This window comes from Duganella sp. sic0402, from assembly GCF_019219065.1.
Classification (GTDB): domain Bacteria; phylum Pseudomonadota; class Gammaproteobacteria; order Burkholderiales; family Burkholderiaceae_D; genus Rugamonas.
In genome coordinates, this window is record NZ_JAHUWK010000013.1 from 57,672 (window position 1) to 112,897 (window position 55,226).

Here is a 55,226-nt window from a genome sequence, read left to right on the forward strand (position 1 = left end):
CGCGGATCTTGTTGCGCTGCGCGCGCAGCACGGCCAGCGCTTCCTGCTGCGGTTTGCCCTGCTCGATGCGCTGCTGGATCGCAGCCAGTTCCGCCTCGATGGCGTCCAGCTCCGGCTCGTAGCTGATTTCAGGATAGGACGACTTCTTGCGCGTCACGTCGTACGCCACCGATTCGATATCGCGCGCTGCCTTGTAGGCCAGGTCGTGCAGGGTTTGCATCACCGGCGTGTCGGCCAGGTGGGCGCGCAGCAGCGCGTAGTCGGTGTGGGTGGACAGGATCAGCTCATACAGGTCCAGCATGCAGACGTGGACCTGCACCACGATGGCGTCCTTGGCGTTGTTGTGGGCGCGCAGTATCAGGTCGCGCGATGCCTGCTGGCGGTCGGCCAGCAGGCTTTGGTGGCGGATCAGCTTATTGAATTGTTCGGTGAGGTTGAAGCGGGTGTCGTAGAAGTCGGCCTTGATGTCGATGTAGGCCGCCAGCTCGAACAGCGCCTCTGCCAGCACCTGCTGCTTGATGCGGTGACGCAGCACCCACGACACGCCCATTGCATACGCCAGGTAGGCCACAGCACCCAGCGTGAACAGGCCGGTGTGGATGAAGGACTCGCGCACCGTCATGGTGTGCTCCATCGACATGGTCATGATGAACAGCGTGGCCAGTTGCAGCGGCATCGATTTGCGGCCGTAGACCACCATCATGCAGGCGGCAAAGCTGATCAGCACCAGTGTCACCATCAGCAGCCAGTGATATGGCGCGCAGAGGCTGATCAGCAGGGTGACGGCGCTGCACAGCAGTACCGAGGCGCTCATCTCGTTGAACTTGTGGCGCAGGGGACTGGGCATGTCCATCAGCGCGGTGCACAGCGCGCCGATGCAGACCGTCATGGCAACCGCCATGTCGGCGAATTGCAGGGTAATCAGCGTGACGCCAACCAGACCGGCGGCGAAGCGCAAGCCAAGATAAAAGTAATGGCTATAGAAGAAGGTGCGCAGATTGAGTGCGTAATGCATGGCTATGGCCTTGTGGGCAGCTTGCATGCGCATCCCAGGATCGCCAGGATGCGCATGTTGTGTAACGCAGGTTTAAATTGTTTAGAAGACCGACAGCACCGGGTAGCGGCGCCATTCCGGCTCTTCATGGCGCTTGCCGTTGGCGAAGATGAAGCCCAGCACCGCATCCTGATCCGACAGCAGCGCCGGATTGGCAGCCTTCCAGGCTTCAAACCTGGCCTTCAGTTCAGGCTCGGTTTCCAGCATTTCCAGCGCCAGGTCTTCGAACACGTAGTCGGAGTAGGCTTCCTTCTTTTCCAGCACGCTGTTGAAGAAGCCCCAGCGGAAGAAGGAGTCGTGGCCTTGCGGTTCCAGCGTCTCGACGGCGTAGCGGGCGTTGGCCTGCTTCAGGGGGATGAAGTAGTCGCCCGGATGCACGGTGAAGGTAGCGGTGCGTGCTTCCAGCTGCACTTCGTCATGATACATATGGCCTTCGTAGGCATTCGGGCGCGAGGTGACGGAAGCGATGTGGTAGTACTGCGCTTCCACTTCCTGTGCTTCTTCGAAGCGCGCCATTTCAACGCCGTTCCATTGCAGGCGCTCGATGGCTTCGCGCCAGGCTTGCGGCACGATATAGCCTTTCGGCGCGCGCACGGTGGCCGACGGTACGAAGCTGTTGTAGTAGGCGATGTCCTTTTCCCACGGCTTGCTGCGGTCGTAGGACAGGCGCTGGTAGTTGCCCAGCAGGCTAGCGCTGCGCTTGGCTGCATAGCCTTTGAAGCGGAAGGTGGATGGATTGGTTTCGTCCATCTTCCAGCTGACGGTCCACTCGGTGGCGCTGGCGGCTTGCTGTTTCGCCTCGGCGCGCAGTTGTTTGATGTGCTCACCGTGCTCGATGGTGAAAGCCAGCGTCACGTCCAGCAGCGCGCGCATCGAATCGTAGCGGTCCTTGTAGGGCTTGAGCATATGCGTCTCCGGCATGAAGCCGATCACGTGGTGCAGGGCGGCGAAGCCGGTCGAGAAGCGCGGCACTTCCAGGAATTCGGCGATGCCGTCGTCCGGCGTGTCCTTGACGGGATTGACGTAAGGGCAGGTCGGCCAGCCTTTCGCTTCCATCTCCTTGTAGATGTGCGGCAGCATGGTGTTGCGCAGGAAGGGGCCGAGGCCGTAGCCCAGCTTGTCCGCCTGGGTGTGGATCAGCGTCATGGTGTACGGATAGTCGGCGCCGTTGGAGGTGTGGGTGTCCACCATCACGTCCGGGTCCCAGCTGGTCAGCAGTTGATTGAACAGCTGGGCGTTATACGTATCGCATTTGACGAAGTCGCGGTTCAGGTCGAGGTGGCGGCTGTTGCCGCGGAAACCGAATTGCTCCGGACCGTCCTGGTTGACGCGCGAGGTGTTGGCACGGTTCAGCGCACCGTCGACGTTGTACAGCGGGACGAACAGCAGCACGCTGTTGCCGAGGCCCGCCAGCTTGACCGGATCGAAGCACAGGTCGCGCACCAGCGCCATGCAGGCGTCCACGCCTTCGGGTTCGCCGGGGTGGATGCCGTTGTTGTTGAAGAAGACGGTGCGGCCTTCGGCCTTGATCTGGCTGCGGTCGTGTACGCCATCGGCGCTGACCACGCCGGCGTGCACCGGCGTGCCGCCATCCGACAGGCCGATCTGTTCAAACCGCAGCACATGCGGGAAGCGCTGCGCCAGCTCGGTGTAGAAGGCGATGCATTCGTTCCAGGTGGTCGTTTGGTTTTGATTGCCTTTTTCGTAAGGCGTCAGCATGTCTGCGTGCATGGTGGTCAGGAATAGGGGGAAGGGCGAGATTGTATCATCGTGCCCGTTTTTTGAGCGATCGCAGCGGCGGGCTTGCGTTGCTTCAAGGCAAACTCGTTTGGCGGATGGTCTACTGCTCTTTCATTCACCAAGGGAGGCTGCCATGCGTTGGATATGGATGATGTGGCTGGCGCTGCTGTGCACGCCCGGCGCGGCACAGCCGCAGATGATTACCTTGCCGGGCAAGGGCGGCGCGGTGACGTCGCAGGGCCGGGTGCAGCTGGCCGGCAAGGGACTGGTGCTGATCCGTTTCCAGGACCTGCGCATCCTGGCGGTGGAGGCGGACGCGGGCGTGTATGACCGCGACGCGGCGCAAGCCTGGCCAACGGCGGACCTGCTGCTGGTGCTGCCTCCCGGCGCCGGGCGTTATCAGGGACTGGCGCCGCTGGGCGGACTGCCGGAGGGGATGCCGGTGATTGTGGCGGAGATGGCCGGCCATGGCGCCGTGGCCGGACCTCGGCTGTATCCGCTGCGGCCATGGAGCACCCTGGAACTGCGCAAGCAGCGGACCTTGCTGCGGGTGACCGCGATGCCGGGCGCGCCGGGCACGGCGGCGGTGGCTGGCTATCTGCTGGAAGTGGGGAATCGCCGCGCCTCGTACCGGCTGTATGCCGGCGGCGCGGAAGATGAGGCGGCGCTGCTGGCGCAACGCCTGCCGGGTGCCGATGTGGCGCTGCTGCCGGGCAGCGCCGGGCCGCAACTGCTGGCGCTGAACCGTGGCGCGCCGGCCGGCAGCGCACCGGCCGCGTTGACGACGGCCGGCTATGCCTTCACGGCGCGCAAGCGCTGATTACTTCTTCTTGGCGGTGGTCTCGACCCAGGTAGCGTAGGTGTCGATGAACTTCTTGAGGAATTGCTTGGTGCTGTCGTTGTTGAGCTTGCCGTCCGCGCCCAGCAGGTTGGCGGCGCCGCCGATATAGGCTTCCGGCTGTTGCAGCAGAGGCATGTCGAGGAATACCAGCGACTGGCGCAGGTGGTGATTGGCGCCGAACGCACCGGTGGCGCCAGGCGTGATGCTGACGATGCCGGCCGGCTTGCCGCCCCACACGCTGCTGCCGTAAGGGCGCGAGCCGACGTCCAGCGCGTTTTTCAGCGCGGCCGGGGTCGAACGGTTGTATTCCGGGGTGAAGAACAGCACGCCGTCGAATTCCTTGAGGCGGTCGCGGAACTGCGTCCATGCCTGTGGTGGCGTCACGCCATTGCCTTCCAGGTCTTCGTTGTACAGGGCCAATTCGCCGATCTCAACGATTTCCAGGCTCAGCGAGGATGGCGCCAGGGCGATGACTTCGTGGGCGAACTTACGGTTCAGCGATTCCTTGCGCAGGCTGCCGATCACAACGGCGATTTTCTTGGCGGACATGTACATCTCCTAGAGTGGATTTTTGCGGAAACATTAATGTAACCGATCCAAACAAAAAGCCACGCCGCGTTTCCGGGGCGTGGCTTCTGTCTTAAGAGAGAGACGCTTATTCGGCGTTCATCTCTTTCAGCAGGTTGTCGGCGTGGTCGACGTGTTTCATATTCCACAGGATGTAGCGCAGGTCGACCTGGATGTCGCGGGTCATCGCCTTGTTAAAGTCCCAGTCGGAGATGATCGAATCCAGCGTGCCGTCGAAGGCTAGGCCAATCCATTCGCCCTTGCTGTTCAGCGCGGCCGAACCGGAGTTGCCGCCGGTGATGTCCAGCGTGGCCAGGTAGGCGACCGGCACCGATTTCAGCTTCGGATCGGCGTACTTGCCGTACTCCTTGGCCTTGATCGCTTTCAGCTGCGCAGCGGGGGCGTTGAACTCGCCTTTGCCGGTGGCTTTGGCGGCCACGCCTTCCACGGTGGTGAAGGCCTTCCAGCTGGAACCGTCCGAGCCAGGATCGCGGCCGGCGACTTTGCCGAAGGTCACGCGCAGGGTGCTGTTGGCGTCAGGGTAGACGGCCTGGCCTTTGCTATGCATGTAGGCGATCTTGGCCTTCATGTAGTTGGCATAGGCTTGTTGCAGCTTGCCGCCCAGTTCCTCTTCTTCCGCTTCCGACTTCAGGTCAGGGCCGTACAGCGCCACGGCAGCCTTGATGAAGCTGTCGTTGCTGGCCTTGAAGTCTTCCGGCTTGCGGTCCAGCCAGGCTTTGCGCTCAGCCAGGTCGCCCAGTTTGCTACCGGCGTACAGCGTATCCAGCGCGGCTTGCAGATCGGCCTTGCTCATGCCGTCCTTGATGCCGGCCACCGAGTCAAACGCGGCGTTGCGTTGCGCGGCTGGCTGGGCAGCGTATTTAACCAGGCTGTTCAGCACCAGCGCCTTGTCGACTTTTTCGTCGTAGTTGCGCACCAGCGCATCCACCGATGCCTTGATGCGTGGCACGTCGCGCACCTGGTAGCCCGATTTGCGCTCAGCGTCGGGCTTGGTGTTTTCGTTGGACAGGCGATACAGCATGCGCGCGGTGTTCAGCAGGCGTGGTTTGGCCGAGCCGAAGTAATAGTCGCGCTTCACTTCCGTATCGCGCTGGGCGATCAGTTTTTCGACCTGCTCGATGTCGCCGGCGTATTCGGCCTTGCGCTTGGCGTCGGCGTTGATCCACTGCTTCAGCGCTTCATGCTCGGCGGTTTTACGCTGCAGCATATCGCTGCCGGCGTAGGAATCCAGCATGCCCTGGCGGTTCTTGTAGTAGTTGTTGATGCCGGCCACTTGCGACGCATACTTCAGCGCGGTGTCCTTGTTGTCCTTGGTGGTGTCGGCGATGATGGCCAGGCTTTCCGCCGATTGCTTCACAAACGCTGGATAGTTCCAGTCGAAGGTGAACGCGACTTCCGATGGCAGGCGATGGCGGTTGGTGCGGCCAGGGTAGCCCAGCACCATGATGAAGTCGCCTTCTTTCACGCCTTCCTTGGCCAGCTTCAGGTGGTGCTGCGGCACGTAAGGCACGTTGTCCTTGCTGAAGTCGGCGGCCTTGCCGTCCTTGCTGACGTAGGCGCGGTAGAAGCCGTAGTCGCCGGTGTGGCGTGGCCACATCCAGTTGTCGGTGTCGCCGCCGAATTTGCCGACGCCTTCAGGTGGTGCGTGCACCAGGCGCACGTCGCGGATTTCCAGCTGCTTGATCAGGTAGAACTCCAGGCCGCCGTAGTAGGACGACACGGTGCAACGGTGGCCGGCGTCTTTTTCGCAGTCGGCCTGGATGGTTTTCTGATTTTTCTCAATGGCGTCGACGCGCGCTTTGCCGCTCAGCTTGGCGACTTCAGGCGTCACCACTTGCTTGCTGACGTCGGTCACGGCCTTGGTCACGAAGATGCGGGTGCCGGGAGCGGCGGGCAGTTCTTCGCCCAGGTTATGTGCCAGGAAGCCGTTGGCGAGCAGATTGCGCTCAGGCGTCGAGTTGTGCGCCACGCTGCCATACACGCAGTGGTGATTGGTGGCGACCAGGCCTTGCGGCGACACGAAGGAGGCCGAGCAGCCGCCGAGGCTGACGATGGCGCCCATTGGGAATTCGGTCAGTTTGGTCAGGTTGGCTGGGTCCAGCTTAAGGCCGGCGGCCTTCAGTTGCTTGGCTACTTGTGGCAGCTGTTGTGGCATCCACATGCCTTCGTCCGCATAGGCGGAGGTGCTCAGGATAGCGAGCGCGATCAGAGTTTTTTTCATGTCTCATTATGAAGTGGTTGAACGGCGCTCAGGAGTATAGCAATAAAAAAACCGGGGTTGCCCCCGGTGTTTGCTTAGTCAGCCTTGATGGCTTCGATCTGGATCGCCAGCTTGACCTCCGGCGAGAAGTTCGGCAGGCCGTAATTCAGGCCAAAATCGCTGCGCTTGAACTCTGCGGTGGCGTCCGCGCCGCAGACTTCTTTCTTGTAGCGCGGGTGCATGATGCACTTGAACTTGTCGATTTTCAGCGAGACCGGCTTGGTCACGCCCAGCAGCGTCAGTTCGCCGTCCACGCCGACCAGCTTGTCGCCGTCAAACTTGAACGATTTGCTGGTGTAGGTGATGGTCGGGAATTTGGCGACGTTGAACATCACGTCGTCCTTGGCGTGCTTGTTCATCGCGTCCAGTCCGAAGTCGATCGAATCGGCCTCGATCTTCACTTCCAGCGAGCCAGTCTTGGCCGCGCGATCCAGGTTCACCGTGCCGCTGGTTTTGTTGAATTTGCCGCGCCATACCGACAGGCCCATGTGGTCGGCCTCGAAGCTCGGGAAGGTGTGCGTCGGGTCGAGGTTGTAGGTGGCGGCCATGGCGGACGTGGCCGAGGCGGCCAGCAGCGTGGCGATCAGGATCTGTGCTTTCATCTTCTGGGGTCTCCCTTGGTGGTCAGTGGTTTATTGCGCTACAACGTGGAACTTGATGGTGACATCGTCAGCCACCATGCTGGTGTCTTTCCATTCGCCTTCGCCGATGTTGTAGGCCAGGCGCTTGATCGGCACCACGCCGTCAAATACCTGGGTCTTGCCTTCGGTCTTGACGGTCAGCGGGAAGGTCACATCGGTGGTCTTGCCCTTGATGGTCAGCTTGCCGGTGACGGTCAGCTTGCCGGCGCCGGCTGGCTTGATCGACGACGAAACGAAGCTGGCTTTCGGGAATTGCGCGGCGTTGAACCATTCTTTCTTGGCGACTTCCTTGTTGTAGTCGGCATCGCCCAGGTCCATGCTGCCGGTTTCCACTTCCACGCTGGCTTTGGCGGCGTCCGGCTTGGCGGCGTCGTAATCGATATTGGCGGTGAATTTCTTGAACTTGGCGTCGATCGGCACATTCATTTGCTTGAAGGTGGCGGTGACGGTGCTCTTGGCCGTATCGGTTTTCAGCACGGCGGCGCTGGCTGCAAAGGCCACACCCAGCAGGGAAACGAGGGCGATTTTTTTCAGGGTTTTCATGTTGTTCAGCTCCAGTGGGTGGGATTACAGCGGCAGCATGCGTTTCAGCGTGACGTCGCGGTCGATAAAGTGATGCTTCAGTGCGGCCAGGGCGTGTGCTACGACTGCTGCAGCCATCGTCATGGTCAAAACATAATGCAAAGTTTTTAAAGTTGCCTTAAGTTCAGGATCTGGCGCGAACGGCGCCGGCATCTGCCACAGGCCCAGGTAGACCACCGGCACGCCGGCGGCGTACGAGTACAGATAGCCGGACAGCGGTACGGCGAAGATCAGCAGGTACAGCAGGTGGTGCATGCCTTCGGCGATCTTGTGCTGCCATTCAGGGATGGAAACCAGCTTCTGCGGCGGCTTGTGGGTGACGCGCCACAGCACGCGCAGCACGGCCAGCAGCAGCACGGTAACGCCCATCCATTTGTGCCAGGAGAAGTATTTCAGCTTGGTCGGCGAGAAGCCGGGGATGGCGACCATCGACAGGCCGAGGAGGAAGGTAGCGATGATCAGCAAGGCAGTCAGCCAGTGCAGCAGCATCGCGGTTTTGGTATAGCGTGGCATAAAGCGGCTCCGAGGGAAATAGTACGTATTAGGACTAAATATACCAAAGAAATCCGGTATGCGCTTGCCGGGACGAAAAAAAGCCCCAGGGCGCTGGCGCTGCCGGGGCTAGTGTAAAGCAGATTGCTTATTTACATCAGATGGCTTTAGCCAGAGCTGCGGCGATGCCGGTGTAGTTGGCCGGGGTCATGGCCAGCATCAGGTCCTTGGCTTCCTGCGGTACGGCCAGGCCGTTGATGAACTCTTGCAGCGCGACTTTGGAGATGCCTTTGCCGCGGGTCAGCTCTTTCAGCTGTTCGTACGGATTCTCGATGCCGTAGCGGCGCATCACGGTTTGCACCGGCTCGGCCAGCACTTCCCAGTTGGCGTCCAGGTCGGCTTCCAGGCGGGCTGGGTTGACTTCCAGCTTGTTCAGGCCGCGCAGGCAGCTGTCATAGGCCAGCAGTGTGTAGCCGAGGCCGACACCGATATTGCGCAGCACGGTCGAATCGGTCAGGTCGCGCTGCAGGCGCGATACCGGCAGTTTTTCCGACAGGTGTTTCAGCACGGCGTTGGCCAGGCCCAGGTTGCCTTCCGAGTTTTCAAAGTCGATCGGGTTGACCTTGTGCGGCATGGTCGACGAACCGATTTCGCCGGCTTTCAGCTTCTGCTTGAAGTAGCCCAGCGAGACATAGCTCCAGATGTCGCGGTTCAGATCCAGCAGGATGGTGTTGACGCGCGCGAAGGCGTCGAACAGCTCGGCCATATAGTCGTGCGGTTCGATCTGGATGGTGTACGGATTGAACACCAGGCCCAGGCGCTGCTCGATCACATTCTTCGAGAAAGCAGGCCAGTCGAACGACGGGTAGGCCGACAGGTGGGCGTTGTAGTTGCCGACCGCGCCATTCATCTTGCCGAGGATTTCCACTTGTTCGATGCGCTTGACGGCGCGCTGCAGGCGGGCCACGACGTTGGCCATTTCCTTGCCCAGCGTGGTCGGGCTGGCGGTCTGGCCGTGGGTGCGCGACAGCATCGGCAGTTCGGCGTTGGCGTGGGCGATCTCGGTCAGCTTGGCGATCACATTGCGCAGCGATGGCAGCATGACGCTGTCGCGTGCGGCTTTGAGCATCATGCCGTGCGAGGTGTTGTTGATGTCTTCCGAGGTGCAGGCGAAGTGGATGAACTCCGACGCAGCCACCAGTTCCGGCACATCCTTGACTTGTTCTTTCAGCCAGTACTCCACGGCTTTCACGTCATGGTTGGTGACGGCTTCGATTTCCTTGATGCGGGCGGCGTCTTGTTCGGTGAACTCGTTGGCGATCTTGTCCAGCAGCGCAGTGCCTGCGGCCGAGAACGGCTTGATTTCCGCGAAGCCGGCCAGCGACAGCGCTTGCAGCCAGGAGATTTCTACTTTGACGCGGTGGTGCATAAAGCCGGATTCGGACAGGATAGGGCGCAGCAGATCGGTTTTACCGGCATAGCGGCCGTCCAGTGGCGACAGCGCCGACAGCGTGGAGTAAGGAGTAGTGGTCATGATGGAAAGAGCGAAGTTGAAAGAGCAGGGCGTGATTTTACCATTGGCCGGAGCCCGCGCCCGCCGATGTTATACTGGGGCCTGCTTTTCTTCTATCTCTTCCTCTATAAGTTGTCTATGAAACTCATCGGTTCCCTCGCCAGTCCTTATGTCCGCAAAGTACGCGTTGTTCTCGCGGAAAAAAAGCTCGATTACCAGTTTGAGCTGGAAAATGTATGGGCGGCAGACACCACCATCAGCCAGTTGAATCCGCTCGGTAAAGTGCCTAGCCTGGTCATGGAAGATGGCTCGGTGATGTTTGATTCGCGTGTGATGGCCGAGTACCTGGACACACTGACACCGGTGTGCAAACTGCTGCCGCCGAACGGCCGCGACCGCGCCGACGTCAAGTGCTGGGAAGCGCTGGCCGATGGCATGCTGGACGCCGCCGTCAGCGTGCGGCTGGAACGCACCATGCGTCCGAAAGAACTGCAAAGCGAAGCGTGGATGGCGCGCCAGATGCACAAGGTCGATCTGGGCCTGAAGGCGCTGTCGGACAAGCTGGGCGAGCAGGCGTACTGCGCCGGCATCCATTACTCGCTGGCCGATGTGGCGGTGGGTTGCACGCTGGGCTGGCTGTCGTTCCGCTTCCCGGAGATCAGCTGGCGCGACGAGTATCCCAACCTGGCCAAATTGCACGACAAGCTGGCCGAGCGCCAGTCGTTCAAAGATACTATCCCGCAATGAAAAACGCCCCGTCAGGGGCGTTTGTTTTCTTACTCTTCGACGCTCATCTGGCTTTGCAGGTAGTTCTGGATGCCCACTTTGCCGATCAGGTCCAGCTGGGTTTCCAGCCAGTCGATGTGCTCTTCGGTGTCTTCCAGGATCATCAGCAGCAGGTCGCGCGACACGTAGTCGGCGGCTTTCTCTGCGGCGGCGATGCCTTCCTTGACGGTGATCTGCGCGCCTTTTTCCAGCTTCAGGTCGCAGCCCAGCATCTCTTCGGTGTTCTCACCGACCATGACCTTGTGCATGGCTTGCAGGTTAGGCAGGCCGTCCAGCATCAGGATGCGGTCGATCAGCTTGTCGGCGTGCTTCATCTCGCCGATCGACTCTTCCCATTCTTTCTTGCCAATCTTTTCCAGGCCCCAGTGCTTGTACATCTTGGCGTGCAGGAAGTACTGGTTGATTGCGGTGAGTTCGTTGGTCAGCTGTGCGTTCAGCAGACGGATGACTTCTTGATCGCCCTTCATGGCTGTTCTTTCTGTATTGGTTACGAATGGCGCCATTGTGCACGAAATCACTCTGGATGTGTAGCGAATTTCTGATAATTTCGCCGAAACAGTGCCTAACTTCGGTTATTGAGAGCATTGGTGCAAATGAAAACTATTAGCATTCGTGTATGGGCCAGTGTGTGGCAACTCACGGTGCGCAGCCGCCCGCACCGCTACCATGAAAGCTCAACCAAAGGAGTGAACCATGGATTCGATCAACGCCCAACAACCCGAAGTGAATCATCAGGACCTCGTCGGCGAAGACGCGGTGCGCAAGATCCGCGATTTTATCGATAGCACGCCCGGCTGCTTCTTCTGCACCAGCGACGCCCATGGCGGCCCCGGCGACGCCCGTCCGATGACGGCGCTGCAGGTCGATGAGCTAGGTAATCTGTGGTTTATCTCGGCCAGCGACAGCCTGAAGAATCAGGAGCTGGCAGTCGATCCGTCGGCCACGCTGTACTTCCAGGGTTCGGCGCATTCCGACTTCATGCACCTGGAAGGCATCGCCACGGTATTGCGCGATCCGGTCAAGATCAAGGAGTTGTGGAGTTTTACGATGAAGACCTGGTTCACCGGCGGCGAGGACGATCCGCGTGTCACGCTGATCAAGTTTGCGCCGACTTACGGCTACTACTGGGATACCAAGCACGGCAAGGCCGTGGCCAGCGTGAAGATGCTGATCGGCGCCGTGATCGGCAAGACCCTCGATGATTCGATCGAGGGCCGGCTGGATATTTAGCCGAGCTGGAAGTTGATCGGCACCAGCGCGTAGACGGGGATGGCCTTGCCGTCCTCAACGTGCGGTTTAAACAGTGCCCGCAGCACAGCCTGGCGGCCAGATTCGTCCAGGTTGGCGGAGCCTGACGATTTCTGGATCGTCACCTGTTCCGCATTGCCTTTTTCCCCAATCAGCACACGCAGCATGACGGTGCCGCTTTCGCCCATGCGGCGGGCGATACTTGGATACACCGGTTGCGGTGCGCGGATATATTCCACACCCGAAATCGTTTTCGGCGTGGCCGGTGCTGGCGGCGCAGGTGGCGCGGCGGTGTACGAGGGCACGGCATTGGCCGGTGCCGGCTCGCTAGGACGCGGTTGCGGCGGCGGCAGGGTGATGGTCGGCTCGGTCTGCACGATGTTCACTTGCGGCAGCGGCGGAATGAAAGTCTGCTTCGGCGTGACCAGCGGCACTTCCTTCGGTGGCGGCGCCGGTTTCAGCGGCTCGGGCGAGGCCACGAAGGTCACATTGACCACTTGCGGGATGATGGCGTGGGTGACGCTGCGCAGCAGGCCTGAGTATGCCAGGTAGAAGATCACTGCGTGACCGACGATGATCGCGGTCAGGGGCGCCAATTTACGGCTGCGGCGTTTGAATTCCAGTGCAAAGCCGGCGTCGTCCGCGGACAGCGGCGACGCCGTCCGACTGTAGCTCATTGTATTCATGATTAGTTGGTGAAGACTGGGCGTTTCAGCACAGTTTCTTGAATGTCGGCAGCGGCTTGCGCGGCCAGGTGTTCATTGAGGATCTCTTCTGCGCAGGAGAAGCATTGACCGCAGCAAGTCGCAACGCCGAGGGCGTTACGCAGCTCGTCCATCGACGTGATACCAAACTCCATGGCTTGACGGATTTCGCGATCGGAGATGTTGTTGCAAACACAAACAATCATTGATGCACCTTCTGGCTCGGGTAATTACTTGGCAATAAGTTCGGATTAAGACTTTTCTGACATGATTGCCAGCAACTTAATGCGAATCATTATCATTAATCGTATACTGCCGTAAACCGCAGCAGGATGCAAGCTAAATAGTAGTCATTCGCATTACCGTTTATAATGCTAGTATCTATCTAATACGCCGCAGCCAACCTTGCCAGCGGCCATATCGACCGGATTTTGCTCATGACTGTTGCCCCGATTACCCTGGATGCACTGAAGGTTGGCGCTACCGCCACCGTGGTGCATGTTTCCGCTGGCGAGGCCGCCGATGACGGCATCAGCCTGTCGCGCCGCCTGATGGAGCTGGGCTTTGTGCCCGGCGAAAAAATCCGCATGCTCAAGCGTGGCATGCCGGGCGGGGAACCGCTGGCGATCAAGGTCGGCAACTCCACTTTTGCGTTGCGCCGCTTTGAAGCCGCGCTGGTCTCGATTCAACCGGAATAACACATAATGGGTGCAGTAGATAAACAGGTGGCGCAGGCGCCGCACGCCTCCCGCACGCCAATGCTGGCATTGCTGGGCAATCCGAATTGCGGCAAGACCGCCTTGTTCAACCGTTTAACCGGCGCACGCCAGAAGGTCGCCAACTATGCCGGTGTGACCATCGAACGCAAGGAAGGCGCGTTCACCACCAGCGCCGGCAACGGCTTCCGCGTGCTGGACCTGCCGGGCGCCTATAGCCTGACCGCGCATACACCGGACGAAGAGATCACGCGCGACGTGGTGGCCGGCCTGCGCAAGGGCGATGCTGCGCCGGATGTGGTGGTGTGCGTGGTCAACGCCACCAATCTGCGGCTGAACCTGCGCCTGGTGCTGGAGATCAAGCGTCTGGGCCTGCCGATGATGTTGGCGCTGAATATGGTCGACGTGGCCAAGAAGCGCGGCATCACCATCGACGCCGAGCGCCTGTCGCAAGAGCTGGGCATGCCGGTGGTGGAAACCGTGGCGGTGCAGGCTGGCGGCGAGAAGTCGCTGCTGCGCGCGCTGGACCAGATGTGGCCGCTGCCGGAAGCCAAGGCTAATCCGCTGTCGGCCATCGACGCGGTCAGCGTGGAAGAGACGCAGCGCGAAGTGCGCCGCATCCTCGACCTGGCGCTGACCGAGCCGGCGCACGCTAGCGACGCGGTCAGCGAAAAAATTGATAACGTGGTGCTGCATCCGGTACTCGGCCCGATCATTCTGGCGGTGCTGATGTTCCTGGTGTTCCAGGCGGTGTTCAGCTGGGCTGCGCCGGTGATGGAAATGATTACCGGCGGCGTCGAGGCATTGGCCAAGTGGATGACGGCATCGCTGCCGGAAGGCGTGCTGCACAGTCTGCTGGTAGACGGCGTGATGGGCGGGGTTGGCGGCGTGCTGGTGTTCCTGCCGCAGATTCTGATTCTGTTCTTCTTCATCCTGTTCCTGGAAGATTGCGGCTACCTGCCGCGCGCGGCCTTCTTGCTGGACCGCCTGATGGGCGGCGTGGGCTTGTCGGGCCGCGCCTTCATTCCGCTGCTGTCCAGCTTTGCCTGCGCGATTCCGGGCGTGATGGCGGCGCGCACCATTCAGAACCGCCGCGACCGCCTGGTGACCATCATGATCGCGCCGCTGATGACCTGCTCGGCGCGCCTGCCGGTGTATGCGCTGCTGATTTCGGCCTTCATTCCCGAGCGCGAAGTGGCCGGGCTGTTCAATCTGCAAGGCCTGGTGCTGTTCGCGCTGTACTTCGCCGGCATTATTTCGGCGATGGCGGTGGCGTATGTGATGAAGCGCTTCATGGGCGCGCAGGGCAAGCATCCGCTGATGATGGAGCTGCCGGCGTATCACTGGCCGCATCTGCGCAATCTGGCGCTGGGCCTGTGGGAGCGTGCCAAGATCTTCGTCACCCGCGTCGGCACGGTGATCCTGACGCTGACCATACTGCTGTGGGTGCTGAGCTCCTTCCCTGGCGCACCGGAAGGCGCGACCCATCCGCCGATCTACTACAGCCTGGCGGGCATCATCGGCCGTGGCCTGGAATTCATCTTTGCGCCGATCGGCTTCAACTGGCAGATCTGCATTGCGCTGGTGCCGGGCATGGCGGCGCGTGAAGTGGCGGTGGGTGCGCTGGGTACGGTGTATGCGCTGTCGCAGACCGGCGATGAAGTGGCGACCACGCTGGCGCCGATCATCTCGTCGACCTGGTCGCTGGCGACCGCGCTGTCGCTGCTGGCCTGGTATGTGTTTGCACCGCAGTGCCTGGCGACGCTGAGTACCGTGCGCCGCGAAACCGGCAGCGCGCGTTACGCGTGGCTGATGGCGGGTTATCTGTTTGCGCTGGCGTATGTGGCATCGTTCATCACCTACCACCTGGCGCGCGCGTTCGGAGGCTAATATGTGGCAAGAACTGATTGTGGCGTTGATCGTGGCGGGCGCGCTGGTGCACTTCAGCACCAAGTACCTGCCGATGGCCTGGCGCCGCCGTATTGTGTACACGCTGGGCAAGCGCGGCTTCAATGAAGCCAAACTGGCCAAATTCTTCAAGACCAACGGCGGTGGCGGCTGCGGCAGCGGCTGTTCCGACTGCGGCCCGTCGACCAGCAAGTCCTCCTGCGACAGCAAATCCACCGCGCCCAGACAGCGCGTCATCAAGCTGCACGTGCAGCGCTAATCACCATCCCCTGCGGCGGCGCAAAGCCGCCGCTCTACACCGTTCTCATCTTGTCTGCAGATGATTGATTTCTCAATTTCTGGCCGTGCTGCGCGAATGGGCGGTGCGGCGTGGCTATGTTGCCGACGTCTGTGCTCAGCCGCAGAACGGGTCGAAGGATTCGGCTTGCGCCATTGGCCAGTAGTGGCCAAAGACGGGCGGCAGGCGGGATAGCTGGCTGGGGTCGAGCAGCTCGCCTGGTTCGAGGTAGGGTAGCAGTGCCGAGGCCAGCTTGACTTGATTCTCCGAGATGCGCCGCACCAGGTGGCGCGGACGCAGTTGCGACGGGTGCGTCAGGCCGGCGGCGGCAATCAGCTGCGCCAGCGCTTCCATGGTGTTCTCGTGGAAGTTGGCCACGCGCTGGATCTTGTCCGGCACCACCAGCGCGCGCTGGCGTGATGGATCTTGCGTGGCGACGCCGGTCGGGCAGCGGTCGGTGTGGCAGCTTTGCGACTGGATGCAGCCCAGCGCGAACATGAAGCCGCGCGCCGAGTTGCACCAGTCCGCGCCCAGCGCCAGCGTGCGTGCGATGTCAAACGCGGTGATGATCTTGCCGGAAGCGCCGATCTTGATCTTGTCGCGCAGATTGGCGCCGACCAGCGTGTTATGCACCAGCAGCAGCGCTTCCTGCAAGGGTGTGCCGACGTGATCGGTAAACTCCACCGGCGCCGCGCCGGTGCCGCCCTCGCCGCCATCGACCACGATAAAGTCCGGCACGATGCCGGTCGCCAGCATGGCCTTGACGATGCCGAAGAATTCCCACGGATGGCCAATCGCCAGCTTGAAGCCGGTCGGCTTGCCGCCGGACAGATTGCGCAGGCGGTCGATAAACTCCAGCATTTCAATCGGCGTGCTGAACGCCGAGTGGCGCGACGGCGAGATGCAGTCGCGCCCGACCGGCACGCCGCGCGTTTGCGCGATCTCGATGGTCACCTTGGCGCCCGGCAGCACGCCGCCGTGGCCAGGCTTGGCGCCTTGCGACATCTTCAGCTCGATCATCTTGACTTGCGGCGCAGTGGCGTTGGCGACGAAGTTCGCTTCCGAGAAGGTGCCGTCGTCATTGCGGCAGCCGAAGTAGCCGGAGCCGATTTCCCACACCAGGTCGCCGCCGTTCTGGCGGTGGTAAGGGCTGATGCTGCCCTCGCCGGTGTCGTGCATGAAGCCGCCCTGTCTGGCGCCGCCGTTCAGCGCCAGGATGGCGTTGGCCGACAGCGCGCCAAAGCTCATCGCCGAGATATTGAACACGCTGGCCGAGTAGGGCTGCGCGCGCCTGCAGTCCGGGTGATTGCCGATCTCGATGCGGAAGTCGTGCGGCTGCTCGGGTGCCGGTGCGATCGAGTGGTTGATCCACTCATAGCCGGGCGCGTACACATCCAGCTGCGTGCCGAAGGGGCGCTTGTCGCTGTCCTGCTTGGCGCGCTGGTAGACGATGCTGCGCTGGTTGCGCGAGAACGGCTCGGCCACCGTGTCGTCTTCCAGAAAGTACTGGCGGATTTCGGGACGTATCGATTCGAAGAAGAAGCGGAAGTGCGCCAGGATCGGGTAATTGCGGCGCAGTGCGCGCCTGGTTTGCAGCAGATCGGCGATGCCGACGATGGTCAGGGCGGCGGCCACCGCAGGGATTTCCCACGGCGCGTGCAGCGCCAGCGAGACCACCAGCGTAACAACAGCAGCATTAAAGGCAAGATAGCGGGGTGACAGCAAATTCATGAACTCTCCGGCGGCGGCTTGGTATGGCCGAGTGTACTGCTGTTTCCAGATGGAATCCATCTCCGATGCGGGTGGCGCATGGCAGAGGCAACAGTGTTAAGCTAGCGGGATTGCGGCGCACGGCCGTTCTTTTTTTCGGGATAAGCACCATGATCGTCGTTCATCACTTGAATAATTCACGCTCGCAGCGCGTGCTGTGGTTGCTGGAAGAACTCGGCCTGGAATACGAGATCGTGCGCTACCAGCGCGATCCCAAGACCATGCTGGCGCCGCCGGAGCTGAAGGCGATCCATCCGCTCGGCAAGTCGCCGGTGATCACCGATAACGGCGTGGTGGTGGCCGAATCGGGCGCGATTGCCGAGTACCTGATCGACACCTATGGCAATGGCCGCCTGGTGCCGCCGGCCGGCACCGAGGAGCGCCGCCGCTGGACCTATTTCCTGCATTACGCAGAAGGCTCGGCGATGGCGCCGCTGTTGATGAAGCTGATCTTCGACCGCGTGGAAAGCAGCCCGGCGCCGTTCTTCGTCAAGCCGATTGCGAAAGCGATCGCAGGCAAGGTCAAGGGCAGCTACATCCTGCCGCAGATCGCCATGCACCTGGATTATCTGGAAGCCGAACTGAGCCAGCGCCCCTGGTTTGCCGGCAATGAATTCAGCGCCGCCGACATCCAGATGAGCTTCCCGCTGGAAGCCGCCTCCGCGCGCGGCGGCCTGAACGAAAGCCGCCCGCAACTGGCCGCCTTCCTGCAGCGCATCCACAGCCGCCCCGCCTTCCAGCGCGCACTCGAACGCGGCGGCCCTTATGAACTGCTGAAATAATCAGGCGCTGACATTTCTGGAGAGTAAAATCATGTTCAATGATAAACACCTCTACAGAAAGGTCTGCCATGTCCAAGCGTATCGCCCTGCTTGCTGTTGTTGCCGCACTCTCCACCGGGTGCGCGATTAATCAGAAGGTCAAGCCAGCCGAACGGTTTGCCGACAAGAAGATATGCATCATCAGCAACCCGGCGGTGCGTGACGGCTTCATGGTGTCCTTCAAACAGGCACTGGAGACCAAAGGTTATGTGGCGCAACCTTTGCCTGCTACGGCCTCCATCGTTGATTGCCAGGTCACATCCACCTACACCGCCAACTGGCGCTGGGACCTGGCGATGTATATGTCATATGCTGACATCAAGGTCTACAACGGCGGCAAGGTGATCGGCGAAGCCAACTATGACGCCACGCGCGGCGGCATGAACACCGGAAAATTCATCGACGCCGACAAAAAAATCCGCGAACTGGTCGACCAGCTCTTCCCCGGTGGTGCAGGCTTGTAGCGGCAGTGGCGGCGTGCTCGGGTAGAATGACGGCTTGAACAAGCCCGGATGATGTTGAACATGGGTAGACTCCTTGCCATTGACGGCCTCAATATTGTGCGCCGTGTTTATGAAGCCAGCCCCGAACCTGATAGCGCGGAAAAGGCCGATATCGCGCTGCGCCATGCGCTGTCCTCTTTCCGCACGCTGGTCAACGACCACGCGCCCACCCACTTGCTGCCGGCCTTCGATTTCGGCGGCCGCACCTGGCGCCACGATTTATACGGCGGCTACCGCGAAGGCCGCGCGCCGATGCCGTCGCCGTTGCGCGATGCGCTGCCGGCTTTCTACGACAAGCTGCGCGGCTTCGGCATGCATGTGGTGTCGCTGCCCGAAGTGGAAGCCGACGACGTGATCGGCACCGTGGTGCTGCGCTGGCTGGCCGAAGGACGCGGCGACGCCACCATCGCCAGCACCGACAAGGACCTGCATTGCCTGATCGGCCAGGGCGCGCGGGTGTGGGATCACTTCAAGTCGGAATGGCACGACCATGCCTGGGTTGAGAAGAAATGGGGCGTGACTGCCGACCAGTTGCCCGACCTGCTGGCGCTGATGGGCGATGTGACCGATTCGATTCCCGGCGTGTCGAAAGTGGGCGTGAAAACCGCCGCCAAACTGTTGCGTACATACGGCAATCTGGACGCCATCATGGCCGGCGCCGGGATTCTGAAAGATACCTTGGGGGAAACACTACGAAAAGAACGTGAAATGCTGTATCTTTCTCGACAACTGGTACAGTTAAAGACGGATGTCAGGGTTGGCGTCACGTGGAATATGCTGGCCTGGTCCCACTAATAACAAGGTTTGCAAGATGTTAAAAGCAGTCATTATCGACCCTAGCGCCGTCGCGCGCGGCCTGCTCAACACCGTGCTGCTGGACGGCGGCTATGATGTGGTCGGCGCTACCCACACCTGCGCCAGCGCCATGGTGCAGCTGATCAAACACCACCCGCACATCGTCTGCATCGCCAATGAGCAGATGCTGACCGAGCAGGAGGCGATCCGCGAAATCCGCGCCAAGTGGCCGAAGACGCTGATCTTCATGGTCTCCAGCGAACTGGACGCCGCCACCATCCAGGCGGCGCACGCGATGGGCGTCAGCGGTTTCATCGTCAAGCCATTCAAGGCCGACACGGTGCTGAATACGATACGCAATGTGGTGATCGCCATGGTCAAGCGCCAGCGCGCGGCGCTGGCCAAGGCGGAAGCGGAAGCTGCTGGTGAAGCGCCACCGGCAGAGCCAGGCGGCGAGCCCGCCGCCGGCTAGTACTATGAGGCGGCGAAGGTCGAGCTATCGATAATGCCGCCGCCCAGGCAAACTTCGCCGTCATACAGTACGGCCGACTGGCCTGGCGTGACTGCCCACTGGGCATCCATGAATTTCAGTGCGAAGTCGGACGCGCCGTCCGGTGCGATTTCGCACGCCACGTCGGCCTGGCGATAGCGGGTCTTGGCCGCCATCGCACGCGCCTCTGGCGGCACGCCGGCGATCCAGCTGGCCTGATCGGCGCGCAGCGTCGATGACAGCAGCCATGGGTGATCGTGACCCTGCACGATGTACAGCACGTTGTTGGCCACATCCTTCTTGGCCACATACCAGGCGTCACTGGAGCCGTCGGCGTTCTGGTAGGTTTTCACGCCGCCGACGCCGATGCCCTTGCGCTGGCCCAGCGTGTAGAACGACAGGCCGACGTGTTCGCCGACCACGGTGCCGTCCGGCGTCATCATCGGGCCCGGCTTATACGACAGATAGCGGTTCAGAAACTCGCGGAACGGGCGCTCGCCGATAAAGCAGATGCCGGTGGAATCCTTCTTGGCCGCGTTCGGCAACTTCAGCTTCTCGGCAATCTTGCGCACTTCGGTTTTGGGGATCTCGCCCAGCGGGAACAGCGTTTTCGACAGCTGCGCCTGGTTCAGGCGGTGCAGGAAGTAGCTCTGGTCCTTGGTGTGATCGACCGCCTTCAGCAGCTCGGCCTTGCCGTTGTGCTGGCGCACGCGCGCATAGTGGCCGGTGGCGATCAGGTCCGCACCCAGCGTCATTGCGTGGTCGAGGAAGGCCTTGAATTTGATTTCGGCGTTGCACAGCACGTCCGGATTCGGCGTACGGCCGGCCTGGTATTCGCGCAGGAAATCGGCGAACACGCGGTCCTTGTATTCGCTGGCGAAGTTGACCGCTTCGATGTCCACGCCGACCACATCGGCCACCGAGGCGGCGTCGATCCAGTCCTGGCGGGTGGAGCAGTATTCGGAGTCGTCATCGTCTTCCCAGTTCTTCATGAACAGGCCGACCACGTCGTAGCCCTGTTCTTTCAGCAGCCATGCCGAAACCGAGGAATCCACCCCGCCCGACATGCCGATCACGACCCGCTTCTTACTCATTATTACTTATCCATTCGCAGTGCTAAGCGCTTCCCGATAAACGGAAGCGTGTGTTTGTACCAGTTCCAGCGGCGCCCGTTGGCCCGCCAGGTATTCGTCCACGCATTGCAGCACGGTCGGGCTGCGGTGACGGTCGGCGCAGGCCGCCAGTTCGTCGCGCGTCAGCCACATGGTGCGCAAAATGCCTTCATCCAGAGGACGGTCATGCTTCTCGCCGGGATAGCCGCAGAACGTGAAGCGCAGATAGGTCACTTCCTCGCCGGTGCGGTTGGAGGTGTAGCGCGCCATATACATGCCGACCAGCGCGGTCGGCGTGAAATCGTAGGCGGTTTCCTCCAGCGTTTCACGGACGACAGCCTGCTGCAACGATTCATACGGGTCGAGATGACCGGCAGGCTGGTTGATGCGGATGCCATCGCTGGTTTCTTCTTCGATCAGCAAGAACTTGCCATCTTTTTCGACGATGGCGGCAACAGTAACAGAGGGTTTCCAGATACGCGGCATGAGTCATCCTTGAAAGAGCCGATATTTTAGCTTGTTCCGGGCTTTTGGTTTGCGCTGGAACAAATTTACAGGGTAATTAATGACAAATAGTAATACTTGAAGTGATGAAAATGTTGGCTATCCATAAATAAGTAATAAGTATCATGGTCCAAAAAACCATGATAGATTGTAGTCAGTTTATTAATCATTTGGAGGCACCATGAGAATAAGCATACCGGCCGAGACACGGCCGGGGGAGACACGGGTTGCAGCCACGCCGGAGACCGTCAAGAAGTTGGCCGCCAAGCACCAGATTCTGGTGCAGTCCGGCGCCGGCGTTTCCGCCTCCGTCACCGATGACGCATATGTTGCGGCAGGGGCACAGATTGTGCCGGCCAGCGAGGCGTGGTCGGCCGACGTGATCCTCAAAGTGCGTGCCCCCAATCCAGATGAGCGAGCGCAGATCAAGCCGGGTACGGTGCTGATCGGCATGCTCAATCCCTTTGATGCGGACAACAACGCGGCCATGGCGTCGGCCGGCTTGCAGGCGTTCGCGCTGGAGGCCGTGCCGCGCATCACGCGCGCGCAGTCGATGGACGTGCTGTCGTCGCAGGCGAATATCGCCGGCTACAAGGCGGTGATGGTGGCGGCCAATACCTACCAGCGCTTCATGCCGATGCTGATGACGGCGGCCGGCACGGTGAAGGCGGCGCGGGTGCTGATCATGGGCGTCGGCGTGGCTGGCCTGCAGGCGATTGCCACCGCCAAGCGCCTGGGCGCGGTGATCGAGGCGTCCGACGTGCGGCCGCCGGTGAAAGAGCAGGTGGAGTCGCTGGGCGCCAAGTTCATCGACGTGCCTTATCTGACCGACGAAGAGAAAGAGATCGCGCAGGGCACAGGCGGCTACGCGCGTCCGATGCCGGCCGACTGGATGCGCCGTCAGGCCGAGCTGGTGCACGAACGCGCCAAGCTGGCCGACATCATCATCACCACCGCGCTGATACCGGGCCGTCCGGCGCCGGTGCTGATTTCCGAAGAGACGGTGAAGGCGATGAGGCCCGGCTCGGTGATTGTCGACCTGGCGGTATCGCAGGGCGGCAACTGCCCGCTGTCGGAGCTGAATAAAACCGTAGTCAAGCATGGCGTGCATATCGTCGGCGAGCCGGACCTGGCGACGCATGTGGCGGCCGATGCATCGGCGCTGTACGCGCGCAATGTGCTGGATTTCCTCAAACTGATCATCGACAAGGAAGACAAATTAGTCATTGATCGCGAGGACGAGATCATCAAGGCCACGCTGCTGTGCGCCGGCGGCGAACTGCTGCGCAAATAAGGAGAGCGATATGGAAATCAGCCACACCATCATTAATCTGATTATTTTTGTCCTGGCCATCTACGTCGGCTATCACGTCGTCTGGACCGTGACGCCAGCTTTGCATACGCCGCTGATGGCCGTGACCAATGCGGTATCAGCCATCATCATCGTCGGCGCCATGCTGGCGGCGGCGCTGACCGAGGGACTGGTTGGACAGGTCGCCGGCACGGTCGCGGTGGCGCTGGCCGCCGTCAATGTGTTCGGCGGTTTCCTGGTCACGCAGCGGATGCTGGAGATGTTCAAGAAGAAAGAACCGAAGGCCAAGCAAGGAGATAAGCAATGAACTTCATCTCCATGAACCTGGTGACGATGATGTATCTCATCGCATCGGTGTGCTTTATCCAGGCGCTGAAAGGCTTGTCATCGCCAGGCACCGCGCGTGCGGGTAATGCGTTTGGCATGACCGGCATGGCGATCGCGTTTGTGACGACGATTGCGCTGATCCTCAAGTTGCAGGCGGAGGCGGCGGCTGCCGCAGCGGCTGGCACTGGCGGCGGCATGGGCCTGGGACTGGTGGCGATTGGTGTGATCGTTGGCGGCGGCATCGGCGCGGTGCTGGCGAAGAAGGTCGAGATGACCAAGATGCCGGAACTGGTGGCGGCGATGCACTCGCTGATTGGTCTGGCGGCAGTGTGTATCGCGGTGGCGGCGGTGTCGGAGCCGCATGCGTTTGGCATTGCGGCGGTGGGCGAGGCGCTGCCGACCGGGAACCGCATCGAGCTGTTTATCGGCACCTTTGTTGGCGCGATTACTTTTTCCGGTTCGGTGATCGCGTTTGGCAAGCTGTCGGGCAAGTACAAGTTCCGGCTGTTCCAGGGCGCGCCGGTCAGTTTCGCCGGTCAGCATCTGCTGAACCTGATCCTGGCGATTGTGATGGTGGGACTGGGCCTGGTGTTTGTGGCGGCTGGCGGCGTGGAGCCGGCGTGGACGCCGTTCCTGGCCATGACTGCGATTGCGTTTGTGCTGGGGGTGCTGATCATCATCCCGATTGGCGGCGCCGATATGCCGGTGGTGGTGTCGATGCTGAATTCCTACTCCGGCTGGGCGGCGGCGGGGATTGGCTTCTCGCTCAATAATTCGATGCTGATTATCGCCGGCTCGCTGGTGGGATCGTCGGGCGCCATCCTGTCGTACATCATGTGCAAGGCGATGAATAGGTCGTTCTTCAATGTGATCCTGGGCGGCTTTGGCGGTGCACCGGCGGAGGCCGGGGCTGGCGGCGCGAAGGAACAGCGTCCGGTCAAGGCTGGTTCGGCGGATGATGCGTCGTTCATCATGGCGAATGCGGAGAGTGTGATTATCGTGCCGGGCTATGGCCTGGCGGTGGCGCGCGCGCAGCACTCGCTGAAGGAGCTGGTGGAGAAGCTGACGCACAAGGGCGTGACGGTGAAGTATGCGATTCACCCGGTAGCGGGACGTATGCCGGGGCATATGAATGTGCTGCTGGCGGAGGCCGAGGTACCGTACGATCAGGTGTTTGAGATGGAGGATATCAATGGCGAGTTCGGGCAGACTGACGTGGTGCTGATCCTGGGCGCCAATGACGTGGTGAACCCTGCCGCCAAGGACCCGAAGTCACCGATTGCCGGCATGCCGATCCTGGAGGCGTACAAGGCCAAGAGCATCATCGTCAACAAGCGTTCGATGGCTTCCGGCTATGCTGGTTTGGACAATGAGCTGTTCTACCAGGCTAACACCATGATGGTCTTCGGTGATGCCAAGAAGGTCATCGAAGATATGGTGAAGGCGGTAGAGTAAGGCTTCAGCGGCGGCCGTACATCATGAGTTCTGCCAGGATGCTGCGGGCCGGAGCTACCATGTCGATCGCGGCCAGCGATAGACCGAGTAGCGCCTGGGCCGGGGTGTCGTTGGCGAAGATGCGGGCCATGGTGTCGGTCACGCGCACGGTGGTGCTGCGGTCGCGCTGGCGCAGTGCGGTGTATTGCGCCAGCTTTTCCGGTGTGGCGCCTTGCGCCAGCAGGCGCGCCAGCACGGTGACATCGCGCAGGCCGAGATTCAGGCCCTGGCCTGCGACCGGGTGCAGCGTTTGTGCCGCATTGCCGATGGCGACGGTACGCGCGGTGCTGTGCGCGGCGGCGTTCAATCCCAGCGGGAAGCCGAGGCGCGGCGTGGCGCGCGTGAAGTTGCCGACGCGGTCGCCGAAGGCTTTACCCAACGCGGCCAGGAAGTCGGCGTCGTTCAGTGCCAGCAGCGTACCGGCGTTTTCCGGACGCACGCACCACACCAGTGAATACTCATCATCCTGCGGCAGCAGCGCCAGCGGGCCTTGTTCGGTAAAGCGTTCGTACGCGCGGTGCGGCGGCGGGGTACTGCTGCGCACTTGCGCGATGATGGCGGTCTGCTGGTAGTCGCGGTTGGTGCTGCGCACCTGCTGTTCGTTGAACAGGCCACCTTCAGCTTGCACCACGATGGCGGCGCGCACGGTTTGCGCTTCGCCGTTGGCGTCGATAGTCAGCGTGACGGCGTTGCCTTCTTCATCCAGCGCGATCACGCGGGCCGGACGCAGCGAGGTGATGCCGGCTTGTTCGCACACAGCGCCCAGCGCGGTGACGATGTCGCCGTAGCGGGTGACGTAGCCCAGTGCCGGCAGGTCGTAATCCTTGCGGTCGATCAGGCTGCGGCCGAACTGGCCACGGCGCGAGACGTGGATCTGTTCGATGGCGGTGACCGCGGTTGACCAGGCGTTGATCTCTTCGAGTATCTGCCGGCTGCCCCATGAAAGCGCCAGCGAGCGCGGGTCGTTGCTGGCCTGGGCCAGCGTTTTGGCGTCGATCAGCGCGATGCGGCTGGCGGCCACGCCGCGCTTGACCAGCAACGCGGCCAGCGCCATGCCGGCCGGTCCCGCGCCGCAGATGGCGATATCGTAAATAGGTTCACTCATGGTTGCTGCATCAGTTGTTCGATTTCGGCGACCGTTTTGGGTGCGGCGGCGCTGAGGATGGTATGGCCGTCGGCCGTCACCAGTACGTCGTCTTCGATGCGGATGCCGATGTTCCAGTATTCTTCCGGCACGCCTTCGGCAGGCCGCACGTAAATACCCGGCTCCACCGTCACCACCATGCCGGCTTGCAGTGCGCGTGATGGTTTGTCGGCTTGCGTCACGTCGCGGTACTGGCCAACGTCGTGCACGTCCATGCCTAGCCAGTGGCCGGTGCCGTGCATGTAGAACTGCGTGTAGCGCTTGTCGGCGATGATGTCGTCCAGTGTGCCTTGCAGCAGGCCCAGATCCAGCATGCCTTGCGCCAGCACGCGTACCGCCGCTTCGTGCGCGCCGGAGTAGGGCAGGCCGGGTACGATGGCGTCCAGCGCAGCGGCTTGTGCGGCCAGCACCAGTTCATACAGGCGCTTCTGAGGTTCGCTGAATTTGCCGTTGACCGGGAAGGTGCGGGTGATGTCGGAGGCATAGCCATCCAGCTCGCAGCCTGCATCGATCAGCACCAGGTCGCCGTCGCGCGATTGCGCGTTGTTGGCGCTGTAGTGCAGCACGCAGGCATTCGCGCCAGCGGCGACGATGGAGTTGTAGGCTGGCGCTTGTGCGCCGTTGCGGCGGAATTCGTACAGCAGCTCCGCTTCCAGTGCGTATTCGTAGACGCCGGCGCGGGCGGCTCGCATGGCGCGGATGTGGGCTGCGGCCGAGATGCTGGCGGCGCGCTGCATGATGGCTTGCTCGTGTTCGTCCTTCAGCAGGCGCATCTCGTCCAGCAGCGGCAGCAGGTCGGCCATCACCGTGGGCGCGGTGACGCCGGTGCGGGATTTGGCGCGCACGGCCGACAGCCAGCCGGCCACGCGTGCATCCAGCGCGCTGCCCAGCGGGTAGTACAGTGAAGGCGCGTTGGACAGCAGCTTGGCCATTTCGTCGTCCAGCGTGTCGATGGCGTGGGCTTCGTCGAAACCGAAGGCTGTGCACGCGGCGTCAGGGCCGTGGCGGAAGCCTTCCCAGATCTCACGCTCCACATTTTTCTGGCGGCAGAACAGGATGGAACGTGCCGGCGCATCGCCGGCGGCGGCCACCAGCACCACGGTGGCTTCCGGCTCGGTGAAGCCGGTCAGGTAGTAGAAGTAGCTGTCGTGGCGATACAGGTATTCGCTGTCGGCGTTGCGTGTGACTTCGGGCGCGGTCGGCAGCACCGCCACCGCGCCTGGCGTCATTTGCGCCAGCAGACGCGCGCGCCGGATCGCGTAGGGCGTGCTCACTGCACGCCCTTGCCGGCGGGCGCCAGCGCGGCCAGCGGTGCGTTCAGCAGGTCTAGCTGCGTCACGGTGCCGACGTTGTGCCATTCGCCTTCGTAGACTTCGCCGCCAACCTGTTTCTTGTCGGCGTATTCGCGGATCAGCGGGCCAAGCTTGGCGTATTCGCCGGCCGCGATGCGGTCGAACATCTCCATGCGGTACACGCCGATATTTCCGAAGGTCCATTTCGGCGCGCCGTCATTGGTCAGCGTGTACATATTCATGCCGAAATCGCCGTCCGGATGCCAGTCGGGATTCGGCACCATGTACAGCCAGCAGATGTCGCGCTTGTCGGCCGGGTAGGGATTGCCCCACATATCCTTGTCGTGAAGGACGTCCTTGACCTGCTCAAAGTCGAAGTAGGGCGTGTAGATATCGCCCGAAATCGCCACAAACGGTTCGTCGCCCAGCAGCTGGCGCGCCTGCGCGATGCCGCCGGCGGTTTCCAGCGCCTTTTCCTCGTGCGAGTACAGCAGCCTGGCGCCGAACTGGCTGCCATCGCCCAGCGTCGCCTCAATCTGTTCACCTAGATGGGCGTGATTGATGACGATCTCGGTAATCCCGGCTTTCACCAGATTGAGGATGTGCCAGACGATCAGCGGCCGGCCGCGCACTTTCAGCAGCGGCTTGGGCGTGGTGTCGGTCAGAGGGCGCATGCGCTCGCCGCGGCCGGCGGCGAAAATCATCGCTTTCATGCGCGCGTCCTCAGAAGGTGTAGCCGACTTGCGGCTTGGTGTCTTCCAGCAGGTCCAGCAGCTTGATCAGCGGTTTCAGATCCTTGTAGCGGCCGGCCGTTTTGCGCACGTATTCCATTACGGTCGGCAGGTCGTCCAGGTACTGTGATTTGCCGTCGCGGTAATTGAGGCGGCAGAACAGGCCGAGGATCTTCAGGTGGCGTTGCAGTGCCATGTATTCGAAGTCCTTGTAGAAGGCGTCGATATCGGCGTTGACCGGCAGACCCAGCGACTTGGCGTGCTGCCAGTAGCGGATCGCCCAGTCCAGCACCAGTTCTTCGTCCCACTGCACATAGGCGTCGCGCAGCAGCGAGGCCAGGTCGTAGGTCATCGGGCCGTACAGCGCGTCCTGGAAGTCCAGCACGCCCGGATTGTTGGCGTCAACCACCATCAGGTTGCGCGAGTGGAAATCGCGGTGCACGAACACCTGCGCCTGCGCGGTGACATTGGCCAGGATGGCGTCGAACACGCCTTGCAGCTCGGCTGCCTGTTTTTCAGTCAGCGTGGCGTTCAGGTGTTTGCCGATGTACCACTCGGGGAACAGCTTCATTTCGCGCAGCAGGAAGGCGCGGTCGTATTCCGGCAGCACGTCCGGGCGGCTGGTGATCTGGAACTTGACCAGCGCTTCCAGTGCTTCGGCGTACATGGTCGAGGCGTTGTCGTGGGTCAGCGCCGACAAATACATGGTGGTGCCCAGGTCGGACAGCAGCATCAGGCCGGCTTCGTAGTCGGTGGCGACGATGCGCGGCGCGGTGATGCCGGCGTGCGTGAGCATTTCGGCAACTTTGACGAAGCCCAGCACGTTTTCGCGCTCCGGCGGCGCATCCATGGCGATCAGGGTCTGGCCCAGAGCAGCTTGCTGTTCAGGCAAGACATTCAGGCGGAAATAGCGGCGGAAGCTGGCGTCCGCCGAGGCGGGGCGGATGCTGTCCACATCCACCACGTTCAGGCCACGCAGCCAATCGACCAGCAGTTGCAGACGTGTATCGGAAGTTAAATTCTGTAATAAAGACATTGAAGCATGCCGAGGAAACCGGCGTCAGGTGAAGATTCCCATATAATAAGGGATTCAAATTAAAAAATCGCCTTTCATGGTGCTTGGCCACTTCTTTTCATGACCCGCATGCCCAAATTGCAGCGCTTGGCGTATGCCCTGTCCGCTATCTTTACTGTGTCGGCGTTGCCTTCTCACGCCTATGCGCAAACGACGCACAAGCAGCAGCGTGCGCCGCGCGTGGAAGACGCCAACGCCCCCACCGTCGTCCAGGCCGAGGATATCAGCGGCCGTCCCGAACGCGAGATCGTGCTGCAGCGCGATGCCGAGCTGGTCAAGGACAAGACCAAGGTCAAGTCCGATACCGCCTGCTATCGCCAGGTCGAGAACGAGGTCGAAGCGGAAGGCAATGTGAAAATCTGGCGCTTCGGCGACTATTTCACCGGCGATGAGCTGAAGCTGAACATGGATACGGGCAAGGGCTATATGCTCAATCCCACCTACAAGCTGGAAACCAACCAGGCGCAGGGCAAGGCCGAGCGCCTCAATTTCATCAATGAAGACGAAGCCCAGGTCATCAACGGCACTTACAGCACCTGCCAGAGCGTGACGCCGGACTGGTATCTGCGCTCCGATACGCTAAACCTGGATTCCGGCCGCGACGTCGGCACCGCCGGCAAGACGCTGATTTATTTCAAGGACGTGCCCATCATCGGCACGCCGGCGCTGTCGTTCTCGCTGTCGGGCGCGCGCCGCTCCGGCTGGCTGTCGCCGACGCCGGGCTTCGGCTCAAAGAATGGTCCCGAGCTGGTGGTGCCGTATTACTTCAATATCGCACCCAACCGCGACCTGACGCTGTACCCGAAACTGATCGGCAATCGCGGCCTGCAAGTTGGCGCGCTGGGCCGCTACCTGGGCGAGACTGACGGCGGCCTGTACAAGGGCGAGACCTATCTTGAATACCTGCCGCGCGACCGCGCCTATGCCGCCGCCAACCCGGACGAACATAGCGACCGCTGGATGGTGCGCTCGACCCACGCGCAAGACATCACGCCGGAATGGGCGTACAGCTGGAGTTTCCGCGCCGCATCGGACAACAACTATCCGAATGATTTCTCCAAGACGGTGTCCAGCTCGACCGAGCGTCAGCTGCTGCGCGAGCTGCGCACCGATTACGTCGGCAGCTTCTGGACGCTGACTGCACGCGTGCAGAAATACCAGGTGCTGCAAGATCCGGAATCGATCACCGATCCGTCGCTGACCGTGACCCGCCCGTATGACCGTTTGCCGGCGGTGAACTTCCACGCCGCGCAGTATGACGTGGCTGGCGGTTTCGATTGGGCTTTCGATTCCGAGCTGACCCGCTTCTACCATCCGACGCTGATCAATGGCACCCGCCTGGTGGCGATACCGCAAGTCAGCTATCCGATCATCGGGCCAAGCTACTTCATCACGCCTAAGCTGATGGTCAATATGGCCAGCTACAGCATGGATGCATACGGCACGCAGCCATCGGAGAACCTGTCGCGCACGGTGCCAACCTTCTCGCTGGACTCCGGCCTGGTGTTCGAGCGCGACGTAAGCTGGCGCGGCAAGCAGATGACGCAGACGCTGGAGCCACGGCTGTTCTACGTGAACACGCCGTACCGCGACCAGAGCCGCTTCCCGACCTTCGATACCGACGCGGCCACCTTCAACTTCAGCCAGATTTTCAGCGAAAACCGCTTCGTCGGGTCTGACCGTATCGGCGACGCCAACCAGCTGACGGCTGCGCTGACCTCGCGCTTCCTCGACGCCAATGGCGCCGAGATGCTGCGCCTGGCGTTTGGCCAGCGGTTCTATTTCCGTGACCAGCAGGTGCAGCTGAATTCGGCCACGCCGGTGGTGGACTCGCGCTCCGACATCCTGCTGGCCGCATCCGGCCGCATTTCGGAAACCTGGGCCTTCGACAGCGCCGTGCAGTACAACCAGAGTACCAGCAATGTGGTCTCGCAAAGCTATACCGTGCAGTGGATACCGGGCGCCAAGAAGGTGCTGAACCTGGGGTACCGCTATCTGCGCAACAGCTTCAAGAACGTCGAGATGTCGAGCCAGTGGCCGATCTTCCAGCGCTGGTATGGCGTGGGCCGCATCAGTTATTCGATGCAGGACAAGAAAATCCTGGAAAGCCTGGTCGGCCTGGAGTACAACGCCGACTGCTGGGTGTTCCGCACCGGCGCGCAGCGTTTCGTGACCACCTCGACCAAGCAGTCGACCCAGATCTTCTTCCAGCTGGAACTGAACGGCCTGTCGCACCTGGGTGTCGGCAGCCCCTTGGAAGCGATGAAGAACAGTATTCCGGGCTATCAACGCCTGAATGAGGGCTATGGCCGCTAACTCCATGTACACTTGGCGTCCGCCGCGCATTTCGTGTCGCGGCGCCTGTTGACTTTTTATACACCTTTGAGCGTTCTTCTACCATGCGTAATGCCAGTAAGTACCAGATGAAAGTCCTCGCAGTCCTGTTGTGCACGGCCGCGCTCAGCGGTTGTAGCCTGTTCTCGTCGAAGAAAAAAGAGGAGCCTGCACCTGCTGCGGCTGCTGCGGCTGCCGCGCCTGCCGCTAGCGCCGCCGTGCCGGCCGCTGCGCCCGCCGCCAAGAAAGACAGCAGCGGTGGTTTCCTGCCGCCTGGTTCGTCGGGCAACGTCGAGATCGACTCGATCGTGGTGGTGGTCAATGACGACGTGATTACCCAGCGCGAACTGTCCAACCGCATCAAGACCGTCAGCGCGCGCATGAAAGCGCAGAACGTGCAGATGCCGGACCCTGCCGACCTGCGCCGCCAGCTGCTGGAGCGCATGATCGTCGAGCGCTCGCAGCTGCAACTGGCCAAGGAAATGGGCGTGCGCGTGGACGACCTGCAACTGGACCGCGCCATTGCCCGTATCGCCGAGGCGCAGAAGATGAACATCCAGCAGCTGCGCGACCAGATGGAAAAGGATGGCACGCCATACGCCTCCTTCCGCGAAGAAATCCGTGAAGAAATCATCATGCAGCGCCTGCGCGAGCATGAAGTCGACGGCAAGATCCAGATTTCCGATGCCGAGGTGGACAGCTTTATCGCCGCTGAAAAAGCCGCCGCCGCCGAGCAGTTCGAAATCAATATCTCGCAGATCATGGTACGTATTCCGGACAATGCCTCGGCCGAGGTGATTGCCCAGCGCCGCGCGCGCGCCGAGGAAGTGATGCGCCAGCTGCGCACCGGCGCCGACTTCGCCAAGATGGCCGCCACCTACTCAGACGCCAGCGATGCACTGCAAGGCGGCTCGGTCGGCTGGCGCCAGCCTGAGCGCCTGCCGCCGGTGTTCGCCGAAGCGCTGGTCAAGCTGAAGCCGGGCCAGGTCACGCCGATCATCAAGAGTACCAGCGCCTTCCACATCCTGAAGGCGGTCGACCGCCGCAGCATGGCCGAAGCGCAAGCCGTGGCCTCGGTGCAGCAGACCCATGCCCGCCACATCCTGATCAAGATCACGCCGACCATGAGCGCGGCGGACGCCAAGCGCAAGCTGCTGGAACTGAAAGAGCGCCTGGACAATCAGGCCGCCAAGTTTGAAGATTTGGCACGCCTGGTGTCCAATGACAGTTCCGCTTCCAAGGGAGGCGACCTGGGCTGGCTGTCCCCTGGCGACGCCATGCCGGAATTCGAGGCGGCGATGAATGCGCTGAAGATCGGCGAAGTCAGCGAGCCGGTGGAAACCAGCTTCGGTGTGCACTTGATCGAAGTGATGGAGCGCAAGACCGACGACGTGTCCAAGGAGCGCGAGCGCAACAATGCGCGCCAGGCGCTGCGCGACCGCAAGCTGGAAGAAGCCACTGAAAGCTGGCAGCGCGAAGTGCGCGACCGTGCCTACGTCGAGTACCGCAACGAAGACGACAAGGCGGCCAACGCCAACGCCAACAAGTAAGCAGAAAGGGGAGCACGCTTGAGCGCCACTTCATCCAAACGGCGCCCGGGAGTGCGCCCCGCTATTGCCGTCACGGTCGGCGAGCCGGCCGGCATCGGCCCGGAAATCTCCATCCGCTCGGCGTGGGCGCGGCGGCACGAAGTCAATTGCGTGCTGCTGGGCGACGCCGCCTTCCTGGCCATGACGGCCGCCGACATCGATCCTGAAATCCGTTTGTCCTCGCTGTCGCTGATGGCGGTGCGCAACGGCGGCCTGCCGCACTTTGGCGCCGACCGCATCACGGTGATCGATGTGCCGCTCGGCGCGCATGTGGTTCCCGGCAAGCTGGACAAGGAAAACGGCCGTGCCGTGCTGGACACGCTGGACGCCGCCATCGAAGGCGTGCAGGCCGGCTGGTTCGAGGCGGTGGTCACTGCGCCGCTGCAAAAGAGCACCATCAACGATGCCGGCGTGAAGTTTTCCGGCCATACCGAATATTTTGCCGACCAGACCGCAACGCCGCAGGTGGTGATGATGCTGGCCGGCCCGCAGCAGCTCAGCGGCGAACTGCATGGCGCGCCGCTGCGCGTGGCGCTGGCCACCACCCATCTGCCGCTGAAGGATGTGGCGGGGGCGCTGAGCCAGGACGGCCTGGCGCGCATTCTGGACATCATTCACGCCGATCTGCAGCACAAGTTCGGCATCGCCCAGCCACGCATCCTGGTGTGCGGCCTGAACCCGCATGCGGGCGAGGGCGGCTACCTGGGCCGCGAGGAAATCGAGATCATCGCGCCGGCCATCGCGGCGGCGCAGGCGCGCGGCATCGCTGCCGCCGGCCCGTATCCGGCCGACACGCTGTTCCAGCCGAAATACCTGCGGGACGCCGACTGCGTGCTGGCCATGTACCACGACCAGGGCTTGCCGGTGCTGAAGTACGCCACCTTCGGCAACGGCGTCAACATCACGCTGGGTCTGCCGCTGATACGCACGTCGGTAGACCACGGCACGGCGCTGGACCTGGCCGCGCAAGGCCTGGGCAAGGCCGACTGCGGCAGCATGGAACAGGCGATCAGCACCGCCTTATTGATGGCAAACGCCGTCAACGCTTAATTATTGGACAATAAAAACATGAAACACGTAGCCCGCAAACGCTTCGGCCAGAACTTCCTGCAAGACCAGCATGTACTGGGCAGCATCACCGACTCGATCGATCCGCAGCCGGACGACGCCATGGTGGAAATCGGCCCCGGCCTGGCCGCCATGACCGATCAGCTGCTGCGCTCGCTGAAGCACATGCATGTGGTCGAACTGGACCGCGACCTGGTGACGCGGCTGGAGAAAGCCTATCCGCGCAACAAGCTGAGCGTGCACTCCGGCGACGCGCTGAAGTTCGATTTCGCCAGCATCCCGGTGCCGGAAGGGCAGAAGCTGCGCATCGTCGGCAACCTGCCGTACAACATCTCCAGCCCGCTGCTATTCCACCTGGCGACGTTTGCGCCACTGGTGCAGGACCAGCACTTCATGCTGCAAAAAGAGGTGGTGGAGCGCATGGTGGCCGAGCCGGGCAGCAAGGTGTATGGCCGCCTGTCGGTGATGCTGCAATGGCGCTACGATATGTCGCTGCTGTTTGTCGTGCCGCCGGAAGCCTTCGATCCGCCGCCGAAGGTGGATTCGGCCATCGTCCGCATGATTCCGGTCGCCCAGCCGCTGGCCTGCGATGGCCCGACGCTGGAAGCGGTGGTGCAGAAGGCGTTTTCGCAGCGCCGTAAAGTGATACGCAATTGCCTGTCCGGCATGTTCACCGAAGAACAGATCATCGCCGCCGGCATTAACCCGACCGACCGTCCGGAAGCCGTCGGCCTGGCACAGTACGTGGCGCTGGCGAATCTGCTGAAGTAAAAAAAAGCCCGCTATTGAGCGGGCTTGAAATCCATTTCCTTTGCAAGAAGTGGAGGAGACAGATGCAGTATGCTGCGTTGCGATATATAACGCTACTTTATTTTCCGAATATCAATTATTTCGATTTCGGATATCTCCTCCCCACCTTCCTTATTTCGGTACGCAGGTCACCAGAATGTTGCTGACCGCGACTTCGTGCATGACGCCGGTGCCGTTCGCGACGGTGCAGCTCAGGCCGTTATCCGATGGCACTGCGGTAACGCCATAGGACTGGCCGTCCGCAACCGTGCCGATGACGAAGTCCACGGCGCCGTTGGTGGCGCTGGCGCTGCTGATGGTGGCCGTGCCGCTGGAACCGTTGATCAGCGTGATGGTGCGTGCGGTGCCGTCGGCTGCCGCAGTCAGGCCGGTGATCTGGCCGCCCAGGTTGTAGGCGTTTTGCTGGCACGACAGCTGCAGCGTGATTTCCACGTTGTAGCCGGCCGAACCGACGTTGGCGGTGTCCCAGCCGCAGGTCATGTGGGCTGGCTGGGCTTTGATGGCCACCGTGTACATGGTGCCGTAGTCGATCTGCTTGCTGAAGGCGAAGCTGGTGGCGCCCACTGGCAGGCTCAGGTCATCGCCGCCGTTATTGGTCAGCACCAGGCCGCTGTTGGTCAGGTTGAGGACGTTACCTTTTACCGTGTATTGCTGCTTGCCGCCGCAACCGGCCAGCGTGGCCAGCATGGTCAGCGCCGCGACGGCGCTTACAAACGAAAATTTCATGTATTTCTCCAAAGATTAAACGGTGGCGGCTTATTTGTTGACGCAGTTCACGATCAGGCCCAGCTGATCCGCTTCCGGCATGGTGCCTGGATTCAGCGCCGGGTCGATGGTGCAGGTCTGGTTGCTAGGCTGGGTCAGGATGGTCGCGCCGTACAGCGCCTTGTTGGCTACCTTGGTCGGGAAAGTGAAGCTCACGTTGGCGCCGGCGGTCGCTGGCGGCAGCACGGCGGTGCTGTCGGAACCATTGGCCAGCACCAGACCGGTGCCGGTCAAGCCTTTGACGGTGCCACCCAGCGTGTACGGATTGGCGGTGCAGCTGATGGCGACGCGATAAACGGTGTAGTAGGAAGCTGTGCCTTTTGCCTCGGTAGAGGTGCAGGTGGCGCCAGGTGGAATGCTATCTACCACCACATCAAATTGCTCATCGGTGGCCAGCAACTTGCCGAACACGAAACTGTTCTGGCCAGGGGAAATGGTCAGGGTCAGCTTGTCGCTGTTGGACTTGTTGCTGAGGACGATGGTGGAATTGGCCGCACCACCGATGTAGGTAACGGTGCCGGACAGCGCCAGGCTGCCATTGCTGCCGCCGCAGGCGCTCAGGATCACACCACACAGCAGGGCTAGGCCCGCACGCAGAAACGAACTTTTCATAGAAACTCTCTCTCCAAAACGAATAGGGCCCGGCAGCACGCACGGGAGGCAGCATATTACACTTGTGCGGCGTATTTTAGTGCATTTGGTAACACGGACTACGCAAATGGATGTAACAGCGTGTGTCCCCGGCCCGGCGCCGGCGCGTACAATAGCCTTGTTTGCCATTCTTTGCCCCGCATCATGACCCCACGCCGCCCGCTAGCCCTGTTGTTTGACCTGGACGACACCCTGTGGCCGATTGCCCCGGTGATCGCCGCCGCCGAGCAGAGCTGGCATGCCTGGCTGGCGCAGCACGCGCCGCGCGTGGCCCAGGCCTTCAGCGTGGCTGAATTGCGGGTGCGGCGTGCGGCGCTGCTGGCGCGCCGGCCGGAGCTGGTCGCCGACCTCTACCAGCTGCGTCGCGAGGCGCTGGCCGAGATTTTTGCCGAAACCGGCGAGGACCCTGCGCATATCGAAGGCTCGATGCAGCATTTCGCCGTCCAGCGCAACCTTGTCGCGCCGTACGCCGATGTGCTGCCGGTGCTGCCGCTATTGCAGGGCATGTTGCGGCTGGGAGTGATCACCAATGGCAACGCCGACCTGGAAGTGATCGGCATGGACCACCATTTTGAATACAAGCTGTCGTCGTCGGTGTTTGGCCGCGCCAAGCCGGACCCAGGGATTTTCCTGGCCGCCTGCGCGGCGATGGGCGTGGCGCCGGAGGATGCGGTCTACGTTGGTGACGATTTGCGGCTGGATGTGCAGGGCGCGCAAGGCGCCGGCCTGCGCGCGGTGTGGATGAACCGTCACGGCGGCAGTGCGCACCTGGACGCCGGCGTCACGCCGGACGCCATTTGCGCCACGTTTGACGAGCTGCTGGCGTGGATACGTGGGCAGATGCCGCAGAGCGGTGCATAATAAGCACAACATTGTTTTTGGCTCACCGATATTTAGTATGCAACTCGACAACCGCGCACAAACCCTGCTCAAGGCCCTGGTAGAACGCTATATCGCCGACGGCCAGCCGGTGGGGTCGCGCGCGCTTTCCAAGATTTCCGGGCTGGAGCTGTCGCCGGCCACCATCCGCAACATCATGGCGGACCTGGAGGAGCTGGGCTATGTCGCCAGCCCGCACACCTCGGCCGGCCGGGTGCCGACGCCGCGCGGCTACCGCATCTTTGTCGACACCTTGCTGACCGTGCAGCATCTGGACGAGCAGGCGGTCGGCGCGCAATTGCGGCTGCAATCGCCGCAGCCACAGAAGATGATCGCCAACGCGGCGCAGATGCTGTCCTCGCTGTCGCAGTTTGCCGGCGTGGTGCTGAGCCCGCGCCGTGAGTCGGTGTTCCAGCAGATCGAATTCCTGCGCCTGGGCGAGAAGCGCATCCTGCTGGTGATCGTTGCGCCCAATGGCGACGTGCAGAACCGCTTGCTGCTGACCGATGTCGATTACAGCCCGGCGCAGCTGGTGCAATCGGCCAATTACATCAACCAGAATTATGGCGGGCTGGCGTTTGATGAAGTCCACGCGCGCCTGCAAAACGAGCTGCGCCAGCTGCGCGACGATATGGGCCGGTTGATGCAGGTGGCGGTGGAGGCTGGCAGCGAGGCGATGAAGGACGACAAGGATGACATGGTCATCGCCGGTGAGCGCAATCTGCTGTCGGTCAGCGATTTGTCGTCGAATATGAGTTCGTTGCGGCAGATGTTCGATATGTTCGAGCAGAAAACCGGCCTGATGCAGCTGCTGGACGTGTCGGCCAAGGCCAGCGGAGTGCAGATTTATATCGGCGGGGAATCCAGCCTGGTGCCGATGGATGAAATGAGCGTGGTGACCGCGCCGTACACGGCCAACGGCAAGATCGTTGGCACGCTGGGGGTGATCGGCCCGACACGGATGGCGTATGAGCGGGTGATACCGATTGTGGATATTACCGCCAAGCTGCTTTCAAACGCGCTCAGCCATAATTAATTTCCCCCCGGTACGGCGGGATCTGACCCCGTACGGGGAGGAAATCAAGGGCGGTGCGGGCAGGCGGTCTTGGTGCAGTTGCCGTAGATCGCCAGCGCGTGCTCGGCAATCTTGAAGCCGCGCTCCTTGGCGATGGCGTTCTGGCGGTCCTCGATCGCTTCGTCAAAGAATTCCTCGACGCGGCCGCAATCCATGCACACCAGGTGATCATGGTGCGAACCCGCATTCAGCTCGAAGATGGCCTTGCCGGTTTCAAAATGGTTGCGGTTCAGCAGGCCGGCCTGCTCGAACTGGGTCAGCACGCGGTACACGGTGGCCAGGCCCACATCCATATTATCCGCCAGCAGGATCTTGTAGACATCCTCGGCGGTCAGGTGGCGCACTTCACTATTCTGGAAGATATCCAGGATTTTGATGCGTGGCAAAGTGGCTTTGAGGCCGCTGGCCTTCAGATCGGTAGGATTATTACCCATGGTCGTAACTCTTAATGTGGTTGGCGGATAGCTAGGCGTTAGTTTAACGCACTCCGGGGCTGGCCGCACCACCCACGCGTCACCAGATACTTTCCCGTAGTTAATTTACATTTACAAAGTTTTGCACCTGATTTGGCGGATTCTGCCCCATCCCGCGCCGGGTGCTTTATGATATAGCGTTTTTCGGCACTTCCGCTCGATCAGATTGAGGACATTTATGCGCGTCACCCAGGCTTCTTCGCAGTCTTTGTTGCACCGTTTCACTCCTGTCGCAGCCGCAGCGTGCGTTGCGCTGGCGCTGGGCGGCTGCGCGACCAAAACCACGCTGGGCGAGAAAGCCACCGAGGTAAAAGACCACGAACCCACGCTGGACGCCAGCAAGGGTGCGCAGACCACCACCATCACGCGCCTGCAGCGCTTTATGTGGTTCTTCTCGCCGTATCGTCCGGACATCCAGCAGGGCAACTTCGTTTCCGAAGAAATGTTGGCGCAATTGAAAGCCGGCATGACGCAGGACCAGGTCCGCTTCATCTTCGGCACCGCGCTGCTGACCGACCCGTTCCACGGCAACCGCTGGGACTACGCCTTCCGCCTGGCCAAGGGCAATGGCGAAATCACCACCAGCCGCGTGATCGTGTTCTTCGACAAGGACGGCCGTGTCGAGCGCTGGGAAGGCGGCAATCTGCCGACCGAGAAAGAATATATCGCCCGCATCGCCGGCCCGGCCCGCAGCCTGAAGAAAGAGGCGGCCGAGGAAGCCGCGCTGGCCAAGCCGGCGCCGGTCGCACCGCTGCCATCCGGCCCGGACAAGGCCAATGCCGCTCCGGTGGAAGCGACGATCAGCAACGACAAGAAATAACAAGGATTGAGCATGACCCAGATGAACATCGCCATCGCCGGCGCCGGCGGCCGCATGGGCCGCATCCTGATCGAGGCCGTGCAGAGCGCCGGCGACGCCCGCCTGTCGGGTGCGCTGGACCGCGCTGGCTCGGAACAGGCCGACGCCGCCGCCTTCCTCGGCAAGCCGGCCGGCGTGCCGGTGGAGTCGGCCTTCGACAAGGGCCTGGCGGGCGCGCAATACCTGATCGATTTCACCCGTCCGGAAGCGACGCTGGAACACCTGCAATACTGCGCCGAGCATGGCATCAAGCTGGTGATCGGCACCACCGGTTTCGACGACGCCGGCAAGGCCGCCATCGCCGAAGCGGCGAAGAAAACCGCGATCGTGTTCTCGCCGAACTTCTCGGTCGGCGTCAACGTCACCATGAAGCTGCTGGAGCAGGCCGCCAAGGCGCTGTCGACCGGCTATGACATCGAAATCGTCGAAGCCCACCACCGCTTCAAAGTGGATGCGCCGTCCGGCACCGCGCTGAAAATGGGCGAGGTGATCGCCGACGCGCTGGGCCGCGACCTGAAAAAAGACGGCGTGTTCGCGCGCGAAGGCGTGACCGGCGAGCGCGATCCATCGTCGATCGGCTTTGCCACCATTCGTGGCGGCGACATCGTCGGCGACCACACCGTGCTGTTTGCCGGCATCGGCGAGCGCATCGAGATCAGCCACAAATCCAGCAGCCGCGTGACCTACGCGCACGGCGCCATCCGCGCCTGCCGCTACCTGGCCGACAAGCCGACCGGCCTGTTCGACATGTACGACGTGCTGGGCCTGAAAGACAAATGAACCCGGCCGCCAGCCAATTCACCCTGGCCCGTTTCTGGGAGCAGGGCGACGCCATCAGCCACGCGGTAGCGTTGGTGCTGCTGGCGATGTCGCTGGTCAGCTGGTTCTTCATCCTGGCCAAGGCGTTTGCCGCCTGGCGCATCCGCCGCAGCGCGCCGGCGGTGCAGGCGTTCTGGGATGCGCCGTCGCTGCAGGACGGCGTGGCCGGCCTGGCGCTGGCCGATCCCGAAAAGATTTTCCTGCCGCTGGCCGAGCAGGGCGCGGCGCAGCTGAAGGCGGCGAGCAAGCCGTCGCTGGGCGGCGAAATGGACCGCCCGGCGCAAGCCACGCGGGTGCTGCGCGCGGCGATACAGCATTCCACCAACCGTCTCGAAGGCGGCCTGACCATGCTGGCGTCGATCGGCGCCACCGCGCCGTTTGTCGGCCTGCTGGGCACCGTGTGGGGTATCTACCATGCGCTGGCCAATGTGTCCTCGCATGGCACGGTGCAGATCGATAAAGTGGCCGGCCCGGTGGGCGAGGCGCTGGTGATGACCGCCATCGGCCTGACCGTGGCGATACCGGCGGTGCTGGCCTACAATGCGTTCAACCGCGTCAACCGCCTGACCCTGGCCGAGCTGGATGCGTTTGCGCACGACCTGCACGCGTATCTGAGCAAGTAACAGCATGGCCTTCGGCGCATTCAACCACCACCGCAATCCCGGCCCGATGGCCGACATCAACGTCACGCCGATGGTGGATGTGATGCTGGTGCTGCTGGTGATCTTCATCCTGTCCGCGCCGATGTTCACCGGTTCCGTGCAGCTGGAACTGCCGAAGGCGCAAACGCAGGCGGCGCAGTCGGCGCCGGCCGCCACGGTCACGCTGTCGATCGACGGCAAGGGCAAGATATTCTGGAATAACGATCCGGTCGAGCAGGACGCGCTGGTGTCGCGCCTGGTCGAAGCGGCCAAGCTGGAGCCGCAACCGGAACTGCAACTGCGCGCCGACAAGGATACCCGCTATGAAGTGGTGACCCAAGTGATGGCTGCCGCGCAGTCGAATGGATTAACGAAATTGGGATTCGTCACCGATCCCAAGAAGGACAAGTAAATGGCAACCGCAGAACTGAATGGCGCAGCCATCAAAGACTCCCCAAGCTTTCACGCCGAGTGCAAGGCAGCGCTGGGCTTCCCCGACACCTATGGCAACAGCATGGACGCGTGGGTGGATTGCCTGAGCTATTTGCGCGACGAAGACAGCATGAGCAAGTTCCGCCTGAAGCCGAACGAAGTGCTGGAAATCGTCATCAAGGATTCGGCCGCCATGCAGCCGGACATCCTCGAAGAAGTGACGTATTGCGTGGCCGGCCTGAACGAGCGCTATGAAGACTATGGCGAAAAGCCGGCGCTGAAACTTAGTCTGCGCTGATTTCTACGCCAGCCGGTACGGCGTTCGGGATATTGGCTTTCGAGCCGGTTTCACCCGGCGCCAGCGTCAGCACCTCGAAGCCGGTTTCGGTGACGTGCACCATGTGTTCCCATTGCGCCGACAGCGATTTGTCGCGCGTCTCGACGGTCCAGCCGTCGCTCAATTCCTTGGTGGCGGCCTTGCCGGCGTTGATCATCGGCTCGATGGTGAACAGCATGCCTGGCTTCAGCACCATGCCCTGGCCTGGACGGCCGTAGTGCGTCACCTGCGGATCTTCGTGGTAGACCTGGCCGATGCCGTGGCCGCAGTAATCCAGCACCACGCTGTAGCCGGCTTTTTCGGCCACGGTCTGGATCGCGAAGCCGACATCGCCCAGCGTCGCCTTCGGCTTCACTGCGCGGATGCCGGCCCACATCGCCGCGTAGGTGGTTTCGACCAGCTTGCGGGTGGGCTTGGACGGCTCGCCGACGTAGTACATACGGCTGGTGTCGCCGTGCCAGCCATCCTTGATGACGGCCACGTCGATGTTGATGATGTCGCCGTTCTTCAGCACCTGGGTGGCCGACGGAATGCCGTGGCACACCACATGGTTGACCGAGCTGCAGACGGTCGCCGGGAAGCCGCCGTAACCCACATTGGCCGGTATCGCCTGCTGGACATTGACGATGTAGTCGTTGCACAGCTGGTCGAGGTAGGCCGTGGTTACGCCCGGCTTCACGTGCGGAGCGATCATGGTCAGCACGTCGGCCGCCAGTTGGGCGGCGACGCGCGCCTGAACCATTTGCTCGGGCGTTTTGATGAGATTGGCGTTACGGCGGGACATGGTTGACCTCTTTATTTGCAGAGGCGGTATTTTCCCACAATCGTTAGCGCACCGCTTTTAAATCGAAGTGCGGGTTGTAGATCAGGCAAAGCAGGTTGCCGAACGGGTCGGCCAGTTCGACCGTCTTGATATTCTCGCCGACGTCCTGGATGGCGCCATGAATGGCCGCGCCCAGTGCGGTGATGCGGGCGACTTCCGCTTCGATATCTTCCACGCCCCAGTACACCAGCGCGCCAGTGGTGGCGGGCGTGCCGCCTTCCGGCAGCAGCCCCAGTTCAAAGCCACCGACGTTGTAGCCGACGTAGAACGGCTGGTCGAAATAGGGCTCGACGCCGAACACCTTGGTGTACCACTGTTTGGCCTTGGCCAGATCGGCCACCGGATAGATGGCGGTGCGCAGTCCGTTGATCATTGTGTGTGCCTCCAGATAGTCAAAACGCCATCTTGGCACATCAGGCATCGGTTTGATTGGAAAAATGGAATCGCTCGGGGGCGCTACCGGAAAATTCCTGGAAATCGTGGATCAGGTGGGATTGATCGAAGTAGCCGCATGCCAGCGCCAGTTGCGCCCAGTCGGGCGCTGGCGCCACCTTGATTGCCGCAGTGGCCTGGCGGAAGCGGCAGATCCGCGCGAACAGCTTGGGCGACAGGCCGACGTGCTGGCGGAACTGCGCCGCCAGATGCTGGCGCGATACACCCAGCGCCGCCGCCAGCGCCTCAATCCGCACCTCGCCGCCGCTATCATCCAGCGTCGCCAATGCCCGCTGCACCAGCGTCGCGGCGCCGGCCGGCAGCGCGCTCGCGGCCCGCAAGCGGCGCAGCAACTCCCGCTCGATGAGTGCCAGCCGCGCCCGCAGCGGCGCCTCGCTGGTCCACAGCGCATCGGCCAGACGGTCTGCATCGCTGTGTCCCCACAGTAGATCGATATCCGCGCGCTGGTCGGTAATCTCCTGCATCGGCGTGTGCAGGAACGCGCCCGCCATGCCCGGCTTGAAGCGCACTGCCAGGGTCCGTACCGGCCGCTCGCTGGCGACCAGTATTGCGGCGGACATCATGCCGACCGCGAAGCCGGATTGGCCGTTGTCCTGCCAGAGGATATCCACGCAATTGTCGGGCAGTACGCGATGCACATGCGCCCCGCCAGGCGCTTGCGCCGCCCAGACGCATGCTATATGTGCTGCCAGTGCTGGATGGGGGGAGTATTCACGATAATACATGGCGGAAGATTATCACTTTTTGAACCCCGCAGGGCCACAGAGGGGGCGGACCCCGGCCGCGATGCATCGCTTGAGGGGGAAAGCCAGCGCTCATCCAGCCCTCTCTCAAGGTATAATGTCCGGTTCATATTCACTAATTGGCCGTACACCATCATGCAAGATAAATATAGTCCCGCCGACGTAGAAAAAGCCGCGCAATCCCACTGGAAGGCAATCGATGCCTACAAGGCTGTCGAGAACGATCCGCGTTTCCCGAAAGGGAAGTACTACGCCTGCTCGATGCTGCCTTACCCATCGGGCAAGCTGCACATGGGCCACGTCCGCAACTATACGATCAACGACGTGATGTACCGCTATCTGCGCATGAACGGCTACAACGTGCTGATGCCGATGGGCTGGGATGCCTTCGGCATGCCCGCCGAAAACGCGGCGATGGCCAACAACGTGCCGCCGGCGCAATGGACTTATTCGAACATCGCCCACATGCGCTCGCAGATGGAGCTGATGGGCCTGGCCATCGACTGGTCGCGCGAAATGACCGCGTGCAAGCCGGAATACTACAAATGGAACCAGTGGATGTTCCTGAAGATGCTGGAAAAAGGCATCATCTACAAAAAGACCGGCACCGTGAACTGGGACCCGATCGACCAGACCGTGCTGGCCAATGAGCAGGTCATCGACGGCAAGGGCTGGCGCTCGGGCGCAGTGATCGAGAAGCGTGAAATCCCGATGTACTACGCGCGCATCACCGACTACGCCGATGAGCTGCTGGGCTATGTTGACGACAAGCTGCCAGGCTGGCCTGAGCGCGTGCGCATCATGCAGTCGAACTGGATCGGCAAATCGACCGGCGTGCGCTTCGCCTTCCCGCATGAGATCAAGGACGCCGATGGCAAGCTGATCACCGACGGCAAAATGTATGTCTTCACCACCCGTCCGGACACCGTGATGGGCGTGACCTTCTGCGCCGTCGCCGCAGAACATCCGCTGGCCGTGCTGGCCGCGCAGACCAATCCGGAGCTGGCCGCCTTCAACGCCGAGTGCAAACTGGGCTCGGTGATCGAAGCCGACATGGCGACCATGGAGAAGAAGGGCATGCCGACCGGCCTGTTCGTCACCCATCCAATCACCGGCGACAAGGTCGAAGTCTGGGTCGGCAACTACGTGCTGATGACTTACGGCGACGGCGCTGTGATGGGTGTGCCTGCGCACGACGAACGCGATTTCGCTTTCGCCAAAAAATACAATCTGCCGCTCAAGCAGGTGATCAAGGCCGAAGGCCAGGAATTCAGCACCGGCGCATGGCAGGAATGGTACGGCGACAAGGAAGTGGCTATCGTCACCAACTCCGGCAAGTACGATGGCCTGCGCTACGCTGAAGCAGTCGACGCGGTGGCCGCCGACATGGCCGCCAAGGGCCTGGGCGAGAAGAAGATCACCTTCCGCCTGCGCGACTGGGGCATCTCGCGCCAGCGCTACTGGGGCACGCCGATCCCGATGATCAACTGCCCGGATTGCGGCTCGGTGCCAGTGCCGGAAAAAGACCTGCCGGTGGTGCTGCCGGAAGACTGCGTCCCTGATGGCAGCGGCAATCCGCTGAACAAGTATGAAGCCTTCCTGAAGTGCGACTGCCCGCAGTGCGGCAAGCCAGCGCGCCGCGAAACCGACACCATGGATACCTTCGTCGATTCGTCGTGGTACTACATGCGCTATACCTCGCCAGGCTCGAACGACGCCATGGTCGATGCACGCAATGATTACTGGATGCCGATGGACCAGTACATCGGCGGCATCGAACACGCGGTGCTGCACCTGCTGTACGCGCGCTTCTGGACCAAAGTCATGCGCGACTTCGGCCTGGTGAAATTCGACGAGCCGTTCACCAACCTGCTGACCCAGGGCATGGTGCTGAACGAGACTTACTACCGCGAAGAAGAATCCGGCAAGAAGATCTGGTTCAATCCGGCCGACGTGGACCTGTCGCTGGACGACAAGGGCCGTCCGCAAGGCGCGGTGCTGAAGGAAGACGGCCAGCCTGTGCAGATAGGCGGCACCGAGAAGATGTCGAAGTCGAAGAACAACGGCATCGATCCGCAAGCGCAGATCGAACAATACGGCGCCGACACCGCGCGCCTGTTCACCATGTTCGCTTCGCCGCCGGAACAGACGCTGGAATGGTCGGGCAGCGGCGTGGAAGGCGCCAACCGCTTCCTGCGCCGCGTGTGGGCCTTCGGCTACGCGCAGCGTGAAGGCATCGCCGCAGCAGGCGCGCCGCTGAATTCTGCTGCCACCACCGACGCTGGCAAAACCCTGCGCCGCGAAGTGCACAAGGTGCTGCAACAGGCTGACTACGACGTCAAGCGCATCCAGTACAACACGGTGGTGTCGGCTTGCATGAAGATGCTGAACACGCTGGAATCGGCCAAGGATGTGGAAGCGGCCGTGCTGTCGGAAGGCTATGCGATCTTCCTGCGCTTGCTGAATCCGGTCGCGCCGCACATCACCCACGTACTGTGGAAGGAACTCGGCTATGCTGGCGATATCCTGGATGCGGCCTGGCCGCAGGTTGATCCGGCCGCGCTGGAACAGTCCGAGATCGAAATGATGATCCAGGTGAACGGCAAGCTGCGTGGCAGCGTGGTGGTAGCGAAAGGTGCCGACAAGGCTGCCATCGAAGCTGCCGCGCTGGCCAACGAAGCGGTGCAAAAGTTCATCGAGGGCACGCCGAAGAAGGTGATCGTGGTGCCAGGTAAATTGGTCAACATCGTGGTGTAAAGAGAGCTATGGCGACTACTTCGAAGTTTTTGTGTGCGGCAGTGCTGGCGGCGTCGCTGACGCTGTCGGGCTGCGGTTTCCACCTGCGCGGCGACAGCGGCCACTACACGCTGCCGTTCCCGACGATTTATGTGGGGCTGCCGGAGGCGTCGCCATTGGCGATTGATTTGAAACGCAATATCCGCGCCAACGGCGGCACCACGGTGGTCAGCAGCGCCAAGGAAGCGGATGGGGTGATCGATGTCTTGTCCAATCCGGAAAAGACCAAGACCAAGACCATTCTTTCGCTGAACAGCAATGGCCGCGTGCGCCAGTATCTGCTGACCTACAACATCATCTTCCGCATCATCGACAAGCAGGGCAAGGAGTTGCTGGCGCCGACGCAAATTACGCTGACCCGCCCGATCGACTTCAACGAAACCCAGCTGCTGGCCAAGGAACAGGAAGAAGCACTGCTGTACAAGGACATGCAGACCGACCTGGTACAGCAGATGATGCGCCGCATCGCCGCCGTCAAGACGGCCGGCGTGTCGCTGCCGCCGCCAGGCCCGGCGCCGAGCGGCCAGCAGCCATCGTCGCAACCGTCGACGATACCGCCGGCTGTGCCGATTCAGTAAAGGCGCCGCATGCAATTACGGTTGGAGGCGCTGGACGGCCATTTGAGCAAATCGCTGTCGCAGCTGTATGTCATCACCAGCGACGAGCATTTGCTGGCGCTGGAGGCTGCGGACAAAATCCGCAAGACCGCGCGCGCGCAGGGCTATTCCGAGCGCGATGTGCTGACCGTGGAGCGCAGCTTCAAATGGGGCGAGCTGTTGGCGGCCAACCAGGCGCTATCGCTGTTTGGTGACAAGAAGCTGATCGAGCTGCGTATCCCGACCGGCAAGCCGGGCAAGGATGGCGGCGCGGCGCTGCAAAACTATGTCAAAGATCTGAGTCCGGATAACCTGACTTTGATTACGCTGCCCAAGCTGGACTGGCAGACGCAAAAGGCGGCCTGGGTGGCCGCGCTTCAGCAAGCGGCGGTGTATATCGACATCCCGCAGGTGGAACGGGCGCATTTGCCCAATTGGATAGGCCAGCGCCTTGCCCAACAGGGGCAAAGCGCGGACCGGCAGAGCATTGATTTCATCGCCGATCGCGTGGAAGGCAATCTGCTTGCGGCCCATCAGGAGATTCAAAAACTGGCCTTGCTGCACGAGCCGGGCAAGCTGACCTACGAGCAGGTGCACGAAGCGGTGCTGAATGTGGCGCGCTACGATGTGTTCAAGCTCAGTGAGGCGATGCTGGCGGGCGATCCGGCGCGGTTGATCCGCATGCTGGATGGCCTGAAAGGCGAAGGCGAAGCATTGCCGCTGGTGCTGTGGGCGGTGTCGGAGGAAATCCGCACGCTGCTCAAGCTGAAGGCGGGCATGGCGCAAGGCCGGCCTTTGGGGGCGCTGCTCAAGGAGCACCGCATCTGGGGGCCTAAAGAACGCATGATGGACCCGGCGCTGCGCCGCATTTCATTGCCAACGCTGGAAGCGGCAATGAAAGAGGCCGCGCAAGTGGACAAGATGATCAAGGGCCTGCGCGCGAAAGCGTATGCCGGCGACGCGTGGGACGCGATGCTGCAATTGGCGTTGAAGGTCGCGCGCGGTTAAACCCGACGAGACAACGATGGACATCAAGCAGTACATGGAACAACTGGGCCAGCAAGCGCGCAAGGCTGCGCGCGGCATGGCGCGTGCCGACACGGCGACACGCAACCGCGCACTGACGCTGATCGCCAATGCAATCGAACGCGACGCCGATGCGCTGCGCGCCGCCAATCAACTGGATATGGACGCTGCCGCCGCCAACGGCCTGGAACCGGCGATGCTGGACCGCCTGGCGCTGTCGGACAAGGCGATTGCCACCATGATCGAAGGCCTGCGCCAGATCGTCGCACTGCCCGATCCGATTGGTGAAATCTCCGGCCTGAAATTCCGTCCGACTGGCATCCAGGTCGGCCAGATGCGCGTACCGCTGGGCGTGATCGGCATCATCTACGAATCGCGCCCGAACGTGACCGTGGATGCGGCCGGCCTGTGTATCAAGAGCGGCAACGCCACCATTCTGCGCGGCGGCTCGGAAGCGATCCACTGCAACCGCGCGCTGGCCAAGCTGGTCAAGGAGGGCCTGCAGGGCGCGGGCTTGCCGGCCGATGGCGTGCAAGTGGTGGACACCACCGACCGCGCCGCCGTGGGCGCGCTGATCACCATGCCGCAGTATGTGGATGTGATCGTGCCGCGCGGCGGCAAGAGCCTGATCGCACGGCTGATGGCAGAAGCCACGGTGCCGATGATCAAACACCTGGACGGCATCTGCCACGTCTATATCGACGCCAAGGCCGACCTGAAGAAAGCGCTGGATATCGGCTTCAACGCCAAGTGCCATCGCTACGGCACCTGCAACACCATGGAAACGCTGCTGGTGGCGCGCGCGATTGCGCCGACGGTGCTGCCGGAACTGGCCAAACTGTATGCGGCCAAGGAAGTCGAGCTGCGCGCCGACGCGGAAGCGGCGGCGATCCTGGCCGGCTACCCGCATCTGGCGGCGGCCACGGAAGAAGACTGGTCCACCGAATACCTGGCGGCGATTTTGTCGGTCAAGGTGGTGGAGGACATGGACGAGGCGATGGAACACATCAACACCTACTCGTCCAAGCACACGGAAGCGATTATCACCGAAGACCATTCGGCGGCGATGCGCTTCCTGCGCGAAGTGGATTCGTCGTCGGTGATGGTCAACGCCTCGACGCGCTTTGCCGATGGTTTTGAGTACGGCCTGGGCGCGGAGATCGGCATCTCCAACGACAAGCTGCACGCACGCGGCCCGGTCGGACTGGAAGGCCTGACCTCGCTGAAATACGTGGTATTCGGCCACGGAGAAGTTCGACAATAAAGGATCGTTATGCTGTACCTCTGGACCAAAGCACTGCACATCTTCTTCGTCATCGCCTGGATGGCCGGCGTGTTCTACCTGCCGCGCATCTTCGTTAATCTGGCGATGGAGACCGACAAGAACACCACCGCGCGCCTGCTGCTGATGGCGCGCAAGCTGTATCGCTTCTCGATGTGGATTGCAGTGTTTGCGGTGATCTTTGGTATCAGCCTGATTTATCAGCTGTATGGCTGGCACCTGCCAGGCGGCTGGCTGCACGCCAAGCTGACCCTGGTGGTGCTGCTGATCGGCTATCACCACGCGTGCGGCCCGCTGCTGAAAAAGTTTGAACGCGGTGAAAACAAACGTAGCCACAAGTGGTTCCGCGTATTTAACGAGGTGCCGGTATTCCTGATGCTGGGCATCATCATCTTTGTAGTAGTCAAGCCGTTCTGACCGCAGAACGGATATTTTTTTAACGGACAAAAGGTACACCTATGGCATCCTTCTTTTGCCCATGCCCGCGCGGCATGGAAGCGGCGTTAGCCGAAGAACTGCGCGAGATCGCGCAACAAAGCACCACCATGAAGGTGCACAACGAAGTGCCTGGCGGCGTGCACGCCTCCGGCGAGCTGACCGACGCCTATCTGATGAATCTGCACTCGCGCATCGCGTCGCGCGTGCTGATGCGGATGGCGGTCGGCGGCTACAAGAACGAGAACGATATTTATGACCTGGTGCTGGAGCAGCCCTGGGAAGAGTGGTTCAGCTATGACCACACCATTCGCGTCGATCTCACCGCCGTCAAGTCGCCGCTGAAAAGCCTGGAATTCACTACGCTGAAGATCAAGGACGCCATTTGCGACCGCTTCCTCGATCAGTATAAAAAACGTCCTTCGGTCGATACCAAGGAACCGGATATGCGTATCTTCGGCTTCGTCGATGCGCGTCAGTTCATTGTGTACCTGGATACTTCGGGCGAGGCGCTGTTCAAGCGCGGCTGGCGTACCGAGACCGGCGACGCACCGCTGCGCGAGAACCTGGCCGCCGGCCTGCTGCGCGTGGCTGGCTGGAAGCCGGGCATGCCGCTGTTTGACCCGATGTGCGGTTCCGGCACCATCCTGTGCGAAGCGGCGCAGATGGTGCAGGGTGTGCCGCCTGGCGCGCGCCGCCGTTTCGCGTTCGAGAAGTTCCATGATTTTGAAACCCAGGTGTGGCAGGACATGAAGGCTGCCATCAAGCCGAATCCGCTGCCGTCCGAGCCGACCATTTTCGGTTCTGATATTTCGGGCGATATGGTGGCGATGGCGCGCCACAATCTGCGTAGCGCCGGCATTCTGTTTGATGTGCCGCTGAAGCAGATCGAAGCGCAGCAGGTGCAGGCGCCGACGACGCAGCCGGGGATTTTGCTGACCAATCCTCCGTACGGCGAGCGTATCGGCGTGCGCGGTGACAGCACCATGCCGCAGGATGAACTGGCCAATAGCTTCTACGCGGAGCTCAGCTCGACGCTGAAGCAGCGCTTTGCCGGCTGGACGGTGTATCTGTTCACGGCGGATCTGGGGGTGCCGAAGCTGCTGCGCTTGAAGGAATCGCGCAAGACGCCGTTCTTCAATGGTGCGCTGGAATGCCGTTTGTTCCGTTTCGATATGGTGGCCGGCTTCAACCGCCGTGAAGCCGCCAAGCCAAAAGAGTAAACCCCGTCGTTCCGGCGTGTGCCGGAATGACGGGAGAAGGTTCCGGGTTATTCTAAGGATACCGTTATGCTGCCAACTCCTCCCGCCGACCTGCCCGACCAGGACATCGACCACGATGTCCCTCCCCCGGAACCCCCGCACCGCAAGCCACTCACCGCCGCAGCATTGGCGGTGATGCTGGCCGGCCTGTCGATGATCGGCCCGTTCTCCATCGACGCCTACCTGCCGGCCTTCCCCAATATCCAGGCCACGCTGCACGCCACGCCGCTGGAAGTGCAGCAAAGCCTGACCTTCTATATGCTGGCCTTCGCAGGCATGGTGCTGTGGCATGGCGCGCTGTCGGACGCCTTCGGCCGCCGCAACGTCATCCTGGTGTCGCTGGCCATGTTCGCCATCGGCACGCTGGGCTGCGCGGCGGCGCACACTGTCCACTATCTGTGGGTATTCCGCATCATGCAGGGTGTCTCGGCCGGCGCCGGGGTGGTGGTGGGCCGCGCCATCATCCGCGACCTGTATGAGGACGCCGCCGCCGCACGGCTGCTGTCGCTGGTGACCATGATTTTCTCGATCGCGCCAGCCATTGCGCCCATCCTCGGCGGCTGGATCGTCACGCTGTTCGACTGGCGCGCCATCTTTTTGTCGCTGCTGGCCTACAGTATTTTGCTGTTCATCTTCTGCTACCGCCGCCTGCCGGAGACGCTGCCGCCGGAAAAACGCCATCCGTTCAACCCGCGCTTCCTGGTGCGTAACTACGGCGACATCCTGCGCTCGCCGCTATTCCACCTGAAGACTGGAGTAGTGGCGCTGAACTTTGCCGGCCTGTTTATCTACATCGCGGCGGCCCCGGTGTTCCTGCCCGAGCAGCTGCATCTGGGCGCCTCGGAATTCGCCTGGCTGTTTATTCCGTCGGTGAGCGGGATTTTCCTGGGGGCGCTGGCGGCCAACCGCATCGCTGGCAAAATCAGCTTCGCGCAGCAGATACGCATCGGTTTCTGCTTCCTGCTGGCCGCGTCGACGCTCAATCTGTTGTATCACAGCCTGCTGCCGCCGGCGCTGCCATGGACCGTGCTGCCGCTGCTGTTCTATACCTTCGGCATGTCGGTGGTGGCGCCAGGGGCGACGCTGCTGGCGCTCGACCTGTTTCCGCACATCCGTGGCACGGTGGCCTCAGTGCAGTCGTTCGCGGTGACGCTGCTGGGCGCCATTGTGGCAGGGGTGATCGCGCCCGTGCTATCACATTCGGCGCTGTGGCTAGCCGCAGGACAGATGGCATTTAGTGCCTCTGCTCTTGCTTTGTGGTTGACGTCGCGCCATTACCGGCGCATGCTAACGCGCTATCCAGACCGATAATTATTAACGGCAGGAAATTGACTTAGTTGAGGAAGAAATTTTTCCTCGTGTTAAGTCATCATCACACTTTATGCTAAGATAATTTTTTGGCGGGAATTATTTTATGCCTGATCGCGCTGAAGCCCGCATAAAACCTAACGTTGACGGAATTTTGCCGTTGAGTTCCGTCCTTGATTGATGTCTATTGGCGGCAATGTTTGATACGATGCATCAACAATCTGACCACGATATTCGCAATCGACTTTTGATCGCCCGTCTGCCGGCCATGCCGCAGATCCTCATCAAGTTGATTGAGCACCTGCAAGCCGACGACGCCGGCATGCCGGAGCTGGCTGCCCTCATCGCCAAGGACGCGGCCATGACCAGCAAGATCCTGACCGTCGCCAATAGCTCGGCCTACCATCGCAACCAGCGCACGGTCGGCCTGGAGCAGTCGCTGGTGTCGCTCGGCACCGACATGATCAAGACGCTGGTGATCAGCGAATCGGTATTCCAGACCTTTAACAGCTTCCCGCATTCGGCCAGCACCGACTTGCGCGGCTTCTGGAAAGGCTCGCTGACCACGGCCGTGATCGCGCGCGACGTGGCACGGCAGATGGAATACCCGCATGTGGAAGAAGCCTATCTGGCTGGCCTGCTGCACAACGTCGGCCGGCTGGCGCTGCTGGCCACTGCACCGAAAGAATACGCCTTCAACTTCACCGCGCGCGATGACGAAGACCTGTGTGCGGTCGAGCAGCGCACGCTGCAAATCACCCACTCGGAAGCGGGCGCCTGGCTGATCGAGCGCTGGAACCTGGATTCCTTCCTGGCCGACAGTGTGTTGTATCACCACGAGCCGATTACCCGCCTGGAAGCGGCGCATCCGCTGATCCGCATCGTGCGCCTGTCGCACCTGCTGTGCTGCCACGAAGACCAGGAGCAGGCCATCGAAGACGCGGCGCGCCTGTGCAACCTGGATGGCGAGAAGCTTGATCTGATTATCAAAAACGCCGCGCGGCAGGTGGAGAAGTCGGCCACCTATCTGGGCATCGACCTCGCCGGCGCCGACGACATCGTCGCACCGGCCGCTTACGCGCCGCCGCTGGTCGATCCAGTGCAGCAGCGGCTGTCGGAAGAAGTACGCAACATCATGCTGGTGTCCGAAATGGGCCAGACCTTCGCCCGCCAGAACGGCGAAGCCAGCCTGCTGGAAGCCATCACCCGCTCGGCGCGCATCCTGTTCGACCTGGAAAACGCCGTGCTGCTGCTGGAGAATCCAACCGGCCACGCGCTGCATGGCATGGCTAGCGGCGATAACCAGCAGCGGCTGGCCGAATTCGTGATCCCGCTGAACAAGGGCGGGCCGGTAGCGCAGTCGGCGCTGGAGCGCAAGCTGGCTTATGTGAGCCGCGAAGGCCAGGCCCACAATGTGTCGGAAGAACAGCTGTTCCGCATCCTCGGCAGCGACGGCATGGTGTGCCTGCCGCTGGTGGCCAATCAGCGCTGTCTCGGCGTGCTGATTGGCGGCGCGCCGGCGTGGCAGATGGCGGCGCTGCAAAAGCGCGAGCGCTTCCTGCAATCGTTCGGCACCCAGGCCGCCGCCTCGCTGGAAACGGCGATGAGCGAGCGTGGCCACGCCAAGCGCCAGATCGCGCATGTGGCGGAAGAATACCGCGAAGCCTCGCGCCGCGTGGTGCATGAAGTGAACAACCCGCTGTCGATCATCAAGAACTATCTGTCGGTATTGGACAGCAAACTGGCGCGGCGCGAGCCGGTGGTCGGCGAGATGTCGATCCTGAACGAAGAGATCGACCGCGTCGGCCAGCTGATCAACGGCCTGGCCGATTTGCAGCCAACCGAAACCTCGCGCGTGACCGATGTGGCCAAGGTGGTCGATGACGTGCTGCGGCTGTTCCGCGCCACCGACTTCGTACCGGCCTCGGTGCAGATCGTGGTGCGCATGCAGGAGGAGCCGGCGGAAATCGACGGCGACGCCGATCTGCTCAAGCAGATCCTGGTGAACCTGATCAAGAACGCCATCGAGGCGCTGGGCGACGGCGGCAAAATTGAAATCGCCAATCGCGGCCACGTCAACCGCGAGCGCAAGCTGTATCTGGAACTGGTGGTGAGCGACACCGGTCCGGGTTTGTCGGCAGACGTGCTGGCCAACCTGTTCTCTCCTGTGCGTAGCAGCAAGGAGGGCGCTCACCATGGCCTTGGACTGTCGATTGTCCATAGCCTGGTCAAGAAAATGCAAGGCCTGATTACCTGCCGTTCCGGCAAAACGGGTACTACCTTTGAAATCCTGCTGCCCGCCAAGGGCAGTACCAGCCAAGTCGCCGGCGTGCAAACGCGGGTGATGGATTCCGCTTAAGGCCATGATGAACCTGAACTCTTTCGACCTAGCCCCCGTCGAACCTTTGTCCACCGATAACCGCCCCCGCCTTTTGCTTGTAGACGACGAACCGCGCCTGCTGTCGTCGCTCTACGAGCTGCTGCGCGACCGTGATTACCATCTGGTGACCGCAACCTGCGGCAGCGAGGCGCTGGCCCAGCTGACCAAGCTGAAATTCGATCTGATCCTGCTCGATCTCCGTCTGCCGGACATGAGCGGGCATGAGATCATGGACTATCTCAACGCCCGCGAAATCGACGGCGACGTGATCGTGATGAGCGGCGATGTCGGCATCGAAGCCGCCATCGGCGCCTTGAAGCGCGGCGCCTACGATTACCTGCGCAAGCCCTACAGCCGCGAGGAGCTGCTCAAGACGGTGGAGAACGCGCTGCAAAAGCGCCGCCTGGCCATCGACAACGAGCGCATCGCCTCCCAGCTGGAAAACTCTGAGAAGATGTACCGCTACCTGGTGGACTCGTCGCCGGACATCATCTACACGCTGAACCACGAAGGCAAGTTCACCTTTGTGAATGACCGCGTGCAGCAGCTGCTCGGCTTCACCCGCGAAGAGCTGATCGGCCGCCACTACTCGGTACTGGTGCACGATGAGGACCAGGAACGCGCGCGCTATGCTTTCAATGAGCGCCGTGTCGATGAGCGCGCGTCGCGC

The 55,226-nt window shown here is 61.8% G+C and carries 57 protein-coding genes (2 of these 57 cut by a window edge); 33 read left to right on the top strand and 24 right to left on the bottom strand.

Going from position 1 to position 55,226, the window contains the following annotated elements; translation table 11 throughout:
* Together KW842_RS24065 and KW842_RS24070 are read right to left on the bottom strand one after the other, a co-directional pair.
* Positions 1-1,015, bottom strand: the start of a protein-coding gene (locus tag KW842_RS24065) for an FUSC family membrane protein (protein ID WP_218306658.1). Its footprint begins 1,160 nt before the window's first position; the window shows 1,015 of its 2,175 coding nt (coding positions 1-1,015); the start codon lies at positions 1,013-1,015; the stop codon falls past the left edge of the window.
* An 81-nt stretch (positions 1,016-1,096) separates the two neighbouring features.
* On the bottom strand, positions 1,097-2,785 hold the full coding sequence (locus tag KW842_RS24070; protein ID WP_218306659.1) for a M14 family zinc carboxypeptidase: 1,689 nt from the start codon (positions 2,783-2,785) through the stop codon (positions 1,097-1,099).
* A 142-nt stretch (positions 2,786-2,927) separates the two neighbouring features.
* On the opposite strand from KW842_RS24070, the gene KW842_RS24075 reads away from it, so the two are divergent.
* Positions 2,928-3,614: a hypothetical protein gene (locus KW842_RS24075; RefSeq protein WP_218306660.1), complete on the top strand. Its 687-nt coding sequence runs from the start codon at positions 2,928-2,930 to the stop codon at positions 3,612-3,614.
* Here KW842_RS24075 and KW842_RS24080 read toward each other — a convergent pair whose 3' ends face one another.
* The 6 genes from KW842_RS24080 to purB form a co-directional block, all read right to left on the bottom strand.
* Positions 3,615-4,184, bottom strand: coding sequence for an NADPH-dependent FMN reductase (locus KW842_RS24080; protein WP_218306661.1), 570 nt, complete (start codon positions 4,182-4,184; stop codon positions 3,615-3,617).
* 106 nt (positions 4,185-4,290) lie between these two features.
* Entirely contained in the window at positions 4,291-6,444 is a 2,154-nt protein-coding gene (locus tag KW842_RS24085) for a S46 family peptidase (RefSeq protein ID WP_218306662.1), read from the bottom strand.
* Between the two features lie 74 nt (positions 6,445-6,518).
* A complete protein-coding gene (locus tag KW842_RS24090) occupies positions 6,519-7,085 on the bottom strand; it encodes a YceI family protein (protein ID WP_218306663.1) in 567 nt (188 codons plus the stop codon).
* A gap of 30 nt (positions 7,086-7,115) precedes the next feature.
* A complete protein-coding gene (locus KW842_RS24095; RefSeq protein WP_218306664.1) occupies positions 7,116-7,667 on the bottom strand; it encodes a YceI family protein in 552 nt (183 codons plus the stop codon).
* 24 nt (positions 7,668-7,691) lie between these two features.
* Positions 7,692-8,219 (bottom strand): cytochrome b, encoded by a 528-nt coding sequence (locus KW842_RS24100; RefSeq protein WP_218306665.1) that lies wholly within the window; start codon positions 8,217-8,219, stop codon positions 7,692-7,694.
* A gap of 136 nt (positions 8,220-8,355) precedes the next feature.
* A complete protein-coding gene (gene purB / locus KW842_RS24105; protein WP_218306666.1) occupies positions 8,356-9,732 on the bottom strand; it encodes an adenylosuccinate lyase in 1,377 nt (458 codons plus the stop codon).
* Positions 9,733-9,849: 117 nt separating this feature from the next.
* Between purB and KW842_RS24110 the strand changes: the two genes are divergently transcribed.
* Complete coding sequence (locus tag KW842_RS24110) at positions 9,850-10,458, top strand: glutathione S-transferase N-terminal domain-containing protein (RefSeq protein ID WP_218306667.1); 609 nt, start codon at positions 9,850-9,852, stop codon at positions 10,456-10,458.
* A gap of 29 nt (positions 10,459-10,487) precedes the next feature.
* Here the strand turns inward: KW842_RS24110 and bfr are convergent, their stop codons facing one another.
* Positions 10,488-10,964, bottom strand: a complete 477-nt coding sequence (bfr, locus tag KW842_RS24115; protein WP_218306668.1) for a bacterioferritin — start codon at positions 10,962-10,964, stop codon at positions 10,488-10,490.
* Positions 10,965-11,190: 226 nt separating this feature from the next.
* Here bfr and KW842_RS24120 point away from each other — a divergent pair, with 226 nt between their 5' ends.
* On the top strand, positions 11,191-11,727 hold the full coding sequence (locus KW842_RS24120) for a pyridoxamine 5'-phosphate oxidase family protein (RefSeq protein WP_218306669.1): 537 nt from the start codon (positions 11,191-11,193) through the stop codon (positions 11,725-11,727).
* On the opposite strand, the gene KW842_RS24125 is transcribed toward KW842_RS24120, so the two are convergent.
* Together KW842_RS24125 and KW842_RS24130 are read right to left on the bottom strand one after the other, a co-directional pair.
* Entirely contained in the window at positions 11,724-12,422 is a 699-nt protein-coding gene (locus KW842_RS24125; protein WP_229223874.1) for an energy transducer TonB, read from the bottom strand. The two genes, KW842_RS24120 and KW842_RS24125, sit on opposite strands and share 4 nt — an antisense overlap.
* A gap of 11 nt (positions 12,423-12,433) precedes the next feature.
* Positions 12,434-12,655 carry a bacterioferritin-associated ferredoxin gene (locus KW842_RS24130; protein ID WP_218306671.1) on the bottom strand — a complete coding sequence of 74 codons (222 nt, stop codon included), beginning with the start codon at positions 12,653-12,655 and terminating at the stop codon, positions 12,434-12,436.
* Positions 12,656-12,886: 231 nt separating this feature from the next.
* On the opposite strand from KW842_RS24130, the gene KW842_RS24135 reads away from it, so the two are divergent.
* Genes KW842_RS24135 through KW842_RS24145 form a run of 3 tightly spaced genes read left to right on the top strand, consistent with a single transcriptional unit; the run spans position 12,887 to position 15,332 of the window.
* Entirely contained in the window at positions 12,887-13,147 is a 261-nt protein-coding gene (locus KW842_RS24135) for a FeoA family protein (protein ID WP_218306672.1), read from the top strand.
* 6 nt (positions 13,148-13,153) lie between these two features.
* Positions 13,154-15,055 (top strand): ferrous iron transporter B, encoded by a 1,902-nt coding sequence (locus tag KW842_RS24140; RefSeq protein ID WP_218306673.1) that lies wholly within the window; start codon positions 13,154-13,156, stop codon positions 15,053-15,055.
* 1 nt (position 15,056) lies between these two features.
* Positions 15,057-15,332, top strand: coding sequence for a hypothetical protein (locus tag KW842_RS24145; RefSeq protein ID WP_218306674.1), 276 nt, complete (start codon positions 15,057-15,059; stop codon positions 15,330-15,332).
* A gap of 135 nt (positions 15,333-15,467) precedes the next feature.
* On the opposite strand, the gene KW842_RS24150 is transcribed toward KW842_RS24145, so the two are convergent.
* Positions 15,468-17,081 carry an FMN-binding glutamate synthase family protein gene (locus tag KW842_RS24150; protein WP_218306675.1) on the bottom strand — a complete coding sequence of 538 codons (1,614 nt, stop codon included), beginning with the start codon at positions 17,079-17,081 and terminating at the stop codon, positions 15,468-15,470.
* Between the two features lie 149 nt (positions 17,082-17,230).
* Between KW842_RS24150 and KW842_RS24155 the strand changes: the two genes are divergently transcribed.
* The 4 genes from KW842_RS24155 (at position 17,231) to KW842_RS24170 (ending at position 19,711) form a co-directional block, all read left to right on the top strand.
* A complete protein-coding gene (locus tag KW842_RS24155) occupies positions 17,231-17,902 on the top strand; it encodes a glutathione S-transferase (protein WP_218306676.1) in 672 nt (223 codons plus the stop codon).
* 68 nt (positions 17,903-17,970) lie between these two features.
* Positions 17,971-18,405 carry an Sbal_3080 family lipoprotein gene (locus KW842_RS24160; protein ID WP_218306677.1) on the top strand — a complete coding sequence of 145 codons (435 nt, stop codon included), beginning with the start codon at positions 17,971-17,973 and terminating at the stop codon, positions 18,403-18,405.
* A 60-nt stretch (positions 18,406-18,465) separates the two neighbouring features.
* Complete coding sequence (locus tag KW842_RS24165) at positions 18,466-19,239, top strand: 5'-3' exonuclease H3TH domain-containing protein (RefSeq protein ID WP_218306678.1); 774 nt, start codon at positions 18,466-18,468, stop codon at positions 19,237-19,239.
* 16 nt (positions 19,240-19,255) lie between these two features.
* Positions 19,256-19,711, top strand: coding sequence for a response regulator (locus KW842_RS24170; protein ID WP_218306679.1), 456 nt, complete (start codon positions 19,256-19,258; stop codon positions 19,709-19,711).
* A gap of 2 nt (positions 19,712-19,713) precedes the next feature.
* Here KW842_RS24170 and mnmA read toward each other — a convergent pair whose 3' ends face one another.
* Positions 19,714-20,823, bottom strand: coding sequence for a tRNA 2-thiouridine(34) synthase MnmA (mnmA, locus tag KW842_RS24175; RefSeq protein WP_218306680.1), 1,110 nt, complete (start codon positions 20,821-20,823; stop codon positions 19,714-19,716).
* A 6-nt stretch (positions 20,824-20,829) separates the two neighbouring features.
* Positions 20,830-21,327 carry an NUDIX hydrolase gene (locus KW842_RS24180; RefSeq protein ID WP_218306681.1) on the bottom strand — a complete coding sequence of 166 codons (498 nt, stop codon included), beginning with the start codon at positions 21,325-21,327 and terminating at the stop codon, positions 20,830-20,832.
* Positions 21,328-21,526: 199 nt separating this feature from the next.
* Here KW842_RS24180 and KW842_RS24185 point away from each other — a divergent pair, with 199 nt between their 5' ends.
* The 3 genes from KW842_RS24185 to KW842_RS24195 are packed head-to-tail and all read left to right on the top strand — an operon-like array spanning position 21,527 to position 24,439.
* The gene (locus KW842_RS24185; RefSeq protein ID WP_218306682.1) at positions 21,527-22,639 is read left to right on the top strand and encodes a Re/Si-specific NAD(P)(+) transhydrogenase subunit alpha; all 1,113 of its coding nucleotides are present in this window, start codon (positions 21,527-21,529) and stop codon (positions 22,637-22,639) included.
* Between the two features lie 10 nt (positions 22,640-22,649).
* Positions 22,650-22,964 (top strand): NAD(P) transhydrogenase subunit alpha, encoded by a 315-nt coding sequence (locus tag KW842_RS24190; RefSeq protein WP_218306683.1) that lies wholly within the window; start codon positions 22,650-22,652, stop codon positions 22,962-22,964.
* Positions 22,961-24,439, top strand: coding sequence for an NAD(P)(+) transhydrogenase (Re/Si-specific) subunit beta (locus tag KW842_RS24195; RefSeq protein WP_218306684.1), 1,479 nt, complete (start codon positions 22,961-22,963; stop codon positions 24,437-24,439). Before KW842_RS24190 ends, KW842_RS24195 begins: the two co-directional genes overlap by 4 nt.
* 4 nt (positions 24,440-24,443) lie before the next feature.
* Here KW842_RS24195 and KW842_RS24200 read toward each other — a convergent pair whose 3' ends face one another.
* Genes KW842_RS24200 through KW842_RS24215 form a run of 4 tightly spaced genes read right to left on the bottom strand, consistent with a single transcriptional unit; the run spans position 24,444 to position 28,681 of the window.
* Positions 24,444-25,583 carry a UbiH/UbiF/VisC/COQ6 family ubiquinone biosynthesis hydroxylase gene (locus tag KW842_RS24200; protein ID WP_218306685.1) on the bottom strand — a complete coding sequence of 380 codons (1,140 nt, stop codon included), beginning with the start codon at positions 25,581-25,583 and terminating at the stop codon, positions 24,444-24,446.
* Positions 25,580-26,980, bottom strand: coding sequence for a Xaa-Pro aminopeptidase (pepP, locus tag KW842_RS24205; protein ID WP_218306686.1), 1,401 nt, complete (start codon positions 26,978-26,980; stop codon positions 25,580-25,582). Before pepP ends, KW842_RS24200 begins: the two co-directional genes overlap by 4 nt.
* A complete protein-coding gene (gene murU / locus KW842_RS24210) occupies positions 26,893-27,627 on the bottom strand; it encodes an N-acetylmuramate alpha-1-phosphate uridylyltransferase MurU (protein WP_218306687.1) in 735 nt (244 codons plus the stop codon). The genes pepP and murU overlap by 88 nt, the downstream gene beginning before the upstream one ends.
* A gap of 10 nt (positions 27,628-27,637) precedes the next feature.
* Complete coding sequence (locus tag KW842_RS24215; RefSeq protein ID WP_218306688.1) at positions 27,638-28,681, bottom strand: aminoglycoside phosphotransferase family protein; 1,044 nt, start codon at positions 28,679-28,681, stop codon at positions 27,638-27,640.
* Positions 28,682-28,780: 99 nt separating this feature from the next.
* Between KW842_RS24215 and KW842_RS24220 the strand changes: the two genes are divergently transcribed.
* The 4 genes from KW842_RS24220 to rsmA all read left to right on the top strand — a co-directional run bounded on the left by KW842_RS24220 (position 28,781) and on the right by rsmA (position 34,482).
* Entirely contained in the window at positions 28,781-31,036 is a 2,256-nt protein-coding gene (locus KW842_RS24220; protein ID WP_218306689.1) for an LPS-assembly protein LptD, read from the top strand.
* A gap of 107 nt (positions 31,037-31,143) precedes the next feature.
* Positions 31,144-32,604: a peptidylprolyl isomerase gene (locus KW842_RS24225; protein WP_218306690.1), complete on the top strand. Its 1,461-nt coding sequence runs from the start codon at positions 31,144-31,146 to the stop codon at positions 32,602-32,604.
* A gap of 51 nt (positions 32,605-32,655) precedes the next feature.
* Entirely contained in the window at positions 32,656-33,693 is a 1,038-nt protein-coding gene (gene pdxA / locus KW842_RS24230; RefSeq protein ID WP_373925230.1) for a 4-hydroxythreonine-4-phosphate dehydrogenase PdxA, read from the top strand.
* A gap of 18 nt (positions 33,694-33,711) precedes the next feature.
* Positions 33,712-34,482: a 16S rRNA (adenine(1518)-N(6)/adenine(1519)-N(6))-dimethyltransferase RsmA gene (gene rsmA, locus KW842_RS24235; RefSeq protein ID WP_218306692.1), complete on the top strand. Its 771-nt coding sequence runs from the start codon at positions 33,712-33,714 to the stop codon at positions 34,480-34,482.
* Between the two features lie 150 nt (positions 34,483-34,632).
* Here rsmA and KW842_RS24240 read toward each other — a convergent pair whose 3' ends face one another.
* Together KW842_RS24240 and KW842_RS24245 are read right to left on the bottom strand one after the other, a co-directional pair.
* Positions 34,633-35,247 carry a hypothetical protein gene (locus KW842_RS24240; RefSeq protein ID WP_218306693.1) on the bottom strand — a complete coding sequence of 205 codons (615 nt, stop codon included), beginning with the start codon at positions 35,245-35,247 and terminating at the stop codon, positions 34,633-34,635.
* 30 nt (positions 35,248-35,277) lie between these two features.
* Positions 35,278-35,898 (bottom strand): hypothetical protein, encoded by a 621-nt coding sequence (locus KW842_RS24245; RefSeq protein ID WP_218306694.1) that lies wholly within the window; start codon positions 35,896-35,898, stop codon positions 35,278-35,280.
* Positions 35,899-36,081: 183 nt separating this feature from the next.
* On the opposite strand from KW842_RS24245, the gene KW842_RS24250 reads away from it, so the two are divergent.
* A complete protein-coding gene (locus KW842_RS24250; RefSeq protein WP_218306695.1) occupies positions 36,082-36,798 on the top strand; it encodes an HAD family hydrolase in 717 nt (238 codons plus the stop codon).
* A 37-nt stretch (positions 36,799-36,835) separates the two neighbouring features.
* A complete protein-coding gene (hrcA, locus tag KW842_RS24255; protein WP_218306696.1) occupies positions 36,836-37,852 on the top strand; it encodes a heat-inducible transcriptional repressor HrcA in 1,017 nt (338 codons plus the stop codon).
* A 44-nt stretch (positions 37,853-37,896) separates the two neighbouring features.
* Here hrcA and fur read toward each other — a convergent pair whose 3' ends face one another.
* Positions 37,897-38,325, bottom strand: coding sequence for a ferric iron uptake transcriptional regulator (fur, locus tag KW842_RS24260; RefSeq protein ID WP_218306697.1), 429 nt, complete (start codon positions 38,323-38,325; stop codon positions 37,897-37,899).
* Positions 38,326-38,542: 217 nt separating this feature from the next.
* On the opposite strand from fur, the gene KW842_RS24265 reads away from it, so the two are divergent.
* From KW842_RS24265 to KW842_RS24285, 5 genes are read left to right on the top strand one after another with little or no spacing between them, the layout of a single operon-like run.
* Entirely contained in the window at positions 38,543-39,184 is a 642-nt protein-coding gene (locus tag KW842_RS24265) for an outer membrane protein assembly factor BamE (RefSeq protein WP_218306698.1), read from the top strand.
* A 12-nt stretch (positions 39,185-39,196) separates the two neighbouring features.
* Positions 39,197-40,003, top strand: coding sequence for a 4-hydroxy-tetrahydrodipicolinate reductase (dapB, locus tag KW842_RS24270; protein WP_218306699.1), 807 nt, complete (start codon positions 39,197-39,199; stop codon positions 40,001-40,003).
* Complete coding sequence (locus KW842_RS24275) at positions 40,000-40,665, top strand: MotA/TolQ/ExbB proton channel family protein (protein ID WP_218306700.1); 666 nt, start codon at positions 40,000-40,002, stop codon at positions 40,663-40,665. Before dapB ends, KW842_RS24275 begins: the two co-directional genes overlap by 4 nt.
* A gap of 4 nt (positions 40,666-40,669) precedes the next feature.
* On the top strand, positions 40,670-41,095 hold the full coding sequence (locus KW842_RS24280; protein ID WP_218306701.1) for a biopolymer transporter ExbD: 426 nt from the start codon (positions 40,670-40,672) through the stop codon (positions 41,093-41,095).
* A complete protein-coding gene (locus tag KW842_RS24285; protein ID WP_218306702.1) occupies positions 41,096-41,413 on the top strand; it encodes a barstar family protein in 318 nt (105 codons plus the stop codon).
* Here KW842_RS24285 and map read toward each other — a convergent pair.
* From map to KW842_RS24300, 3 genes are read right to left on the bottom strand one after another with little or no spacing between them, the layout of a single operon-like run.
* On the bottom strand, positions 41,400-42,236 hold the full coding sequence (map, locus tag KW842_RS24290; RefSeq protein WP_218306703.1) for a type I methionyl aminopeptidase: 837 nt from the start codon (positions 42,234-42,236) through the stop codon (positions 41,400-41,402). The genes KW842_RS24285 and map overlap by 14 nt on opposite strands.
* Positions 42,237-42,279: 43 nt before the next feature.
* A complete protein-coding gene (locus tag KW842_RS24295; RefSeq protein ID WP_218306704.1) occupies positions 42,280-42,648 on the bottom strand; it encodes a VOC family protein in 369 nt (122 codons plus the stop codon).
* A 40-nt stretch (positions 42,649-42,688) separates the two neighbouring features.
* Positions 42,689-43,453 (bottom strand): helix-turn-helix domain-containing protein, encoded by a 765-nt coding sequence (locus KW842_RS24300; protein WP_218306705.1) that lies wholly within the window; start codon positions 43,451-43,453, stop codon positions 42,689-42,691.
* A 153-nt stretch (positions 43,454-43,606) separates the two neighbouring features.
* On the opposite strand from KW842_RS24300, the gene leuS reads away from it, so the two are divergent.
* From leuS to KW842_RS24345, 9 genes are all read left to right on the top strand, one after another.
* Positions 43,607-46,228, top strand: coding sequence for a leucine--tRNA ligase (leuS, locus tag KW842_RS24305; RefSeq protein ID WP_218306706.1), 2,622 nt, complete (start codon positions 43,607-43,609; stop codon positions 46,226-46,228).
* A gap of 8 nt (positions 46,229-46,236) precedes the next feature.
* Complete coding sequence (gene lptE, locus KW842_RS24310) at positions 46,237-46,845, top strand: LPS assembly lipoprotein LptE (RefSeq protein ID WP_218306707.1); 609 nt, start codon at positions 46,237-46,239, stop codon at positions 46,843-46,845.
* 9 nt (positions 46,846-46,854) lie between these two features.
* Positions 46,855-47,871, top strand: coding sequence for a DNA polymerase III subunit delta (holA, locus tag KW842_RS24315; RefSeq protein ID WP_218306708.1), 1,017 nt, complete (start codon positions 46,855-46,857; stop codon positions 47,869-47,871).
* Between the two features lie 16 nt (positions 47,872-47,887).
* Positions 47,888-49,153 (top strand): glutamate-5-semialdehyde dehydrogenase, encoded by a 1,266-nt coding sequence (locus KW842_RS24320; RefSeq protein WP_218306709.1) that lies wholly within the window; start codon positions 47,888-47,890, stop codon positions 49,151-49,153.
* Positions 49,154-49,162: 9 nt separating this feature from the next.
* Complete coding sequence (locus tag KW842_RS24325) at positions 49,163-49,588, top strand: CopD family protein (RefSeq protein WP_218306710.1); 426 nt, start codon at positions 49,163-49,165, stop codon at positions 49,586-49,588.
* Between the two features lie 41 nt (positions 49,589-49,629).
* Positions 49,630-50,829, top strand: a complete 1,200-nt coding sequence (locus tag KW842_RS24330) for a class I SAM-dependent RNA methyltransferase (protein ID WP_373925231.1) — start codon at positions 49,630-49,632, stop codon at positions 50,827-50,829.
* Between the two features lie 66 nt (positions 50,830-50,895).
* A complete protein-coding gene (locus KW842_RS24335) occupies positions 50,896-52,179 on the top strand; it encodes a multidrug effflux MFS transporter (protein WP_218306711.1) in 1,284 nt (427 codons plus the stop codon).
* 205 nt (positions 52,180-52,384) lie between these two features.
* Positions 52,385-54,535: an HDOD domain-containing protein gene (locus KW842_RS24340; protein WP_229223875.1), complete on the top strand. Its 2,151-nt coding sequence runs from the start codon at positions 52,385-52,387 to the stop codon at positions 54,533-54,535.
* A gap of 7 nt (positions 54,536-54,542) precedes the next feature.
* Positions 54,543-55,226, top strand: the beginning of a protein-coding gene (locus KW842_RS24345) for an EAL domain-containing protein (protein WP_218306745.1). 1,581 nt of this gene lie beyond the right edge of the window; the window shows 684 of its 2,265 coding nt (coding positions 1-684); its start codon is at positions 54,543-54,545; its stop codon lies beyond the right edge, outside the window.

Coding starts and splice junctions, on each gene's coding strand:
- KW842_RS24070 (WP_218306659.1), bottom strand. CDS start 2,785: ATGCACGCAGACATGCTGACGCCTTACGAAAAAGGCAATCAAAACCAA.
- KW842_RS24075 (WP_218306660.1), top strand. CDS start 2,928: ATGCGTTGGATATGGATGATGTGGCTGGCGCTGCTGTGCACGCCCGGC.
- KW842_RS24080 (WP_218306661.1), bottom strand. CDS start 4,184: ATGTCCGCCAAGAAAATCGCCGTTGTGATCGGCAGCCTGCGCAAGGAA.
- KW842_RS24085 (WP_218306662.1), bottom strand. CDS start 6,444: ATGAAAAAAACTCTGATCGCGCTCGCTATCCTGAGCACCTCCGCCTAT.
- KW842_RS24090 (WP_218306663.1), bottom strand. CDS start 7,085: ATGAAAGCACAGATCCTGATCGCCACGCTGCTGGCCGCCTCGGCCACG.
- KW842_RS24095 (WP_218306664.1), bottom strand. CDS start 7,667: ATGAAAACCCTGAAAAAAATCGCCCTCGTTTCCCTGCTGGGTGTGGCC.
- KW842_RS24100 (WP_218306665.1), bottom strand. CDS start 8,219: ATGCCACGCTATACCAAAACCGCGATGCTGCTGCACTGGCTGACTGCC.
- purB (WP_218306666.1), bottom strand. CDS start 9,732: ATGACCACTACTCCTTACTCCACGCTGTCGGCGCTGTCGCCACTGGAC.
- KW842_RS24110 (WP_218306667.1), top strand. CDS start 9,850: ATGAAACTCATCGGTTCCCTCGCCAGTCCTTATGTCCGCAAAGTACGC.
- bfr (WP_218306668.1), bottom strand. CDS start 10,964: ATGAAGGGCGATCAAGAAGTCATCCGTCTGCTGAACGCACAGCTGACC.
- KW842_RS24120 (WP_218306669.1), top strand. CDS start 11,191: ATGGATTCGATCAACGCCCAACAACCCGAAGTGAATCATCAGGACCTC.
- KW842_RS24125 (WP_229223874.1), bottom strand. CDS start 12,422: ATGAGCTACAGTCGGACGGCGTCGCCGCTGTCCGCGGACGACGCCGGC.
- KW842_RS24130 (WP_218306671.1), bottom strand. CDS start 12,655: ATGATTGTTTGTGTTTGCAACAACATCTCCGATCGCGAAATCCGTCAA.
- KW842_RS24135 (WP_218306672.1), top strand. CDS start 12,887: ATGACTGTTGCCCCGATTACCCTGGATGCACTGAAGGTTGGCGCTACC.
- KW842_RS24140 (WP_218306673.1), top strand. CDS start 13,154: ATGGGTGCAGTAGATAAACAGGTGGCGCAGGCGCCGCACGCCTCCCGC.
- KW842_RS24145 (WP_218306674.1), top strand. CDS start 15,057: ATGTGGCAAGAACTGATTGTGGCGTTGATCGTGGCGGGCGCGCTGGTG.
- KW842_RS24150 (WP_218306675.1), bottom strand. CDS start 17,081: ATGAATTTGCTGTCACCCCGCTATCTTGCCTTTAATGCTGCTGTTGTT.
- KW842_RS24155 (WP_218306676.1), top strand. CDS start 17,231: ATGATCGTCGTTCATCACTTGAATAATTCACGCTCGCAGCGCGTGCTG.
- KW842_RS24160 (WP_218306677.1), top strand. CDS start 17,971: ATGTCCAAGCGTATCGCCCTGCTTGCTGTTGTTGCCGCACTCTCCACC.
- KW842_RS24165 (WP_218306678.1), top strand. CDS start 18,466: ATGGGTAGACTCCTTGCCATTGACGGCCTCAATATTGTGCGCCGTGTT.
- KW842_RS24170 (WP_218306679.1), top strand. CDS start 19,256: ATGTTAAAAGCAGTCATTATCGACCCTAGCGCCGTCGCGCGCGGCCTG.
- mnmA (WP_218306680.1), bottom strand. CDS start 20,823: ATGAGTAAGAAGCGGGTCGTGATCGGCATGTCGGGCGGGGTGGATTCC.
- KW842_RS24180 (WP_218306681.1), bottom strand. CDS start 21,327: ATGCCGCGTATCTGGAAACCCTCTGTTACTGTTGCCGCCATCGTCGAA.
- KW842_RS24185 (WP_218306682.1), top strand. CDS start 21,527: ATGAGAATAAGCATACCGGCCGAGACACGGCCGGGGGAGACACGGGTT.
- KW842_RS24190 (WP_218306683.1), top strand. CDS start 22,650: ATGGAAATCAGCCACACCATCATTAATCTGATTATTTTTGTCCTGGCC.
- KW842_RS24195 (WP_218306684.1), top strand. CDS start 22,961: ATGAACTTCATCTCCATGAACCTGGTGACGATGATGTATCTCATCGCA.
- KW842_RS24200 (WP_218306685.1), bottom strand. CDS start 25,583: ATGAGTGAACCTATTTACGATATCGCCATCTGCGGCGCGGGACCGGCC.
- pepP (WP_218306686.1), bottom strand. CDS start 26,980: ATGGCACAACGTCGGCACCGTGACGCAGCTAGACCTGCTGAACGCACC.
- murU (WP_218306687.1), bottom strand. CDS start 27,627: ATGAAAGCGATGATTTTCGCCGCCGGCCGCGGCGAGCGCATGCGCCCT.
- KW842_RS24215 (WP_218306688.1), bottom strand. CDS start 28,681: ATGTCTTTATTACAGAATTTAACTTCCGATACACGTCTGCAACTGCTG.
- KW842_RS24220 (WP_218306689.1), top strand. CDS start 28,781: ATGACCCGCATGCCCAAATTGCAGCGCTTGGCGTATGCCCTGTCCGCT.
- KW842_RS24225 (WP_218306690.1), top strand. CDS start 31,144: ATGAAAGTCCTCGCAGTCCTGTTGTGCACGGCCGCGCTCAGCGGTTGT.
- rsmA (WP_218306692.1), top strand. CDS start 33,712: ATGAAACACGTAGCCCGCAAACGCTTCGGCCAGAACTTCCTGCAAGAC.
- KW842_RS24240 (WP_218306693.1), bottom strand. CDS start 35,247: ATGAAATTTTCGTTTGTAAGCGCCGTCGCGGCGCTGACCATGCTGGCC.
- KW842_RS24245 (WP_218306694.1), bottom strand. CDS start 35,898: ATGAAAAGTTCGTTTCTGCGTGCGGGCCTAGCCCTGCTGTGTGGTGTG.
- KW842_RS24250 (WP_218306695.1), top strand. CDS start 36,082: ATGACCCCACGCCGCCCGCTAGCCCTGTTGTTTGACCTGGACGACACC.
- hrcA (WP_218306696.1), top strand. CDS start 36,836: ATGCAACTCGACAACCGCGCACAAACCCTGCTCAAGGCCCTGGTAGAA.
- fur (WP_218306697.1), bottom strand. CDS start 38,325: ATGGGTAATAATCCTACCGATCTGAAGGCCAGCGGCCTCAAAGCCACT.
- KW842_RS24265 (WP_218306698.1), top strand. CDS start 38,543: ATGCGCGTCACCCAGGCTTCTTCGCAGTCTTTGTTGCACCGTTTCACT.
- dapB (WP_218306699.1), top strand. CDS start 39,197: ATGACCCAGATGAACATCGCCATCGCCGGCGCCGGCGGCCGCATGGGC.
- KW842_RS24275 (WP_218306700.1), top strand. CDS start 40,000: ATGAACCCGGCCGCCAGCCAATTCACCCTGGCCCGTTTCTGGGAGCAG.
- KW842_RS24280 (WP_218306701.1), top strand. CDS start 40,670: ATGGCCTTCGGCGCATTCAACCACCACCGCAATCCCGGCCCGATGGCC.
- KW842_RS24285 (WP_218306702.1), top strand. CDS start 41,096: ATGGCAACCGCAGAACTGAATGGCGCAGCCATCAAAGACTCCCCAAGC.
- map (WP_218306703.1), bottom strand. CDS start 42,236: ATGTCCCGCCGTAACGCCAATCTCATCAAAACGCCCGAGCAAATGGTT.
- KW842_RS24295 (WP_218306704.1), bottom strand. CDS start 42,648: ATGATCAACGGACTGCGCACCGCCATCTATCCGGTGGCCGATCTGGCC.
- KW842_RS24300 (WP_218306705.1), bottom strand. CDS start 43,453: ATGTATTATCGTGAATACTCCCCCCATCCAGCACTGGCAGCACATATA.
- leuS (WP_218306706.1), top strand. CDS start 43,607: ATGCAAGATAAATATAGTCCCGCCGACGTAGAAAAAGCCGCGCAATCC.
- lptE (WP_218306707.1), top strand. CDS start 46,237: ATGGCGACTACTTCGAAGTTTTTGTGTGCGGCAGTGCTGGCGGCGTCG.
- holA (WP_218306708.1), top strand. CDS start 46,855: ATGCAATTACGGTTGGAGGCGCTGGACGGCCATTTGAGCAAATCGCTG.
- KW842_RS24320 (WP_218306709.1), top strand. CDS start 47,888: ATGGACATCAAGCAGTACATGGAACAACTGGGCCAGCAAGCGCGCAAG.
- KW842_RS24325 (WP_218306710.1), top strand. CDS start 49,163: ATGCTGTACCTCTGGACCAAAGCACTGCACATCTTCTTCGTCATCGCC.
- KW842_RS24330 (WP_373925231.1), top strand. CDS start 49,630: ATGGCATCCTTCTTTTGCCCATGCCCGCGCGGCATGGAAGCGGCGTTA.
- KW842_RS24335 (WP_218306711.1), top strand. CDS start 50,896: ATGCTGCCAACTCCTCCCGCCGACCTGCCCGACCAGGACATCGACCAC.
- KW842_RS24340 (WP_229223875.1), top strand. CDS start 52,385: ATGCATCAACAATCTGACCACGATATTCGCAATCGACTTTTGATCGCC.